Here is a 56,529-nt window from a genome sequence, read left to right as displayed (position 1 = left end):
TGGGCACAATTGTCTTGGCTGTGGACAGGGTGCAACGGACGGGGAGGCAGGAGCGACGGTGGCGGAACGGAGCACGGCTGCCGTCGACGTGGCAGACAGCAGCGACGCGCAGGACAAACCGTCGCTGACCGCCAAGGCGGACAAGGCCACGGCCGACGGCACGGAGACCGGGAACACCGAGGAGAGCGTCGTCGGTGCGCACCAGGACACCGAGCGCGCGGAGAGCGGAAGCAGCGCGCGCGGAGAGCGCTCGCCCGAACTGCACAGCGGTCACAAGCTCGCCAGAAGGTACCGCCTGGAGGAGTGCGTCACCCGTCTGGAGGGATTCAGCAGCTGGCGTGCTGTCGACGAGAAGCTCCGCCGGGCCGTCGGTGTGCACCTGCTGCCGGCCGACCACCCGCGGGCGCGCACGGTGCTCGCCGCAGCCCGCTCCGCAGCGCTGCTCGGTGACCCCCGCTTCGTTCAGGTCCTCGACGCCGTCGAGGAGGACGACCTCGTCTACGTCGTCCACGAGTGGCTGCCCGACGCCACCGAACTGACCTCCGTCCTCGCCGCCGGGCCCATGGAGCCGTTCGACGCCTACCAGCTCGTCAACCAGGTGTCCCAGGCCATGGCCGCCGCCCACCGCGAGGGCCTCGCCCATCTGCGCCTGGGCCCCGGTTCCGTGCTGCGCACCGGCTCGGGCCAGTACCGCATCCGCGGCCTGGCCGTGATGGCCGCGCTCCGCGGCATCACCTCCGACACCCCCCAGCGCACCGACACCGAGGCCATCGGCGCCCTGCTGTACGCCTCCCTCACCCAGCGCTGGCCCTACGAGGGCGACGCGCACGGGCTGGCCGGTTTGCCCAAGGGCGTCGGACTCATTGCTCCCGACCAGGTCCGGGCCGGCGTCCATCGCGGGCTCTCCCAGCTGGCGATGCGCGCGCTCGTCAACGACGGCGCCACCGCGTCCCGCCAGGAACCTCCGTGCACCACACCGGAGGAACTCTCCAAGGCGGTGGCGGCCATGCCGCGCATCCGCCCGCCGGAGACGCCGTTCTCCGGCGCACCGGTGTATACGCGGCCGCAGACGCGTGGTTACGGCCCCCAGGCCGTCCATCCCCCTGTTGTCCCGCCGCCACCGCTGCAGAGCCGTACCGGAACGGCCATCAAGTGGATCGTCTCTTCCCTGCTCATCGTCGCGCTCGGCCTGGGCAGCTGGCAGTTGGCGGACGCCCTGCTGAAGCACTCGGACTCGGATGACGACACCCAGCAGTCGCAGTCGGAGGACAAGACCAAGCAGAAGGTCGCAACCCACCGCCTGAGCATCCGTAATGCCGTGGAGTACGCGCCGGACGGAAAGCTCCAGCACCCGGACCAGGTGTCCAAGACGTACGACAAGCAGGACGGCACCGCCTGGCGATCGCTCTCCTTCAATGACCAGCTGGCTCCCCAGTCCTACAAAGAGGGCGTCGGCATCGTCTACGACCTCGGGAAGGAAGAGCAGCTCGCCAAGGCAGAGATCCGCATGCTGCTCTCCGGTGGGACGAAGCTCGCGCTCTACGCCGCCCACGGCCTGACGGCGAACGAGCCGCTGAGCGGCATGAAGAAGCTGGGCGAGGTCATGGAGAACGACAAGACCGCGAAGATCTCGCCCAAGGTGCCGGCCAAGACGCGTTACGTCCTGGTGTGGATCACCGCCATGCCGTACGGCGACTATGAGGAGTACAGCCGCGCCGGGCACAAACAAGGCATCAGTGACGTGCGTTTCTTCGGCCGCTGACGGAGAGACCCTCGGCCCCTACCCAGTCGATCCCCCTCCTCTCTAAGTTGGTCTCAACAACAGATCGCGCGCGAGACGGCGCTCTCAGGGCGGGGTGAGTGCAATCGCAGAGGACGGACGGCAGCAGTGGACACCGACGGGCAGCAGTGACAGCGAGCTGCTCGCCCTGCATGTCGCCGGTGACCCCGATGCCTTCAGCGAGATCGTGCGGCGCCACCGCGACCGGCTCTGGGCGGTCGCCCTCCGCACGCTCGGCGACCGGGAAGAAGCAGCGGACGCCGTGCAGGACGCTCTCGTCTCCGCCTACCGGGCGGCCCACACCTTTCGCGGCCAGTCGGCCGTCACCACGTGGCTCCACCGCATCACGGTGAACGCCTGCCTGGACCGGGCCCGCAAAGCCGCCGCGCGCCGCACGTCACCCCTCGCCGAGACCGAGAGGCTGGAGCACCTGCTGGAGCCCCACGAATCGGCGGCCGAGCCCGCGGAGCGCAGGGATCTTCATCAGGAGCTGCTGGGGGCCCTGGCCACGCTGCCGCCGGACCAGCGCGCCGTTCTCGTCCTGGTCGATATGCAGGGGTATCCCGTCGCCGAGGCCGCGGCCGTGCTGGACATTCCCGTCGGCACGGTGAAGAGCCGCTGCGCGAGAGCACGGGCGAGACTGCTGCCCATGCTCACCCATCTGCACCCCGGCGGCAGGGGTAGCCCTCGTACCGAGAGGGAAAGGAACCGGTCGCAGGGGACGTCCGTCCCACCACCGGCTGGACGGAGTGACGTGAACCCAGTGAAGGGCGGAGGTGGGCGAGCGTGACCTCGACGACCGGCGTGGACGGGCATCCGGAAGTCTCGGAGATCTCCGCACTCACCGAGGGGATCCTCTCTCCCGCGCGCAGCGCGGACCTGCGGGAGCATCTGGCGGACTGTGTGCTCTGCGATGACGTCCGCGCTTCCCTCGACGAGATCCGCGATCTGCTGGGCACCCTGCCCGGCCCTGTCAGGATGCCGGCGGATGTGGCCGGGCGGATCGACGCGGCTCTCGCGGCCGAGGCGCTGCTCGACGCGACGACCCCCCAGGAAGCGGTCGTCACCGTTTCACGTGAAACCACAGCACGTGAAACCACGGCGGTCATCACAGGGCACGTTTCACGTGAAACACCGCCCGAGCCGCTGCGGGAGGCCGAGACCTCCGTTTCACGTGAAACACCGTCCATGAATCGCCCCGCCGGGCATCCCCGTGGAGCGACCGGGCCGGGCCGTCGGACCCCGTCGGCCGGGGGCCGGAAGTCCCTCCGGAATCGCCGTTGGTCCCGGACCCTCCTCAGTACGGCCTGCGCCGCTGCTGCTCTCGGCGTGGGCACCCTTCTCCTCCAGAGCGGAGACGGTGAAGACAGCGCCCCTTCCCGGGCGGACCGCCCGAGCCCGTCCGCAGTCGCCGTGATGGAACTCAAGACACGCGTGCACGACGTCCTGACCAACCTCAAGCCGGCCGAGACCCGGGGAATGCGCGCCCAGGAGAGCACCGAGACGTTCCAGGGCTCGGACACCACCGCCCCGAACTGTGTGCAGCGGGGCATCGGCCGCCCGGAGGCGGCTCTCGCGGTTCGGCAGGAGCGCTTCACCGGTACGGAGACCTATCTGGTGATCTATCCGCACTCCGGCGACGACACGCTCGTTGACGTCTATGTCGTCGCGGCGGACTGTGTCGTCACTTCCCCCGGCACCCCGGGAAAGGTCCTGGTGAACGAGACGGTCTCGCGGTCCTGAACCGTCTCTCCGACCGCTGCGATGCCCTCGGGGGAATGCTCGCCCCGTAGGATCCGTTGGGTGGGGTGAGACCCAGCAAGCACCCAGTCAGCAGTCGGCAGAGACAAGGAAGACACCCGTGAGCGACGTCCGCAACGTGATCATTATTGGCTCCGGGCCCGCGGGCTACACGGCCGCGCTCTACACCGCCCGTGCCTCTCTGAAGCCGCTGGTCTTCGAAGGCGCAGTGACCGCCGGTGGCGCGCTCATGAACACCACCGACGTGGAGAACTTCCCCGGCTTCCGCGACGGAATCATGGGCCCGGACCTCATGGACAACATGCGGGCCCAGGCCGAGCGGTTCGGCGCCGAGCTGATCCCGGACGACATCACGGCCGTCGACCTCAGCGACGAGATCAAGACCGTCACGGACTCCGCGGGTACTGTGCACCGCGCCAAGGCCGTGATCGTGACCACCGGCTCCCAGCACCGCAAGCTCGGTCTGCCCCGCGAGGACGAGCTGTCCGGCCGCGGTGTGTCGTGGTGCGCCACCTGCGACGGGTTCTTCTTCAAGGACCAGGACATCGCCGTGGTCGGTGGCGGTGACACCGCCATGGAGGAGGCCACCTTCCTCTCGCGCTTCGCCAAGTCCGTCACCGTTATCCACCGCCGTGACGCCCTGCGCGCCAGCAAGGCCATGCAGGAGCGCGCCTTCGCCGACCCGAAGATCTCCTTCATCTGGGACAGCGAGGTGGCCGAGATCCAGGGCGACGCCAAGCTCTCCGGGCTGACCCTGCGCAACCTCAAGACCGGTGAGTCGTCCGAGCTCCCGGTGACGGGTCTCTTCATCGCCATCGGCCACGACCCCCGCACCGAGCTCTTCAAGGGCCAGCTGGAGCTGGACGACGAGGGCTACCTCAAGGTCGACGCGCCCTCCACCCGCACCAACCTCACGGGCGTCTTCGCCGCCGGCGATGTCGTGGACCACACCTACCGTCAGGCGATCACCGCGGCCGGCACCGGCTGCTCCGCCGCCCTCGACGCGGAACGCTTCCTCGCCGCCCTCGGCGACGGCGAGAACCTCCGCGAGCCCGAGCAGAGCGCCTGACACCCCCCGCCCCCACAGAGAAAAGAACCAAGGAGACCGCAATGGCTCTCAAGGCCGTGACCGACGCGTCCTTCGACGAGGACGTCCTCAAGAGCGACAAGCCCGTGCTGGTGGACTTCTGGGCCGACTGGTGCGGCCCCTGCCGCCAGATCGCCCCCTCGCTCGAGGCCATCGCCGCCGAGCACGGCGACAAGATCGAGATCGTCAAGCTGAACATCGACCAGAATCCCTCGACCGCGGCCAAGTACGGCGTCATGTCGATCCCGACCCTCAACGTCTACCAAGGCGGCGAGGTCGTGAAGACCATTGTGGGTGCCAAGCCGAAGGCCGCCCTCGAGCGCGACCTGGACCCCTTCATCTCCGCCAAGTAACGCGGCACGGTTTCACGTGAAACGGGGTCCGTCTCCTTCGGGAGACGGACCCCGTTCCGCTTCCACTACAGCGGTCGCAGCGCCGGTTCCTTCTGGACCGCGCCGAGCAACCGGTCCAGCGCCAGCTCCACGTCCTCCTTCCAGGACAACGCGGACCGCAGCTCCAACCGGAGCCGGGGATAGCGCGGATGGTGGCGCACGGTCTTGAAACCCACCGCCAGCAGGTGATCGGCCGGCAGCACACACGCCGGCTCCTTCCAGCGTGCGTCACCGAATGCCTCGATGGCCTTGAACCCCCGCCTGAGCACATCCTTGGCGACCGTCTGGACCATCACCCGCCCCAGGCCCTGCCCTTGGAAGCGCGGCATCAGCCACGCGGTCATGAGCTGCACCGCATCGGCGGCCACAGGACTGGTGGGAAACGCCGTCGCCCGGGGGACATAGGCCGGGGGCGCGTAGAGAACGAAGCCCGCCGGTTCGTCGTCGACGTAGACAACCCGGCCGCACGAGCCCCACTCCAGGAGCACAGCCGAGATCCACGCCTCCTTCTCCAGCTCGGGACGGCCCGCTCTCAGTGCGGCTTCGCCACTGACAGGGTCCAGCTCCCAGAAGACGCAGGCGCGGCAGCGCTTGGGAAGGTCCGGCAGATTGTCCAGAGTGAGCGGTACGAGCCGACGCCCCATGGAGCCAGTTCCTCACTTCCTGCACGTGCCGCGTCGCGGGCGGCGCTCAGCACACGGCGCTCCCTGAGCAGACCGCCGACGAAACCGCCGACCGCGCCCAGGCCCAGGCCTGTCGCCACCAGTCCGGTCCGGCTCACCGTTCGCATGGCCTCGCCCCTCCGTCAACTGCGCCAGCATGTCCGACGTGGTTGTGCCATACCTCAACGCATCGTATCCATCGGCGGTTTGGGCCAACAGCCGAGAAAGGCAAAGGGGCGGGTCGTGTTCCACGTGAAACACCGTGTTTCCCGTGGAACGCAGCCCGCCCCGAGGAGGAGCCCTGCCCAGAACTCCTACGCGTCCGCTTCCTCATCCTGGTCGTCCGAGAGCTTCTGCTCCAGCACGCCACCCTCACCCGGAGCGAGCGAGCTGAGGATCCGCTCCAGATCGTCGATCGAGGCGAATTCGACGACGATCTTTCCCTTCTTCTGCCCGAGGTCCACCTTCACCCGGGTCTCGAAGCGATCGGACAGCCGTGCCGCGAGGTCACTGAGCGCCGGGGACACCCGGGCTCCGGCACGGGGGCTCTTGGCCTTCCCGGACTTCTTCGTCCGGGACCCCATCAGCTGGACGATCTCTTCCACCGAGCGGACCGAAAGGCCCTCCCGCACGATGCGGAGGGCAAGCTTCTCCTGCTCCTCGGTGTCGTCCACCGGGAGCAGCGCCCGGCCGTGACCCGCCGAAAGCACTCCCGAGGCGAGCTTGAGCTGCACTTCGGGGGAGAGCTTCAGCAGCCGCAGCGTGTTGGAGACCTGGGAACGCGAACGCCCGATGCGGTCCGCCAGTTCGTCATGGGTGCAGGAGAAGTCCTTGAGCAACTGGTCGTAGGCCGCGGCCTCTTCCAGTGGGTTGAGCTGAGCCCGGTGAAGGTTCTCCAGCAGTGCGTCCAGGAGAAGCTTGTCGTCCTCCGTTGCCCGGACGATGGCGGGAATCTTCTCCAGGCCGGCCTCACGGCAGGCGCGCCAGCGGCGCTCGCCCATGATGAGCTCGTACCGCTCCGGCGCCACTTGCCGGACGACCACGGGCTGGAGAAGCCCCACCTCACGAATGGAGGTGACCAACTCGTCCAGGGCGACCTCGTCGAACACGTCGCGCGGCTGGCGGGGGTTGGGGGTGATCGCGTCGAGCGGCAGCTCGGCGAAGTGCGCCCCCGCCACCTCTCCGGTCTCGGGCTCCTGGGGCTCGGCCGGCTCGGTCACGACCGCCTTGCCGGGTGCCGTAGCCTCCAGCGGCACCTCGGGGACCGGGGTCGTCACCCGTTCGGCCGTCAGCAGCGGTACCGCCGTGGGGGACGTCGCACCGGGCCCCACCGCGGGGGTGCCGATCTCCGCCGCCTTCGGCGCCGCCGGGATCAGCGCACCGAGCCCCCGGCCCAGTCCTCTACGTCGCTCACTCACTGCAGCCCCTCCGACATGCTGTGCTGGTCCTGCTGTTGCTGATGGCCCACGGTGTGGGCCCTGCTGCCGTCGTAATGCACGCCGATCCCCCGCAACGCGATCTCCTTGGCCGCTTCCATATACGACAGCGCTCCACTGGACCCCGGGTCATAGGTGAGCACCGTCTGCCCATAGCTGGGCGCCTCGGAGATCCGGACCGAGCGGGGAATGCTGGTCCTCAGCACCTCCTGGCCGAAGTGGCTGCGCACCTCGTCGGCCACCTGGGAGGCGAGCCGGGTCCGGCCGTCGTACATGGTCAGCAGGATCGTCGACACATGGAGCTTGGGGTTGAGGTGTCCGCGGACCAGTTCGACGTTCCGCAGCAGCTGGCCCAGCCCTTCCAGGGCGTAGTACTCGCACTGGATCGGGATCAGCACCTCGGCACCCGCGACCAGCGCGTTGACCGTCAACAGGCCCAGCGAGGGCGGACAGTCGATGAGAATGTAGTCCAGCGGCTGCTCATACGCCTTGATGGCCCGGTCCAGCCGGCTCTCCCGGGCCACAAGGGAGACGAGCTCGATCTCGGCACCGGCCAGATCGATGGTGGCGGGTGCGCAGAAGAGGCCCTCCACGTCCCGCACCGGCTGTACGACCTCGGACAGCTGTCTCTGGTCCACCAGAACGTCGTAGATGGACGGCACCTCGGCATGATGGTCTATCCCGAGCGCGGTCGAGGCGTTGCCCTGCGGGTCAAGGTCCACGACCAGCACCCGGTTGCCGTGCAGCGCCAGCGAGGCCGCCAGATTCACCGTGGTCGTCGTCTTGCCGACGCCACCCTTCTGGTTGGCCACCACCATGACTCTGGTCTGATCGGGCCGCGGCATACGGGTTTCACGTGAAACGACCTCCGCGGCACCCAGTGGGCCGGGCACCGCTTCGGAGTCGGCGGGGCGGGGGCCGGGGACCGGGTCGGCCATCGGCCCCGCGATATTGGCGTCGGACCGCAAGGATTCACTCTCCTCGACATCAGGCTCGCGATGGGGAGAGCCTGCCATGCTTCGCCGGGTACGAACCAGTGAGGCCCGCTCTCCTGTGGATGAATCCACCGTGCCTGTGGATACCGGGGGAGGTTCCACAGCGTCGACCGACCGGCGTTCACGCGCCGCAGCCGCGCGACCGCGGCCGATGATTCCTTGCAGCAACGAGCGATGTTTCACGTGAAACACGATGCATGTGACCCATGGCTACCTTGTTACGACACTCCGTGATGCATAGTTTAGGCAGCTTGTATGGAGCACTCCCGGTACCGCCGGTCGGCGCAATCAGCGGCGGCGGCGCGTCCGGCTCACCCGGGCGGCCTTGGCCCGCTTGGCCGCGAACCGCACACCGCCGGGGCTCTCACCGACCTCGCACCGCACCAGGGTGGACGGCGGGTCGACCACCCCGGCACCGACCTGGAGCACCGAGGTCCGCTCGACACCGAGCTTGCTGAGCGCGGCCCTGGCGCCCTTCAGCTCCTCCTCGGCGGTATCGCCCTTGAGCGCGAGCATCTCGCCGTACGGCCGCAGCAGGGGCACACCCCAGCCCGCGAGCCGGTCCAGCGGTGCCACGGCACGGGCCGTCACCACGTGTACCGGCGGCAGCTTGCCCAGCACTTCTTCGGCACGGCCCCGGACGACCGTGACGTGGTCCAGGCCGAGCAGCTCGACGACCTCGGACAGGAAGGTGGTCCGGCGCAGCAGCGGCTCCAGCAGCGTGATCTGGAGGTCGGGGCGGACCAGCGCCAGCGGAATCCCGGGGAGGCCGGCGCCCGAGCCCACGTCGCACACGGAGACGTCCTCGGGAACGGCCTCGGAGAGCACCGCGCAGTTCAGCAGGTGCCGCTCCCAGAGCCGGGGAACCTCCCGGGGGCCGATCAGACCTCGCCGGACGCCCGCGTCGGCGAGCAGTTCGGCGTAGCGGACGGCGTCCGGAAAGCGGTCACCGAAAACCGCCCGTGCCTCCGGGGGCGCCGGGGGGAGCTCCGCTGCCTCTTCCACAGTGAACCGTCCTTCCGTACCACGTTGTATCGACGACTCTGCGGGACTCCGGCCGCCGGAGTCCAGTGAATGCCAGGCTGACAAGGTTCGGCCCCGTCTGCGCGCAGACGGGGCCGAAGCTACCGGGAAGCGGTATCAGGTCACACCGGCAGGACGACCACGCGACGCTGGGGCTCCTCGCCCTCGGACTCGCTGCGCAGACCGGCGGAGGCCACCGCGTCGTGGACGACCTTGCGCTCGAAGGGCGTCATCGGGTCCAGCTTGACGGGCTTGCCGCTGGTCCTGGCGTCCGCGACGGCCTGGGCACCCAGCTTGGCCAGCTCCTCGCGCTTACGGGCCCGGAAGCCCGCGATGTCGAGCATCAGACGGCTGCGGTCACCGGTCTCCCGGTTGACCGCGAGCCGGGTGAGCTCCTGGAGCGCCTCCAGCACCTCGCCGTCACGGCCCACCAGCTTCTGCAGATCCCGGCTGGTGGAGTCGCTGATGATCGACACCGACGCCCGGTCGGCCTCGACGTCCATGTCGATGTCACCGTCCAGGTCGGCGATGTCGAGCAGACCCTCCAGGTAGTCGGCCGCGATCTCGCCCTCCTGCTCCAGGCGGGACAGCGTGTCGGTGCCCTCGGCGGCGTCCGCACGGGTCTGGTGCTGGGTGTCCGTCACAGTGGGACTCCTTCGTTACTTCTTGGACGACGGGTGCTTGGGCCGCTGGGGGCCGCCCTTGCGCTGCCCGGACTTGGCGCTGCGGGACGAACCACCGCCCTGCTTGGACTTGGAGCCCTCTGCCTGGTCCTTGGTGCCGTTGCCCGACGATGCCTTGGTGCGGGCCTGCGTACGACGCTGCTGGCCGGACTGACCGGCCTGCCCGGTCTGGCCGGCGGCCGGACCTCCGGTGCGCTGCGACTTGGACTGCCGCTTGGGCTGCTGACGGGCGGCACGCGCGGCCTCGACGGCCTTCTTCGCCTCGATCTCCGCCGGGTCCTCGACCAGCTTGCCCTTGGCCCGCAGGCGCTCCTGGCGCTGGGTGTAGGCGAGGCTGCCCGGGGTGGGGTTGCGACGGATGATGAACATCTGCTGACCCATGGTCCACACGTTCGTGGTCAGCCAGTAGACCAGGACACCGACCGGGAAGTTGATGCCGAAGACGGCGAACATGATCGGGAAGATGTACATCAGCATCTTCTGCTGCTGCATGAACGGCGTCTTGACCGAGAGGTCGACGTTCTTCGTCATCAGCTGGCGCTGCGTGTAGAACTGCGACAGCGACATCAGGACGATCATGACGACCGTGACGACGCGGACGTCCGTGACGGTCGAACCCAGCTTCTCGATCTTGCTGGCGCTGTCCAGGAACTTCACGGACAGCGGGGCACCGAAGATGTGGGCCTCGCGGGCGCTCGACAGCAGGTCCTGGTTGATGACACCGACCGTCTTGCCCTGCGCGATGTGGTTCAGGACCTGGTACAGCGAGATGAAGAACGGCGACTGGGCCAGGATCGGGAGACAGCTCGAGAGCGGGTTGGTGCCCGTCTCCTTGTAGAGCTTCATCATCTCTTCGGACTGGCGCTGCCGGTCGCTCTTGTAGCGCTCCTGGATCGCCTTCATCTTCGGCTGGAGCGCCTGCATGTTCCGCGTCGCCTTGATCTGCTTCACGAAGAGCGGGATCAGGCAGATACGGATCAGGACCACCAGCGAGACGATGGACAGGCCCCACGCCCAGCCACTGTTCTTGTCGAAGATCAAGCTGAAGAACGAGTGGAACTGGACGATGATCCAGGAAACAACGTAATAAAGAGGACCGAGGATCGTGTCCACGAATCAGGCTCCTTGGGCGTTGGGCTGAGTCTCGGGCTGTGCGGCGGACCCCGCGGTGGGGTGCCCGCCCAGTCGGCTCCTCAGCCGCTGGTGCCAGACCGGACGCTTCCGGGGAGGTACGTGGTCGACGCCACCGAGCGACCACGGATTGCAGCGCAGGATGCGCCAGGCCGTCAGCGCCGTTCCTTTGATCGCGCCATGCACCTTGATGGCCGTGTAGCCGTAGTGCGAGCACGACGGGTAGTACTTGCAGACCGGGCCCAGCAGGGGGCTGATGGTCCACTGGTACAGCTTGATCAACCACAGCAGCGGGTACTTCACCGTGCGCTCCCTCCCGGGTTGCGGCCGGGGTTCCGGAGATCCGATGACTCGGTGTCCGGGGGATTGCAGCTGCGCGGCGCCCCTCCCAACAGCCGCTGCAACGCGGTATCGAGATCGCGGGACAGCTGACCGTGATCTGCTTCGCCCGCGCCCGGCAGGGCTCGCACCACCACCAGGCTACCGGCGGGCAGTGCGTCCAGCCGGTCACGCATCAGATGGCGCAGCCTCCGCTTGACGAGGTTGCGGACCACGGCGCCGCCCACGGCCTTGCTGACGACGAAACCCGCACGCACCGGGGGGACAGTTCCCCCAGGTGGGTGCGGGTCCGTTTCACCGCTGCGGAGATGGACGACGAGGAGCGGGCGCCCGGCCCTGCGCCCCCGTCGAACCGCGGTCGCGAAGTCCTCGCGCCGCCTCAGCCGAGACTCGGAAGGCAGCACGTCATGGACCTTGAGTCAGGCTGCTCAGGCCGACAGGCGGGCGCGACCCTTGCCACGGCGGGACGCGAGGATCGCGCGGCCGGCACGGGTGCGCATGCGCAGGCGGAAGCCGTGGGTCTTCGCCCGACGGCGGTTGTTCGGCTGGAAGGTGCGCTTGCTCACTCGGGGACTCCAGAAATGAATCGTGTGATGGCGGGACATCGCCTGGCTGTCACCGTGCGCCCACGAGAGGCTCGCATACGCAAGGCACCGCTTCACGATCACACAGTGGAGTGTGACCCTTGCCCATCGGAGGCAGGCGGCAGCAGCCATCGACAACTCGACCTGGTCACGGTACGCGCCGTTACGCCATCCGGTCAAACCGGCAGCGCACCAGGATCAACCGTAGCCTCCCGGGGGCCGGCGGAACGCCAGCCATGCCCGGGTGGGGCGCCCCGGCCCGCCCCATGGCACATTTGTACACACCCTGTGGACAACGACTTGAACCACCTGCCACGGCCTGACTACCGTGACTGAACTCCGAATCCTTCCCGCCCGTCCCGAGAACCACACATTCGTGGGACCGGAGGGCGCCCCCGCTGACCGAGAGAGCGTGCCCTGTGGCTGACCTGCCTGCCGATCTTGCCGCAGTGTGGCCGCGCGTGCTGGAGCAGCTCCTGGGTGAGGGAAGAGTCGAGAGCAAGGACGAGCACTGGATCAAGCGGTGTCAGCCGCTCGCCCTGGTCGCCGACACGGCGCTGCTCGCCGTCCCCAACGAATTCGCCAAGGGCGTGCTGGAGGGCCGGCTGGCCCCGGTGGTCAGCGACGCCCTCAGCCGTGAGTGCGGGCGTCCCATCCGCATCGCGATCACCGTCGACAACTCCGTCGGCGAGCCGGCCGTGCCACAGCAGCCCCCGCACGAGGACCGGCAGCACAACGGCCAGGGCCGCGACGCCTACGACGGGTACGACGGCGGCCGCTCCGGTTACGACGGCCGGGACGGCTACCGGTCCTCCGGCGACGACCTGCCGACCGTCCGGCCCGCCTACCCCGACTACCAGCAGTCCCGCACGGACCCCGGCTCCTGGCCGCGGCACACGGGACCGGGCGGCCCCGGCGGCCGGACCCAGGACCGGGGGGACTACGGCTGGCAGCAGCCGCGCCTCGGCTTCTCCGACGCCGAGCGCGACCCCTACGCCTCGCAGCGCGCCCCGTCCGGCTACGAGCAGCAGCGGGACTCCGGCGGCTACCGGCCGTCCGGTTCCGAGCGGCCCTATGAACAGCAGCGCGAGCTGCCGGACGGCCGCGGCGGCGGCCAGGGCGACCGGCCGGTGCCCGGCGGCTCCGGCGGACCGGGCTCCGGCAAGTCCTCCTCGTCCGCCCCGGGCCCGGCGGAGCCGACCGCCCGGCTGAATCCCAAGTACCTCTTCGACACCTTCGTCATCGGCGCGTCCAACCGGTTCGCGCACGCGGCCGCCGTGGCGGTCGCCGAGGCGCCGGCGAAGGCGTACAACCCCCTGTTCATCTACGGGGAGTCGGGGCTCGGCAAGACCCACCTGCTGCACGCGATCGGGCACTACGCGCGCAGCCTGTACCCCGGCACGCGGGTGCGGTACGTGAGCTCCGAGGAGTTCACCAACGAGTTCATCAACTCCATCCGCGACGGCAAGGCGGACGCGTTCCGCAAGCGCTACCGCGACATGGACATCCTGCTGGTCGACGACATCCAGTTCCTCGCGAGCAAGGAGTCGACGCAGGAGGAGTTCTTCCACACCTTCAACACCCTGCACAACGCGAACAAGCAGATCGTGCTCTCCTCGGACCGGCCGCCCAAGCAGCTGGTGACCCTCGAGGACCGGCTGCGCAACCGCTTCGAGTGGGGTCTGATCACCGACGTCCAGCCGCCCGAGCTGGAGACCCGGATCGCGATCCTGCGGAAGAAGGCGGTCCAGGAGCAGCTGAACGCCCCGCCGGAGGTGCTGGAGTTCATCGCCTCCCGGATCTCGCGGAACATCCGCGAGCTGGAGGGCGCGCTGATCCGGGTCACGGCCTTCGCCAGCCTCAACCGGCAGCCCGTGGACCTCGGCCTCACCGAGATCGTCCTCAAGGACCTCATCCCGGGCGGCGAGGACGCCTCGCCGGAGATCACCGCGCCGGCCATCATGGCGGCGACCGCGGACTACTTCGGGCACACCGTGGAGGACCTGTGCGGCGCCTCGCGCAGCCGGGTGCTGGTCACGGCCCGCCAGATCGCGATGTACCTCTGCCGTGAGCTCACGGACCTCTCACTGCCGAAGATCGGCGCGCAGTTCGGCGGGCGCGACCACACGACCGTGATGCACGCGGACCGCAAGATCCGCGCGCTGATGGCCGAGCGGCGGTCCATCTACAACCAGGTGACCGAGCTGACGAACCGCATCAAGAACGGCTGACAGGACCGCGCCGAGGGGCGCGGCGGAGGCCTCCAGGGCGCTCCGGGACGGTTCCCGGGGCGCCCTTCGCCGTTCCGGACGGCGTCACCGTGCGGCCGCTTCGTTCGAATAGGGACCCCGGTCACCCCGTTCTCCACAGAATCCGCACGGAACCCCCGTCCACACCCTGGGGACCGGGAAGTTATCCAGATGATGTCCACAGCAGGGCCTGTTGATAGACCATCAGGGGAGGTCAGCAGGGTGTGGATGTGTGGGCAACCGAAGTCCACAGCCTGTGGACGAAGCGGTCTCCCACAGCGGGCCGGCCGGTTGTCCACCGCCCGCCCACAGGAAGATCGCTGTTGTGCACAGCCTTTCCCCAGGGTTGTCCACTGTTCGGCAACGAAACGCCCGAGATCACCGCGCCGAGTGAAAGGCGTCACACCAAGGTGCCGGGTTGGGCTGTGGGGAACTTGGGTAAAGCTGGGGACGACGCTGGGGAGAAGTGCGCCCTGCCTGTGCACCGCCTGTGCAGAACTTTCCTTTCTCCACAGCGACCCCCTGTTTTCCACCGCGGCCGCCCACAGGGGCAGTGGACAAAAAATCCGGCCTGACCAGGGCAAAGGAAGTTATCCACGGTATCCACAGGGCCTACTACTACGACCACTGAGATCAAGCGGGGAACTCGTTTCGAAGTGGGCCCTGTGCACAACTCGGCTCGGCGCCGCGCCACGCCGTCCGGTCCGACTTGACCCCGAGCAGCGCGAGCTGTCAGCGGCGTGCGTCAGACTGGTCTCCGGCTTCGAAGCCGACGAAGCCGACGAGGGCCCGAGACGGAGGCCCGACGAAGACAGCCCAGCAGGGCCAGCCAGCAACAAGCAGGAGGCGGTTCCGGTGAAGATCCGGGTGGAGCGCGATGTACTCGCGGAGGCAGTGGCCTGGGCGGCCCGCAGCCTCCCGGCCCGTCCGCCGGTGCCGGTCCTCGCGGGGCTGCTGCTGAAGGCCGAGGACGGCTCGCTGAGCCTCTCCGGCTTCGACTACGAGGTCTCGGCCCGCGTCTCGGTCGAGGCGGACGTGGAGGAGGACGGCACCGTCCTCGTCTCCGGCCGGCTCCTCGCCGACATCTGCCGCGCACTTCCCAACAGGCCTGTGGAGATCTCCACCGACGGCGTGCGGGCCACCGTGGTCTGCGGTTCCTCGCGATTCACACTCCACACCCTGCCTGTGGAGGAGTACCCGGCCCTGCCCCAGATGCCCACCGCCACGGGCACCGTCCCGGCCGAGGTCTTCGCCTCCGCCGCCTCCCAGGTGGCCATCGCCGCCGGCCGTGACGACACCCTGCCGGTGCTCACCGGTGTGCGGATCGAGATCGAGGGCGACACGGTCACCCTGGCCTCGACCGACCGCTACCGCTTCGCGGTCCGCGAGTTCATGTGGAAGCCCGAGACCCCGGACGTCTCCGCGGTCGCCCTGGTCCCCGCCAAGACCCTGCTGGACACCGCCAAGTCCCTCAGCGGCGGCGACACCGTCTCACTGGCGCTCTCCGGCTCCGGCGCGGGCGAGGGCCTGATCGGCTTCGAGGGCGCCGGCCGGCGCACCACCACCCGCCTCCTGGAAGGCGACCTGCCGAAGTACCGCACCCTCTTCCCGACCGAGTTCAACTCCGTCGCGGTGATCGAGACGGCGCCGTTCGTCGAGGCCGTCAAGCGCGTGGCCCTGGTGGCCGAGCGCAACACCCCGGTCCGGCTGAGCTTCGAGCAGGGCGTGCTGATCCTGGAGGCCGGCTCCAGCGACGACGCACAGGCTGTGGAAAGGGTCGACGCCCGGCTGGAGGGCGACGACATCTCCATCGCCTTCAACCCCGGCTTCCTCCTGGAGGGCCTGTCCGCGATCGACTCCCCGGTCGCCCAGCTCTCCTTCACCACCTCCACCAAGCCCGCGCTGCTCAGCGGCAAGCCCGCGGTCGACGCCGAGGCGGACGAGGCGTACAAGTACCTGATCATGCCGGTGCGGCTGTCGGGCTGATGCCCGGGCCCGGCACGCCCGGCACCCCCGGCGGCCGGGTGCGCGAGGGTCGGCCCTCGCAAGGACGCAGCATGCCGGTGCGGCTGTCGGGCTGACGGCCAAGCCCGGCACCTCCGGCGGCCGGGTGCGCGAGGGTCGCCCCTTGACGCGGCACGCCGGTGCGACGGCTATGACGCCCCCCCCCCGCGCGGACGCGGCGCCCGGGGGACGGGGCAGCGCATGGACGGGCGGCGGGCGGGTAACCGCCCCACCGTTTGAGCGCTCGGTCCCGACAGGTGTGCACGGACCCTCGGGCGTAGGCTCGGATCCGGGTAAACCGCAACGACTACGGCATAGAGGATCACTGATGGAGCTCGGTCTCGTCGGTCTCGGCAAGATGGGCGGCAACATGCGCGAGCGCATCCGCCGCGCAGGCCACACCGTCATCGGATACGACCGCAACCCGGACCTCGGGGACGTCCACAGCCTCCAGGAGCTTGTGGATTCCCTCCAGGGACCGCGCGTCGTGTGGGTCATGGTCCCCGCGGGCGCCGCCACCCAGTCCACCATCGACGAGCTCGGCGAGCTGCTGTCCCCCGGCGACGTCGTCGTCGACGGCGGCAACTCCCGCTGGACGGACGACGAGAAGCACGCCGCGGAGCTGGCCGCCAAGGGCATCGGCTTCGTGGACTGCGGCGTCTCCGGCGGCGTCTGGGGCCTGGAGAACGGCTACGCCCTGATGTACGGCGGCGACGCCGCCAACGTCGCCCGGGTGCAGCCGGTCTTCGACGCCCTGAAGCCCGAGGGCGAGTTCGGTGCTGTGCACGCCGGCAAGGTCGGCGCGGGTCACTTCGCCAAGATGGTCCACAACGGCATCGAGTACGCCATGATGCAGGCCTACGCCGAGGGCTGGGAGCTGCTGGAGAAGGTCGACTCCGTCACCGACGTGCGCGAGGTCTTCCGCTCCTGGCAGGAGGGCACGGTCATCCGCTCCTGGCTGCTCGACCTGGCCGTCAACGCCCTGGACGAGGACGAGCACCTCGACAAGCTGCGCGGCTACGCGTCCGACTCCGGCGAGGGCCGCTGGACGGTCGAGGCCGCCATCGACAACGCGGTGCCGCTCCCGGCGATCACCGCGTCCCTCTTCGCCCGCTTCTCCTCCCGCCAGGACGACTCGCCGCAGATGAAGATGATCGCCGCGCTGCGCAACCAGTTCGGTGGCCACGCGGTCGAGAGCAAGTAACCCCACGCGAACCAGGAGGCTCGGCGCGCACTCATGCACGTTTCGCATCTTTCGCTCGCCGACTTCCGCTCGTACGCCCGGGTCGAGGTCCCGCTCGACCCGGGCGTCACGGCTTTCGTGGGCCCCAACGGCCAGGGCAAGACCAACCTCGTCGAGGCCGTCGGCTATCTGGCCACCCTCGGCAGCCACCGCGTCTCGTCCGACGCCCCGCTGGTGCGGCTGGGCGCGGACCGGGCGTTCGTCCGGGCCTCCGTCGTCCAGGGCGAGCGGCAGCAGCTGATCGAGCTGGAGCTCAACCCCGGCAAGGCCAACCGGGCGAGACTCAACCGGTCGTCCCAGGTCAGACCCCGTGACGTGCTGGGCATCGTGCGCACGGTGCTGTTCGCTCCCGAGGACCTGGCCCTCGTCAAGGGCGACCCCGGTGAGCGCCGCCGGTTCCTCGACGAGCTGGTCACCGCCCGTTCCCCGCGGATGGCGGGCGTGCGCTCGGACTACGAGCGCGTCCTCAAGCAGCGCAACACCCTGCTGAAGTCCGCGGTCATGGCCCGCCGGCACGCCGGCCGCTCGATGGACGTCTCCACCCTCGACATCTGGGACCAGCACCTGGCCCGCGCCGGCGCCGAGCTGCTGGCGCACCGCCTGGACCTGATCGCCGTCCTGCTGCCGCTGGCCAACCGGGCGTACGAGCAACTGGCGCCCGGCGGCGGCCCGGTGGCGTTCGACTACCGCGGTCCGGTCGGCGCCGACGGCCCCCGGAGCCGCGAGGAGCTGTACGAGGTTCTGCTGGCCGCGCTGGGCGAGGCCCGTAAGCAGGAGATGGAGCGCGGCGTGACCCTCGTCGGCCCGCACCGCGACGACCTCGTGCTGCGGCTGGGGCAGCTGCCCGCCAAGGGGTACGCGAGCCACGGCGAGTCCTGGTCGTACGCGCTGGCGCTGCGGCTGGCGTCGTACGAGCTGCTGAAGGCGGAAAGTTACTGCGGGCCCGGAGGGGCCGCCACCGAGGGTGGTGGCGGGCGACGGGCGGGCGAGCCGGTCCTCGTCCTCGACGACGTCTTCGCCGAGCTGGACGCCCGCCGCCGTGAGCGGCTGGCGGAGCTGGTCGCGCCGGGTGAGCAGGTGCTGGTGACGGCCGCGGTCGGCGACGACGTCCCGGGCGTCCTGGCGGGCGCGCGGTACACGGTGTCCGAGGGAACGGTCGAGCGCGCATGACCGAGCAGCCCGAGGCGCGCAGGGCGCCGGAGCCCTCCGGGGTGGACCTGGCGCGGGTGGCGTTGCGCGCGGCGAAGGAGCAGGCGCGGGCCCGGGGCAACGCCGTGCAGCAGAAGAAGCAGGCGCGGCGCGGCGGCCTGCGCTCCGGCGCGCGCGCCGACGGCCGCGATCCGCTCCCGCTGGGGGCGGCCATCAACCGCCTGATCACCGAGCGCGGTTGGGAGACGCCCGCGGCGGTCGGCGGTGTGACGGGGCGCTGGCCGCAGATCGTGGGCGAGAACGTGGCGCTGCACTGTGAGCCGCAGGGCTACGACGAGGACGCCCGGGTGCTGACGGTGCAGTGCGACTCCACGACGTGGGCGACCCAGCTCCGGCTGCTCGCCCCGCAGCTGGTGGCCCGGCTCAACGACGACCTGGGCCAGGGCACCGTCCGCATGATCAAAGTGCTGGGGCCGGGCGGGCCCGCGCGCCGGTACGGATCACTGCGCGCTCCGGGGAGCACGGGGCCGGGCGACACCTACGGGTGAGCCGTGCCCGTTCCCTGCGCGAGTGACCCGTGGTGCGGTCCGGGGCAAACGGGGGAGACGGGGAGGAGGTGTCCCCCGCGCGTGGTAGCGGGCGGTTGACAACCCAAAGCGCTGAGTGCCGCTGTGAGCCTCTTGGAGCCCCAGGCCACATATAGGGAGTCGGCTGATGCCGGTTCAGGGCGGCACATGCGGACTCAGACACCGCCAAACCCCCATTCATGTCGGCGCTACCGGTAGACTGGTGGTAATCCCGCCGATTCGCGGAAACAAGTCGAACGACGCAGTCGCTCCCGCCTGCCATTCCGGTCTCCCGACCGAGGGCGTCCCACCGCCACAGGCAGGAGAAGGTCTGTGCTGTGCCAGAAAGGGCGCTTCGTGGCCGATTCCGGCAACCCCAACGAGAACACCACCCCTTCCACCGAGGAGGGCGCCACTGCTGTGCCGGAGGACGCCTCGTCCGGCGCTCCGGGCGGAGGTGCGTCGTACGACGCCAGCGCGATCACCGTGCTGGAGGGTCTGGACGCGGTCCGCAAGCGGCCGGGCATGTACATCGGCTCCACCGGTGAGCGGGGCCTGCACCACCTGGTGCAGGAGGTCGTCGACAACTCGGTCGACGAGGCCCTGGCCGGTCACGCCGACACCATCGACGTGACGATCCTGTCCGACGGCGGCGTCCGCGTGGTCGACAACGGACGTGGCATCCCCGTCGGCATCGTCCCCTCCGAGGGCAAGCCGGCCGTGGAGGTCGTGCTGACCGTCCTGCACGCGGGCGGCAAGTTCGGCGGCGGTGGCTACGCGGTCTCCGGCGGTCTGCACGGCGTCGGCGTCTCCGTCGTCAACGCGCTGTCGACGCGCGTCGCCGTCGAGGTCAAGGCGGACGGCTTCCGCTGGACGCAGGACTACAAGCTCGGCGTCCCCACCGCCCCGCTGCAGAAGAACGAGGCGACGGACGAGACCGGCACCACCGTCACCTTCTGGGCCGACGGCGACATCTTCGAGACCACCGAGTACTCCTTCGAGACGCTCTCGCGGCGCTTCCAGGAGATGGCGTTCCTCAACAAGGGCCTGACCATCGTCCTGACCGACGAGCGCCCGGACCACGTGGACGAGGAGGGCAAGCCGCTCTCCGTCCGCTATCACTACGAGGGCGGCATCTCGGACTTCGTCCGCTACCTCAACTCGCGCAAGGGCGAGCTGATCCACCCCACGGTGATCGCGCTCGAGGCCGAGGACAAGGAGCGGGCGCTCTCGGTCGAGATCGCGATGCAGTGGAACAGCCAGTACACCGAAGGTGTCTACAGCTTCGCCAACATCATCCACACCCATGAGGGCGGTACCCACGAGGAGGGCTTCCGCGCCGCGCTGACCTCGCTGATCAACAAGTACGCGCGCGACAAGAAGCTGCTCCGCGAGAAGGACGACAACCTCACGGGCGACGACATCCGCGAGGGTCTGACCGCGATCATCTCGGTCAAGCTGAGCGAGCCGCAGTTCGAGGGCCAGACCAAGACCAAGCTGGGCAACACGGAGGCGAAGACCTTCGTCCAGAAGGCGGTCTACGAACACCTCACCGACTGGCTGGACCGCAACCCGATCGAGGCCGCGGACATCATCCGCAAGTCCATCCAGGCCGCCACGGCCCGGGTCGCCGCCCGCAAGGCGCGCGACCTGACCCGCCGCAAGGGCCTGCTGGAGACCGCCTCGCTGCCCGGCAAGCTGTCGGACTGCCAGTCGAACGACCCGGCCAAGTGCGAGATCTTCATCGTCGAGGGTGACTCCGCCGGCGGCTCGGCCAAGTCCGGCCGGAACCCGGAGTACCAGGCGATCCTCCCGATCCGCGGCAAGATCCTCAACGTCGAGAAGGCCCGGATCGACAAGATCCTCCAGAACCAGGAGATCCAGGCGCTGATCTCCGCGTTCGGCACCGGCGTGCACGAGGACTTCGACATCGAGAAGCTCCGCTATCACAAGATCATCCTGATGGCGGACGCCGACGTCGACGGCCAGCACATCAACACCCTGCTGCTGACCTTCCTCTTCCGCTTTATGCGGCCGCTGGTCGAGGCCGGACACGTCTACCTGTCGCGCCCCCCGCTCTACAAGATCAAGTGGGGCCGTGACGACTTCGAGTACGCGTACTCGGACCGCGAGCGCGACGCGCTGATCCAGCTCGGCCGGGAGAACGGCAAGCGGATCAGGGACGACTCGGTCCAGCGCTTCAAGGGTCTCGGCGAGATGAACGCCGAGGAGCTGCGCGTGACCACCATGGACATCGACCACCGCGTACTCGGCCAGGTCACCCTGGACGACGCGGCCCAGGCGGACGACCTGTTCTCGGTGCTCATGGGCGAGGACGTCGAGGCACGGCGCTCGTTCATCCAGCGCAACGCCAAGGACGTCCGCTTCCTCGACATCTGAGTCGGCCTGCACGAACAGCCGCGGCTCGAAAGGACTTTGAACACCAATGGCCGACGAGATGAACCCTGACGACATGCCCGAGACCCCGGACGGCACCACTCCCGAGGGGCAGCCCGCCGCCATCCAGGGAGTGGGCCTGCGCGTCGAGCCCGTCGGGCTCGAGACGGAGATGCAGCGCTCGTACCTCGACTACGCGATGAGCGTCATCGTCTCGCGCGCGCTGCCCGACGTGCGGGACGGCCTCAAGCCGGTGCACCGCCGGGTGCTCTACGCGATGTACGACGGCGGGTACCGCCCCGAGAAGGGCTTCTACAAGTGCGCCCGCGTCGTCGGTGACGTCATGGGTACGTACCACCCGCACGGCGACGCCTCCATCTACGACGCCCTGGTGCGCCTGGCCCAGCACTGGTCGATGCGCATGCCGCTGGTGGACTCCAACGGCAACTTCGGCTCCCCGGGCAACGACCCGGCGGCCGCCATGCGGTACACCGAGTGCAAGATGGCGCCGCTGTCGATGGAGATGGTCCGGGACATCGACGAGGAGACCGTCGACTTCCAGGACAACTACGACGGCCGGAACCAGGAGCCGACGGTGCTGCCGTCGCGCTTCCCCAACCTGCTGGTGAACGGTTCCGCCGGTATCGCGGTCGGCATGGCGACCAACATCCCGCCGCACAATCTGCGCGAGGTGGCCGAGGGCGCCCAGTGGTACCTGGCCAACCCCGGGGCCGGCCCCGAGGAGCTGCTCGACGCGCTCATCGAGCGGATCAAGGGCCCGGACTTTCCGACCGGCGCGCTCGTCGTGGGCCGCAAGGGGATCGAGGAGGCGTACCGCACCGGCCGCGGCTCGATCACCATGCGCGCGGTGGTCGAGGTCGAGGAGATCCACAACCGCCAGTGCCTGGTGGTCACCGAGCTGCCCTACCAGGTCAACCCGGACAACCTCGCGCAGAAGATCGCCGACCTGGTGAAGGACGGCAAGATCGGCGGCATCGCGGACGTCCGCGACGAGACCTCGTCCCGTACCGGTCAGCGCCTGGTGATCGTCCTCAAGCGGGACGCCGTCGCCAAGGTCGTCCTCAACAACCTCTACAAGCACACCGACCTCCAGACCAACTTCGGCGCGAACATGCTCGCCCTGGTCGACGGGGTGCCGCGCACCCTGTCGCTGGACGCGTTCATCCGCAACTGGGTCACCCACCAGATCGAGGTCATCGTCCGGCGCACCCGCTTCCGGCTGCGCAAGGCCGAGGAGCGCGCCCACATCCTGCGCGGTCTGCTGAAGGCGCTGGACGCCATCGACGAGGTCATCGCGCTGATCCGGCGCAGCGACACCGTCGATGTCGCCCGCGAGGGCCTGATGGGCCTGCTGACGATCGACGAGATCCAGGCCAACGCGATCCTGGAGATGCAGCTCCGCCGGCTGGCGGCCCTGGAGCGGCAGAAGATCGTCGCGGAGCACGACGATCTCCAGGCGAAGATCAACGAGTACAACGCGATCCTGGCCTCGCCCGAGCGCCAGCGCGGCATCATCAGCGACGAACTGACCGCGATCGTCGAGAAGTTCGGCGACGACCGGCGCTCCCAGCTGGTGCCCTTCGACGGTGACATGTCCATCGAGGACCTGATCGCCGAGGAGGACATCGTCGTCACCATCACCAACGGTGGCTACGTCAAGCGCACCAAGACCGAGGACTACCGCTCGCAGAAGCGCGGCGGCAAGGGCGTGCGGGGCACGAAGCTCAAGCAGGACGACATCGTCGACCACTTCTTCGTCTCCACCACCCACCACTGGCTGCTCTTCTTCACCAACAAGGGCCGGGTCTACCGGGCCAAGGCGTACGAGCTGCCGGACGCCGGCCGGGACGCGCGCGGCCAGCACGTGGCCAACCTGCTCGCCTTCCAGCCGGACGAGAAGATCGCGCAGATCCTCGCGATCCGCGACTACGGGGCGGCGCCCTACCTGGTGCTGGCCACCAAGTCGGGCCTGGTGAAGAAGACCTCGCTGAAGGACTACGACTCCCCGCGCTCCGGTGGCGTCATCGCGATCAACCTCCGGGCCATGGACGACGGCCGCGAGGACGAGCTGATCGGCGCCGAGCTGGTCTCGGCCGACGACGACCTGCTGCTGATCAGCAAGAAGGCGCAGTCCATCCGGTTCACCGCCACGGACGAATCGCTCCGGCCGATGGGCCGTGCCACGTCGGGCGTCAAGGGCATGAGCTTCCGCGAGAGTGACGAGCTCCTGTCGATGAACGTCGTCCGTCCGGGCACGTTCGTCTTCACCGCGACGGACGGCGGCTACGCGAAGCGCACCAACGTCGACGAGTACCGCGTCCAGGGCCGCGGCGGCCTCGGAATCAAGGCCGCGAAGATCGTCGAGGACCGGGGGTCGCTGGTCGGCGCCCTGGTCGTCGAGGAGACGGACGAGATCCTCGCGATCACCCTCGGCGGCGGTGTCATCCGGACCCGGGTCAACGAGGTGCGGGAAACCGGGCGTGACACCATGGGCGTCCAGCTGATCAATTTGGGCAAGCGCGACGCCGTCGTGGGCATCGCGAGGAACGCCGAGGCCGGCCGTGAGGCCGAGGAGGTCGACGAGGAGACGTCGGCCGAGGCCGGGGGCGGGGGGCCCGAGGTGGCCGGAGGCATGGAGCCTGCGGTCGAGGACACCGAGGAGTAGGTCGTGAGTCGAGCCACGGGCACCGCGGCAAGCGGTGCGAAGGCCGAGCGGCGTGGTGCCGGCGGCACCGGGAGCGCCGCACCCGGCAAGGACGGTGCCCGTGGCCCCGGCGCGGACGGGGCAGAATCCCCGGGTGGGAGCGACACCGCCGCCGCGAACAGGGGGGACACCATGACGGAGACCCGGGGGCCGAAGCCGTACCACCCGCCGAAGGCCTATGAGCCGCCGGCCGAGCGCACCACCGGAAAGGCACCGAAGGGCGCGTCCGGCGCCGCCGCCAAGGGGGGGACCAAGGGCATGGCCAAGCCCGCACAGACCGCCGGAACCACCACGACCACCCGGACCGTGCCCGCACAGGCAACGGCCGCCCCGGCCCCGGCCCCGGCCGCTGCCGCCGCGGCCCCGGCTCCGCGCACCCGCTCGGCGCGGCTGCGGGTGGCCAAGGCCGACCCGTGGTCGGTGATGAAGGTCAGCTTCCTGCTGTCGCTGGCCCTCGCCGTCTGCACCATCGTGGCCATCACGGTGCTGTGGCTGGTTCTGGACGCCATGGGCGTCTTCTCCGCCGTCGGCGGGACCATCAGTGACGCGACGTCCGGCGAGGGCGGCGGCTTCGACCTCCAGTCCTTCCTGTCGCTGCCGCGCGTCCTGATGTTCACCACCGTCATCGCGGTGATCGAGGTCGTCCTGGCGACCGCCCTGGCGACGCTCATCGCCTTCGTCTACAACCTCTCGGCGTCCTTCGTGGGCGGTGTCGAGCTGACCCTCGCCGAGGACGAGTAGTCCGCGGGGAAAGCCCGCCGGGAAGCGGAGACCGGGCGATTTTGGGACTGGGCCCCATGTGCGCTAATCTTTCGGTGCAGCGCGGGGCTATAGCTCAGACGGTTAGAGCGCTTCCCTGATAAGGAAGAGGCCACAGGTTCAAGTCCTGTTAGCCCCACCGGCCCGATCGGCCCGGACGGAGAGAAATCTCCGGCCGGGCCGATCGGCTTTTCGGGACAAGTCCGTCCGAGTCGGCGGCCGGTCGTCGGCGGAGCTCGGTGGTCGTCGGGAAAGGTCCGATACAGGTCACCGGTCGGTATCGGACGGTGTGTATCATCGGCCACCAGAGTCCCCTTACGTCAAGGAAAGACGAGGTCGCGCGGTGAAGAAGCTGCTCCTGGTCGCACTGGCCGCCATCGGCGGGCTCCTCGTGTACCGCCAGATCCAGGCGGATCGCGCCGAGCAGGATCTGTGGACGGAGGCGACCGACTCCGTGCCCGCAGGTTCGGGTGTGTGAGACGACGAGTTCTACGCGGGGCCCCGGCCGGTACGACGGCCGGGGCCCCGCTGTCTTTCCCGGCCTCCGTTGCCTTTCCCGCCTCTGATATTCGCTACTGCAAATAAAATGATTGCAAGAGTGAATCGCACGGGTCAGGCCGCGGAGAGGGCCCAGACGCCCACCGACAGGCAGAGCAGCGCCAGCAGCAGCACGGAGACCGTCGTCCTCCGCGACGGCGGCGCCGGGCGCCCGCGTCGCCGCCGGAGGCCCCCAGGGGGCCCAGGAGCGGCGGGGACCGGCAGGAGCGGGGTCGGTGGCGGCGGGGGCAGGACGGGCCGCGGAGGAGCGTTCCCGGGCCCGTAGGGGCCGAACCCCGGTGGCAGCGGGCCGATCTGGTCGAAGACCTCGATCCGTTCCTCCCCGGAGGCCGGCGGGGGCAGCAGCGGCACCGCCGCGGCCAGCGCCGCCCGGGCCTCGGCGGCGCCGCGGAAACGCAGTACGGGATCGGGCACCAGCAACCGCGCGAGAACGTCCCAGAGCGGCGGGGGAACCCCTTCCGGCGCTTCCGGCACACCGTCCGCGAGGAATCGCCCGACCAGGGCGTCGGCATCGGGTTTACGGCCGGCCAGCAGATACAGCGCCACCAGTCCGACGGCGAAGAGATCCGCGGGGAAGTCCGGATCCTCGCCCGCCATTTGCTCCGGGGCGAAGTAACCGGGCGTCCCCATCACATAGTTGGTCTCCGTCAGCCGCGGTTCGCCCTTCCGCATCGCACATCCGAAATCGGAGAGGCGTAAATGCGGGCGCCCTGTTCCGGTTGCCTCCAGCAGCAGATTCGCCGGCTTGATGTCCCGGTGCACCACGCCTTCCGCGTGCACCGCCGTGAGCGCGTCGAGCAACTGGTCCAGCAGGGTGCAGACGAAACGCGGCGGCAACGGGCCGTAATCACCGATGAGATGGGCGACCGAGCCGCCGTGCACCACATCCATGGTGAACAGCACCCGGTCGTCGTCGGCGGCCCAGCTCACCGGGGCCAGCACATGCGGATGGTCGATGCGCAGCGCCTGCTCGCGGACGAAGCGCAGCAGCAGGGTGTGGGCATGGCTCTGCTTGAGCACCTTCGCCGCCGCGTACAACTGCCGCTCCCGGTCCCAGACGCGCCAGACCTCCCCCACCCCACCGCGGCCGATGGGGTCCACCAGCTCGTAGCGCCCGGCGAACACCTCACCCATCGCGGGCGGTCAGCTCTGGTGGGCCTCGTAGTGGGCGACCGCCTCGGCGGTCCGTCCCGCGCCGTAGACACGGAGGAATTCGGCCAGTTCGGGGTGGGTGGGGGCGAGCGTGCCCGCGGCGTCGATGATGTCGCCCGCGGCGGCCACCGACCGCAGCAGCGACTGGATCTCGCGCACGACCCGCTTGACGGTCGGGGCGCCGCTGCTGGCCGTCGTCTGGGTCGAGTTGAGGACCGAGCCGCCCGAGCTCCGCTTGACCTCCTCCATGCGCTCAGCGGCCTCCGCGGCGCTCACGCTGCCGTCGGCCACCTGGTGGGAGAGCTCCTGGAGGGCCTGGACGCGCTGTACCACCGCCGGGTTGCCGATCTTCGCCCGCTGACCGCTCATCAACTGCGAGAGCATGGGCGCCGAAAGGCCGAGGACGGACGCGAGACGGGCCTGGTTGAGACCGAGATCGTCGATGAGCCGGCGGAAGAGCGCCCCCAGCGGCTCCCCGTACCAGCTCCGCTGCAGCTCTCGTGCGCGGGCGGTGGCTTCCTGCTGTGCTGCGTCCATCTCGCTCTCCCCTTCGCTTCGCTGCCGCGAATCTTGCGGTGCATCCTACGGAGAGTGGTGGGTCGCGGCGATACCTGGTCGGGTACACCCCCGGCACCGGGTACCCTGGTGCTCCGAGGGGCCTTAGCTCAGTTGGTAGAGCGCTGTCTTTGCATGGCAGATGTCAGGGGTTCGACTCCCCTAGGCTCCACTGAAGCGCACCCCTCTGACCTGCGGAAACGCGATCAGGGGGGTGCTTTTGCGTTGCTGTGGGCGGACACCACCCTGACTGGCCTCCTGTGAGGCGGGCGGAACGCTGTCCTACGAGCAGTTCGATCTCGTATTCCGCCCGGAGCGCCACCGCCCAGGCCGACCGGGCCGGCGGCGCTTAGAATCGTCTCTCATGTCGAAGCCTGACGAGCTGCTTGTTGACGTAGCCACCCTGGTGGAGTCCGGGCACAGCAATCAGATGTCTCTGACCGTGGTCGCCGGTGGTGCTGTTATCACGGGCCGGCTGGCTCCTGAAGCAGTCTGGAGGCAGCGGGTGTCGGAGGTCCTGGCGGACTCGGCCCATCTGTGCGATTTCTCCGCCGTCTTCACCGCTACGACGCGTGAGGAGAAGCCGCCCACGCATCTGCATTTCCATGTGGCGCGGATTCTGCAGGGCACGGTGGGCATCCCGGAGACGGGCGGGATGTACCGCGTGGCGATCGCCGACGTCAGTGCTTGGACCATGGGCGACTTCAGCTACTCCGATCACTGATCCCACCACCGCGCGCTGAGGATCCCCTCGGTACGCGGTGAGGGTCCGGCCGGTGCGTCCCGGCCGGACCCTCACCGCTGATGTGACGGCGGCTCGCGCTTGCCCGTCGGTCAGACGGCCGCGGGGGCGCCGAGCATCGCGGAAGCCTGTTGCAACGGGCTGAGGGCACGCTGGGGCGCGGCGGCGCGGGGAAGGCCGCAGCAGGTGAAGCCCAGCCGGCTCATGGCCCGGAGGACTTCGCCGGCGCTGAAATCGCGGCGGTCCTGGCGTGTGATGACCTGGCCGACCTGCATGACGGGGTAGGTGCGGCGGCCGATGATCACGGACTCGCCGGTGACCTGCTCGGGTTTGACGCCCTTCATGGATTCCAGAACGCCGCTCTTGGTGAGGTCGAACGGGAAGCGGGCGATGACAAAGCGCATGATGTGCCTCGCAGGGAGAAGAAGGGGGATGTCTCTGCCTCGGTGAGGCGGTTCAACAGGCCTGGGTGAGGATGCCCGGAGCGCTGCCCTGCTCGTCGACGACAGGCAGGGCACCGGGCCGGCGGCCGCGCAGTGCGTGCTGGGCCTCGGCCATCGTGGTCACGGGCGAGGCGGACGGCCACGGTTGCCGAGAATGTCGCGTAGCTGGACCTGGTCCGTGTACGCGGAGCTGTCACAGACGGCAGCGAGCCGGGCCTGGGTGACCAAACCGGTGCACAGGCCGTCGTTGTCGCAGACCAGCAGGTGGTCGGTGCGGGCACTGGCCATGACGGACAGGGCCACCTCGACCGTCATGTCGTCCCAGACTCGAGGTCCGGCCGTGTCCATGGCATCGACCGGCGTTCTGTGCGCGGGGTCGGCACTCGTCGAGCGGGGTTGCACCTGAACCAGTGTCACGATGTGCCTCCTGCAGAGATGGGTCAGTTCCTGAACGTGAAGGTTCTAGGCCACCGCGTCGAAGGCGGACTGCCGTACGCTCACGCGCCGGGCGGCCGAAGCGGGACTGCGCCGGCCGCGGGAGGCCGCGCTGCGCTGACGCCGCTCGGCCACCGGCGCGGTGATCGTCACGGGAATACCGGAGGGGGCCCGGGCGCCGGTGATCTGGCTGAGTGCCTCTTCGCCGGAGCGGACCTGGGTCGCCCGGGGGACGATCCCGGCGGCTGCCATGAGGCGGGTCATGCCGCGGCGCTGGTCGGGGGTGACCAGGGTGACGACGCTGCCGGACTCACCGGCCCGCGCGGTTCGGCCGCCGCGGTGGAGGTAGTCCTTGTGGTCGGTCGGCGGGTCGACGTTGACGACGAGGTCGAGGTTGTCGACATGGATGCCGCGCGCCGCGACGTTCGTCGCGACGAGCACGGTGACGTGCCCGGATTTGAACCGGGACAGGGTCCGGGTGCGCTGCGGCTGCGATTTCCCGCCGTGCAGGGCAGCGGCCCGCACCCCGCTGTTCAGCAGATCCTGTGTCAGCCGGTCGACGGCGTGCTTGGTGTCCAGGAACATGATCACCCGGCCTTCGCGCGCCGCGATCTCGGTCGTCGTCCGGTGCTTGTCGGCACCGTGGACGTACAGGACGTGGTGCGCCATCGTGGTGACCGCGCCCGCGACCGGATCGATGGAGTGGACGACCGGGTCGGTGAGGTAGCGGCGGACCAGGAGGTCGACGTTGCGGTCGAGGGTGGCGGAGAACAGCATGCGCTGGCCCTCGGGGCGGACCTGGTCGAGGAGCGCGGTGACCTGGGGCATGAAGCCCATGTCGGCCATCTGGTCGGCCTCGTCCAGGACGGTGATCGCGACCTGGTTCAGCCGGCAGTCGCCCCGGTCGATGAGGTCCTTGAGGCGGCCCGGTGTCGCGACGACGACTTCGGCGCCACCGCGCAGTGCGCTGATCTGCCGACCGATCGGCATTCCGCCGACGACGGTGGCCAGGCGCAGTTTCACCGAGCGGGCGTAGGGGGCAAGGGCGTCGGTCACCTGCTGCGCCAGCTCACGCGTCGGCACCAGAACGAGGGCCAGCGGCAGGCAGGGCTCGGCGCGCTGTCGGGCGGTGCGGGCCAGCAGGGCCAGGCCGAAGGCGAGGGTCTTGCCCGAGCCGGTGCGCCCACGACCGAGGACGTCGCGGCCCGCGAGGGTGTTGGGCAGGGTTGCGCCCTGTATCGGGAACGGGACGCTCATGCCCTGCGCGGCGAGCGAGGCCAGCAGCTGCTTGGGCATGTCGAGGTCGGCGAACACCTCGACGGCGGGCAGCGCCGGAGTAATCGTCTTCGGCAGGGCGAACTCGCCCGAGGCCGCCGCGGGCTGCCCACCCCGGCCGCCCGGACGGCGCTGCCCTCCGGAACGCCTCGGCGCGGGCGAGCCGGAACGGCTGCCCCGGTGCGAACGGGTACCGGAGCCGAAAGCGGGATCGCCGGTACGGCCGCGGGTGCGGGAGGAGCGGTTGTTCGTACGTGAGGGGTTCATGCAGAACCTTCCTTGATACGGCACGTATCAAGGAATTCTCGCAGCGGAAGAGCAGCGCAGAGAATCACAAGAACGGGCCGAACGGAATGCGAAAGCAGATCTGGCCCGCGGTGGATTCGGTGCAGGCTCAGGTGGTGAAATGGGTGACGTCGAGGGGACGTGAAATCCAGGACGGCGTGGTTCCGCAGGTGAAAGCTCGGAAAATGTCCGTAGCTGGGGCCCGCACCCCGAGGGATGCGGGCCCCAGCTACGAAGTGTGCGTGCCGGGTCGCCGCGATGATGACCCGCCCGGAGTGCAGCCGGGATGCAAACGCTTCGCGCGGCGGAAAATTCCGACGAAGGGCGTTGAGTTTTTGGTGACCAGGACTGCAACTGAGATTGATAGTAGCATGCGTAGCGGCCTGTGTGCGGTTAAATAATTCCGCTCTGTTCGTTGAGTAAACACGCTGCCCGCGACGCATTAAACTCTCGTCTCGCGGTCATAGATATGATCCACCCGGAGCGCGGTGTTTCAGGAGGACAGTCGCTGTTTTGGCTCGGCGGCCACAACTCTTGCGGTGGCGCTGTCCTGCCCCGACGCCGCCCCATCAGCCGGTACGCCGGTCCCGACGCAGATCCCGCCACCCTCCGTGCGCGGCGGGCACGCGTCATCTCAGTCCGCGGTCGTAGGGTTCGCCGATTCGGCGGTGCGGCGGTATTCGGCGTTGATGCGCTGGGCTTCTTCGAGCTGGTCTTCGAGGATGATGATGCGGCAGGCGGCCTCGATGGGGGTGCCCTGGTCTACGAGTTCCCGGGCGCGGGCGGCGATGCGCAGCTGATAGCGGGAGTAGCGTCGGTGGCCGCCCTCGGAGCGCAGCGGGGTGATCAGGCGGGCTTCACCGATGGCGCGGAGGAAGCCCTGGGTGGTGCCGAGCATTTCGGCGGCCCGGCCCATCGTGTAGGCGGGGTAGTCGTCGTCATCGAGACGGCTGAACGAGTCGTCTGCTGTCACTTGCACCTCTCTGTTGAACGCGTGGAGGGGCCTTGGTGCCATTTGGCACCAAGGCCCCGAAGGAACTACTGCACCATCTGCCGACCCTGATACTGCGTCGGCCTTCTGTGTCCGCAGACCCGGCCAAAATGCTGTCCGGGGTACGGGGATCGCGGTTGCTCGACCGGAGACCACCTCGCTATCGATGTCCTGCGGTACCCGGGCTCAAGATTCCCGCCCGGGCGATCCTGATGGCGTCTGGCTCCTCCGTTTCTTCCCTCTGGGATCACTCACTTACCAAGCGAGTACTGCTGGGTACTGCGAACTGCGACTTACCGAACTGCTACTGCGTGAACTGCGGTATTGCTCACGGCGGCCCCTGATCACTGCGAGCCACCCGGTCCGGTCGTCAGCCCCGTCGCCGTCCTGCAACAGCCCTGGCTTCGGAACTCCACCACCGAACCGTCCTGCGACCTGCAACTGCGGGTACTGCTGCCCGGCAGTTCATCTCTGCCAGGCCTTGCTCGATCTCGGCTACGAGAGAAACCATAACCACGTCGCGGCCCAATGTCTACCTCAGCCAGCATAGATTTCCGCCAACCGGGCGGCCAGATAGTCGACCTCGACCACTGAACGGGGTGTACGCCGCCCTCGACGCTGACGAGCAAAAATCCCCTCCGACCCGCGTCGACGCGGGTCGGAGGGGATTCTTTGACGCCTGGGGAGGGCTGGTCGGGAGCGGACGCCTCAGGCGAGGTCGCCGTCCCCCTTCTCCTTCCCCTCCCGGTTTTCCGGACGCTCCGCCTCCGCCTGCTTGGCCTGGACCTCGGGGTCGAGGGCCGTGCGGTCGCCGCTGCCGTCCACGGAGGAGAGGTGCGGGCGGTCGGCGATCTCGGTGGCGGCCGGCGGTTCCACCAGCCAGTCGGGGTTGGCCTGCTTGTCCCACCACTTCCAGACGGCGACTGCGCCGCCCACCAGCACACCCGCCAGGGCGAGCCGCTTGGCCACCCGGCCGGCCCGGCCGCGGCGGCAGCGCTTGCGGCCGAGGCGTTCGACGTCCTGGGCCGCCACCTGGCCGCGCAGGACGGCGAGGGCGGCGGAGCCGCGGGAGACGGCCTCGTCACGGACGGGCTCCGCGGCGGCGCGGGCCCGGGCGGCGGCCTGGTTGACCTTGGGGGGCAGGGCCTCACGGGCGTGTTCGAGCCGGGGATGCAGATGCGCGTCGTACTGCGAGCGGGCCTGATGGGCGGCCTCCGCCACCTTGGGGGCCAGCCGGACGCGGGCTTCGTGCGCATAGTGCACGGCGGCGTCCTTGGCCGTGCCGGCGTAGGGCGCCACCACCTCCGCCGCGTGGCGCACGCTGTCCTTGGCGGTGCTGGTCGCGGCGCGCACGCTGTCCTTGCGGGTCACGAGAACCTCCTCCTCGGTGGCGTATGGACTTTCGCCTTTCCACCCAGTGGGAAATCATGCCTGCCCAGGGGCGGTCCGGCAGGTTCGGACGGGCATCCGGGTCAACGGTGCCTCCCGCTCGACAATGCCACGGTTCGCCGCCGCGCGCGGGGCTTTGGGCGTTACTCGCTCGCCGTCGGTCCGTGCGAGGATCGGTGGCTGTCAGTGCAGACTATGGAAGGTAGATCGTGGCCGAGCAGCTCTACGCCACCCTTAAGACCAACCAGGGGGACATCGAGATCCGGCTCCTGCCGAATCATGCCCCCACGACGGTCAAGAACTTCGTCGAGCTCGCGAAGGGCGAGCGCGAGTGGACCCACCCGGCGACCGGGAAGAAGTCCACGGACAAGCTGTACGACGGCACGGTGTTCCACCGCGTCATCAGCGGCTTCATGATCCAGGGCGGTGACCCGCTGGGCAACGGCACCGGCGGCCCGGGCTACGAGTTCAAGGACGAGTTCCACCCGGACCTGGCCTTCAACAAGCCCTACCTGCTGGCCATGGCCAACGCCGGCCCGGGCACCAACGGCTCGCAGTTCTTCATCACCGTGTCCCCGACCACGTGGCTGACCGGCAAGCACACCATCTTCGGTGAGGTCACGAGCGACGCGGGCAAGAAGGTCGTGGACGCCATCGCCGGCGCCCAGACCAACCCGCGCACCGACCGTCCCGTGCAGGACGTCGTCATCGAGAGTGTCGTGATCGAGTCCCGCGAGGGCTGATCGCACGTTCCGGGAACCCGGCGCCCCGCCCGTCCGTATGACGGGCGGGGCCGTGCTGGGGAACGGCGGTGCCCGGACCGCCACAGGGGCGAGGGGAGAGCATGAACGACCAGGCCGTCTGCTGCTACCGGCATCCTGACCGTGAGACGGGCATCCGCTGCACGCGCTGCGAGCGACCGATCTGCCCGGACTGCATGGTCAATGCCTCGGTCGGCTTCCACTGTCCCGAGTGTTCCGGCGGTGGTTCAAGTCCGGACCGGGGGAGCGCCCGGCAGGACAGCGCCCCGCGCACGGCCGGCGGCGGTGTCGTCCACGCCGGTGATCCCTTCCTGGTGACCAAGGTGCTGCTGGGGATCAACATCGCGATATGGATCGCGGTGATGGTCAACGGGCGTGATCTGGTGGCCACTCTGGAGCTGACGGGGCGGGACCCCTTCCAGGACGGCGAGGGCGTCGCCGAGGGCCAGTGGTACCGGCTGCTGACCTCGCTCTTCCTGCACGAGTCCCCGATGCACATCGGCTTCAACATGCTCTCGCTGTGGTGGCTGGGGCCACCGCTGGAGGCCGCGTTCGGGCGGGCCCGCTATCTGGCCCTCTACCTGCTGTCCGGGCTGGGCGGCAGCGCGCTCACCTACCTGCTCGTGGACGCGGGCGGGCGGTCGTACGGCGCCTCGGGCGCGATCTTCGGCCTGCTGGGTGCCACCGCCGTGCTGATGCGGCGGCTGAAGTACGACATGCGGCCGGTCGTCGCCCTGCTCGTACTCAACCTGATCTTCACCTTCACCTGGAGCAACATCGCCAAGGAGGCGCACATCGGCGGCCTGGTGGTGGGTGCCCTGGTGGCCTTCGGCATAGTGCACGCGCCCCGGGAGCGGCGGGCGCTGGTGCAGTGGCTCACCTGTGGGGCCGCGCTGCTGGCGATCGTGGTGACCGTGGTCGTACGGACGGCCCAGCTGAATTAGGCCGACGGGCCGAACCGGGCGGAACGGGAGAAACGCCGCACCGGCCGCCCGTCACCCACATCAGTGCGGTGCGGGTTGTCCACAGCACCACGCCGATCATGTGCAGAACCGCGGAAAACCGCCGCACGATCCCCGTACGACCCGCTCCGACCTGGACATACAGCGGAGAACGCCGGTGTGGACGGCGATCCACAGAGATCGCGAACAGTCACACCGGCGTCAACATCCAGGAAGTTATCCACAGATCTTCTGAGTTTTTCCCCACTGTGGATGAGGGTGTGGATAACTCGCTACTTCCACTGGGTGGAGACCACGAAGCCCGCCGCGATGAAGCCGAAGCCGACCACGATGTTCCAGTTGTGCAGCGACTCGATGGGCATATCGCTGCCCGTCACGTAGAAGACGACGATCCACGCCAGCCCGATCAGGAACAACGCCAGCATGAGCGGCGCCACCCAGCGCCGTCCGCTGGTCAGCTTGATGGACTGCTGCTTCGCCGGGGGAGGCGTGAAGTCGTCCTTCTTGCGGATCCGTGACTTCGGCACGAGGAACTCTCCTGTCGATGCGCTGCGTGACCGCGCTGGGGGTACAAGGGCTGGACGGCCGCGCCGGGGAGCGCTTCCTCCCCCCGGGCGTCCGTTAGCGTAGTGCTTCAGCGGCGTCGGAGAGGACAAGGGTACGTTGAGCAATTCTGCCGTCTCCACCAGCGGCGCAGAGCCCGACCGCCGCCCTCCCCGCCGATTCCGGCCGGTTCGGCTGCTGACGGCCGCGGTCTTCGCCCTCGCCGGCCTCATTTTCTGGATGAGCTTCAACACGGCCAAGGGCACCGACATCCGCACCGACGCCTCCATGCTCCGGCTGTCCGACCTCATCCAGGAGCGCAGCAAGGGCAACGGCGATCTGGAACGCGGCGCCGCGGCCCTGCGCGCCCAGGTCGACGCCCTGGCCGGGCGGGACGCGGGCGCCGACACCGCCGAGGCGCGCCGCCTGGCCGCCCTGGGCGACGCCGCGGGCACCCGGGAGATCCGCGGAACGGGCCTGACGGTCACCCTGACGGACGCCCCGCCCAACGCCACCGCCAAGATCCCCGGAGTACCGCAGCCCCAGCCCAACGACCTGGTCATCCACCAGCAGGACCTCCAGGCCGTCGTCAACGCCCTCTGGCGGGGCGGCGCCCAGGGCATCGAGGTGATGGACCAGCGGCTGATCTCGACCAGCGCCGTCCGCTGTGTGGGCAACACCCTGATCCTCCAGGGCCGCGTCTACTCACCGCCCTACAAGATCACCGCCGTCGGTGACCGCGGCCGGCTGCGCAAGGCGCTCGACACCGCGCCCACCGTCCAGAACTACCTCCAGTACGTCGCCGCCTACGGCCTCGGCTGGAAGGTGGACCAGCGCGACGCGGTGACCCTCCCCGGCTACACCGGCGCGGTGGACCTGCACTACGCCAAGCCGGCCGGCTGACGGAGACCACCGCGCCCGCGCGGAATTGCGCGCCGGGGCTTTGCCCGGCTGCGCCCCGCGCACAGGTGCGGGCCCTTACTCTGGTGCGGCAAAGACCATTCCCGTCGGCAAGTAGGGACAGCATGTACGTCTGGATCTGGCGTCGTCTGCCGGGCAACGCGTGGGTGAAGGCGCTGATCTCCCTGGTCCTCGTGCTGGCCGTCGTCTACGTGCTCTTCCAGTACGTCTTCCCCTGGGCGGAACCGCTGCTGCCGTTCAACGACGTGACGGTCGACGACAGCATGCCGACACCGGCAACGGATTGGCGGTGACGCGATGAGCGCACGCATCCTGGTCGTGGACAACTACGACAGCTTCGTCTTCAACCTCGTCCAGTACCTCTACCAGCTCGGCGCCGAGTGCGAGGTGCGCAGGAACGACGAGGTCGAACCGGCCCACGCGCAGGACGGGTTCGACGGGGTGCTGCTCTCCCCCGGCCCGGGCGCGCCCGAGCAGGCCGGCGTCTGCATCGACATGGTGCGGCACTGCGCGGCCACCGGGGTACCGGTCTTCGGCGTGTGCCTGGGCATGCAGTCGATGGCCGTGGCGTACGGCGGGGTCGTCGGCCGGGCACCCGAGCTGCTGCACGGCAAGACCTCCTCGGTGAGCCACCAGGGCGCGGGCGTCTTCCAGGGGCTGCCGTCGCCGTTCACCGCCACCCGCTACCACTCGCTCGCCGTCGCCCGCGAGGGCTGGCCGGACGAGCTGGAGATGACCGCCTGGACGGAGAGCGGGATCGCGATGGGCCTGCGCCACCGCGACCTCCCCGTCGAGGGCGTGCAGTTCCACCCCGAGTCGGTGCTCACGGAGTGGGGGCACCGGATGCTCGCCAACTGGCTTGTCTCCTGCGGTGACACGGGGGCGGTGGAACGATCGGCCGGGCTCGCCCCGGTGGTGGGCAAGGCCGGAGAGTGAACGGGCTCCGCCCCGAGCGGGATCCCCGGGGGGCGGCGCCCCAGCAGCCGTACACCCCGCCGCCGCGGTCCGGCGGCGGCCGGCACGCCGCCCCGCCGCCGGACCACCGGGACCATCGGCCGGAGCCGGACCCGTATGTGTACGCGCCGGGGGAACGGGCCCCCGGGCCCCCGCCCTTCGAACGGGACGTCTCCCGGCCGCTGCCCCCCGAGAACGCCGGACGGACCGTCGCGCGCCCCCTGCCCCCCGAGGGCGTCTCCCGGCCCCTGCCGCCCGAGAACCCCTCACCGCCGCTGCCGCCCGAGATCCCTTCACCGCCGCTGCCGCCCGAGATCCCTTCACCGCCGCTGCCGCCCCTGGACGACGCGACGATGCCGCTGCGCCGGGTGGCGCCCGCTCCCGTTCCGGCCGGCGGTGGGCGCGCGGAGCGGCGCAGGGCCGCGCAGCGCGCGGCGAGGGCGCGCAAGGACAGCGTGGGCGTGGTCGTCAGCCGGGCCGTGGGCGAAGTGTTCATCACACTCGGGGTGGTGCTGCTGCTGTTCGTCGCCTACCAGCTGTGGTGGACGAACGTCATCGCCCAGCAGCAGGCCGGAGGAGCGGCCAAGGACCTCCGCAACAGCTGGGAGCGGGACGGGGGCAGGGACCGGGACGCGGGCGCGTTCTCGCCCGGTGAGGGCTTCGCGATCCTCTACATCCCCAAGCTGGACGTGAAGGCGCCGATCGCCGAGGGGATAGGGAAGCACAAGGTCCTGGACCGCGGCATGGTCGGGCACTACGGCAAGGGTTCCCTGAAGACCGCGATGCCCTGGGACAAGCAGGGCAACTTCGCGGTGGCCGGCCACCGCAACACCCATGGCGAACCGTTCCGCTACGTCAACCGGCTGCAGCCCGGTGACAAGATCGTGGTGGAGACGAAGAGCAGCTTCTACACCTATGAGATGACGAGCCGACTGGACCAGACGTCTCCCGCGAACGTCGGGGTCATCCGCCCCGTACCCGACGGTTCCGGCTTCTCAGGACCGGGCCGGTACATCACCCTGACCACCTGTACCCCCGAATTCACCAGTACGTACCGGATGATCGTGTGGGGCAAGATGGTGGACGAGCGCCCGCGCGGGAAGGGCAAGCCGGACGCGCTCGTCGACTGACGGACGGCAGGGGAACGGGGTACGGGCGGGCTGTGGCAGGTACCGAGGAGCACACCGACGGCGCGCCACGGCGGCGGAGCCGCACCCGGAGCCGGTTCGCGGCGACCGTCGGCGTGGTGGGCGAGCTGCTGATCACGGCCGGCGTGCTGTTGGCGCTGTTCGTCGTCTACTCGTTGTGGTGGACGAACGTGATAGCCGACCGCGAGGCGAAGCGCCAGGGCAACCACGTGCGCGAGAACTGGGCCCGGAAGGGTCCCGGCGCCCTGGACACCAAGGACGGGATCGGCTTCCTGCACGTCCCCGCGATGGGCGGCGAGGTGCTGGTGAAACCCGGCACCGGAAGCGACGTCCTCAACGAGGGCGTCGCCGGCTTCTACCGCAAACCCGTGAAGGCCGCGATGCCCTGGGACAAGCAGGGCAACTTCACGCTGGCCGCGCACCGGGACGGGCACGGCGCCAAGTTCCACAACATCCACAAGATCAAGGACGGCGATCCGGTCGTCTTCGAGACGCGCGACACCTGGTACGTCTACAAGGTCTACAAGGAGCTCAAGCAGACTTCCCGCTTCAACGTGAAGGTCCTCGACCCGGTGCCCCGCGAGTCCGGGAAGACCGCGCCGGGCCGCTACCTGACCCTGACGACCTGCACGCCGGTCTACACCTCCGACTACCGCTACATCGTCTGGGCGGAGCTGACGCGCACGGAGAAGGTCGACGAGAAGCGGACCCCGCCGAAGGAACTGCGGGGCTGAACCGCCACACAGCACGGAGCCCCGTCGCCAGCCTCCTTAAGAGGATGACGACGGGGCTCCTGTCGTACGTGGTGCTAGTGGCGGCCCTGGATGAAGCCGGTGCCGCCGAAGATGCCGCCGTCGTCGTCACCGCCGCCGGGACCGCCGTCACCGCCGCCGGGGCCTCCGTTGGTACCGCCGATGGTGGTGCCGGGGAGCGGGGCCTGGGTCGCCAAGGTGATAGCCGTGCCCTTCTTCACCTTGGCGCCCGGGAGCGGCATGGAGGTCGTCACGACAGCCTTGTCGTCGTTCGGTCCGGCGATGGTGCCGACCTTGAGCCCGGCGTCCGTCAGGGCCTTTTTGGCGTCCTTCAGGGTCATGTTGGTCAACGTGGGCACGTCGACCTCCTGCGGGCCCTTGGAGACCGACAGCTCGACCGTCGAGTCGGGCGCGGCGGAGGTGTCACCCTGCGGGGACTGGGCGACGACCTGCCCCGTCGGCGCGTCGTTGTCGACGTCCTTCCGGGTCACCTTGAAGCCGTTGTCCGTCAGCTGCTTGGAAGCGGCGTCGAACTGCTGGCCGATCACCATGGGAACGGTCTTCTTCGGGACGGCGGAGGCGACGGTGAGCTTGACCTCCGAGCCCTTGTCGGCCGCCTCGTTCGGCTCCGGGCTCTGCTTGATGACGGTCCCGGGCTTGGCCTCGTCGGTCTGTTCATCCTTGCGGCGGACCGTGAAGCCCTTGTCCTCCAGGGTCTTCTGCGCCTTGTCGTACTGGGTGTTGAGGACGTTGGGGACGTCAATCTTGGCCGGCCCCTTGGACAGCGACACCTTGATCTCGCTGTCACGCTCGACCTTGGTCCCGGCGTCGGGGTTCTGCTTGCAGATCTTGCCCGGTTCCGCGTCGCAGTTGACGGGCTGACCGCTGTCGACGACCTTCAGCCCGACGTTCTCGCCCTGCTTCTTGGCCGAGGCCAGCGTTTCGCCGATCAGGTTGGGCGCGGTGACATCGCCGCTCTTCCCGTCGCCGCTGAACAGCGCCTTGCCGATGAAGATGGCCCCGACGAGCACCAGGATGCCCGCGATCACCAGCAGGATCGTGGACAGGTTGCTCTTCTTCCGCCCGTTCCCGCCGTGGCCAGGGCCGTCCCCGCCGTCGTCGTAGCCGCCGTAGCCGCCGCCGTCGCGGACCGGCGGCAGCATGGACGTCTGCCCGGCGGCGTTCGGGTCGTGGCGGCCCATCATCTGGGTGGGCTGGTCCTCGCCGCCGTAGCCGACGGAACCGAGCGGGCTGAAGGCCGCCGCGGCGGCGACCGGGCGGCCCTCCAGGGCGGCCTCGATGTCGGCGCGCATCTCGTCGGCCGACTGGTAGCGGTAGTCGGGGTCCTTGACCAGTGCCTTGAGGACGATGGCGTCCATCTCGGGCGTGATCTCGGGGTCGAAGGCGCTCGGCGGGTTGGGCTCCTCCCGCACATGCTGGTAGGCCACCGCGACCGGGGAGTCCCCGATGAACGGCGGCCGGACGGTCAGCAGGTCGTAGAGCAGACAGCCCGTCGAGTACAGGTCGGAACGGGCGTCCACCTGCTCGCCCTTGGCCTGCTCCGGGGAGAGGTACTGGGCGGTGCCGATGACGGCGGCCGTCTGGGTCATGGTCATTCCGGCGTCACCCATCGCGCGGGCGATGCCGAAGTCCATGACCTTGACCTGACCGGTGCGGGTCAGCATGACGTTGGCGGGCTTGATGTCCCGGTGGACGATGCCGGCCCGGTGGGAGTACTCCAGTGCCTGGAGGACCCCGATGGTCATTTCGAGCGAGCGTTCGGGAAGCAGCTTGCGGCCGGAGTGGAGCAGCTCGCGGAGGGTGGAACCGTCCACGTACTCCATGACGATGTACGGGATCGAGACCCCGTCCACGTAGTCCTCGCCGGTGTCGTAGACGGCGACGATGGACGGGTGGTTGAGCGAGGCGGCCGACTGGGCCTCACGGCGGAACCGGGCCTGGAAGGACGGGTCACGGGCGAGGTCCACCCGGAGCGTCTTCACGGCGACGGTGCGGCCGAGCCGGGTGTCGTGGGCGAGGTAGACCTCGGCCATGCCACCACGGCCGAGCACCGAGCCCAGCTCGTACCGGCCGCCGAGGCGACGCGGCTCTTCCATAGCTCCAGCCCTTCCGTTCTTCCTGACCGCACCGACGTGGGTCCGGCGGTGTGCTGTCCGCGCTTACCGTACCCGGCGGGCCCCACGGCTCCCGGGCGTGACCGGCACCCGATACGGGACTGGTACCGGCGCGCGGCGCCGGTGCATGCCGGGAATCACTTCGAGGTCTTCAGCACCGCCTCCATGACGCTCTTGGCGATGGGAGCGGCCAGCTTGCCGCCGGCGATGTCGTCGCGCATGGTGTTGGAACCCTCGATGACAACAGCGACGGCGACCGGCGAGCCGTCACCCTTCTTGGCGTAGGAGATGAACCACGCGTAGGGGTTGCCGCTGTTGTCCACACCGTGCTGGGCGGTACCGGTCTTGCCGCCGACCTTGACGCCGTCGATCTTCGCCTCGGTTCCGGTGCCCTCCTCGACGACCGTCTCCATGGCGCTCTGCAGGTTCTGCGCGTGCTCCGGGGTGAGCGGGCGGTTCATCTCCCGGGGCTGGTGCGTCTCGATGACGTTCAGGTTGGGCGCGCGCAGCTTGTCCACCATGTACGGCTCCATGAGCTTGCCGTTGTTGGCGACGGCGGCGGCGACCATGGCCATCTGGAGCGGCGTGGCGCGGTTGGACGCCTGGCCGATGCCCGCCATGGCGTTCTGCGGGCGGTTGTCCTCGGGGTAGACGCTCTTGGAGACGCCGACCGGGACCGTCAGGTCGGCGTCGTTGAAGCCGAACTTGTTGGCCTGCGCGATCATGTCCTTGTTGCCGAGATCGGCGCTGATCTTGCCGAAGACGCTGTTGCAGGACCACTGGAGGGCAGCCCGCATCGAGACGTTGTCGCAGGGCATCGTCGTCTCGTTCGTCAGCTGCACGTTCCGGGTGTCCGGCAGCGTCCACTTCTTCGGCGAGTTCGTCTTCTGGTCGACGTCCTTGTAGAGCCCCTTCTCCAGGGCCGCGGCGGCCGTGACGACCTTGAACGTCGAACCGGGCGGGTAGGTCTCCCGCAGCGCCCGGTTGAGCATCGGCTTGTTCTTGTCGTCGTTGAGCTTCGTCCAGTTCTCGCCGTCGTTGGCGCCGGCCACCATCGACGGGTCGTACGACGGGGTGGAGGCGAGCGCCAGGATCTTGCCGGTGCGCGGGTCGATGGCGGCGACCGCGCCCTTCTTGCTGCCCAGGCCCTTGAAGGCGGCTTCCTGGGCCTTGCTGTTGAGGGTAGTGATCACGTCACCACCCTTTTTGCCCTTGCCGGTGATCATGTCGATCGTCCGGTTGAAGAACAGCCGGTCGTCGTCACCGGTGAGGATCTTGTCCTCGACGCCCTCCAGGAACGTGGGCTTGTAGACCTGCGAGCTGAAACCGGTGACCGGCGCCCACATCTCGCCGTTCTTGTACGTGCGCTTGTACTTGTAGTTGATGCCGTTGACTTCTTTGGAGCCGGTGATCTCCTGGCCGTCCACGATGATGTTGCCGCGCGGCTGGCTGTAGCGGGCGATGTTGACCCGCATGTTGTTCTTGTCGTTCTTGAGCTCGTCGGCCTGAACGAACTGGAGCCAGTTGCCGCGGACCATCAGCGCGAGGATGAGGAGTCCGCAGAAGATCGCGATCCGGCGCACGGGCTTGTTCACGGTCGGACCACCTGGGTCATCTCGGCATCGGGGTTGGTCACGGGGGTGGGAGCGGGGCGCCGCGCCGCATCACTGATCTTCATGAGGATGGCGATGAGGGCCCAGTTGGCGATCACGGAGGATCCGCCCTGTGCGATGAACGGCATGGTCATACCGGTCAGCGGGATCAGGTTGGTCACACCGCCGGCGACCACGAAGACCTGGATCGCGAAGGCGCCGGAGAGGCCGATGGCCAGGAGCTTGCCGAACGGGTCGCGGGCGGCCAGGGCGGTGCGCACGCCGCGCTCCACGATCAGGCCGTAGATCAGCAGGATGGCCATGAGGCCCGCCAGGCCCAGCTCTTCGCCCACGGTGGCGAGGATGAAGTCGGAGTTGGCGGCGAAGCCGATGAGGTCGGAGTGGCCCTGGCCCCAGCCGGTGCCGGAGACGCCGCCCGAGCCGAAGGACCACAGGGCCTGCATCGACTGCTCGGAGTGGCCCCAGACGCCCTTCTTGCTCATGAGGTATTCGCCCATGGGGTCGAGCCACGCCTGGACGCGCTGCTGCACGTGCGACTCGAAGGAGGCGACGCCCACCGCGCCCGCGGCGGACATCAGCAGGCCGAAGACGATCCAGCTGGTGCGCTCGGTCGCGACGTAGAGCATCACGACGAAGATGCCGAAGAAGAGCAGCGACGTACCGAGGTCGGTCTCGAAGACCAGGATCAGGATGCTGAACGCCCAGACGGCCAGGATCGGCCCGAGGTCACGGCCGCGCGGCAGGTACATGCCCATGAAGCGGCGGCTCGCCAGGGCCAGCGCGTCGCGCTTGACCATCAGGTAGCCGGCGAAGAACACGGCCAGCACGATCTTGGCGAACTCACCGGGCTGGAGCCCGCCGAGGCCCGGGATCTTGACCCAGATCCGGGCGCCGTTGACCGACGGGAAGAACATCGGGGAGATCAGCAGGGCCAGCGCCAGCGCCATGGAGATGTAGGTGTAGCGCTGGAGCACCCGGTGATCCTTGAGGAAGATCACCATGGCGACGAACAGGCCGATCCCGAGTGCCGAGAACAGCAGCTGATTGGTCGCCGCGGGAGCGAACGTGGGCACCTTCTGGAAGCGCGGTGACTGGTCCAGCCGCCAGATGACGACCAGCCCGATCCCGTTGAGGACCGTGGCCAGCGGCAGCAGCAGCGGATCGGCGTACGGGGCGAACTTCCGCACCACGAGGTGGCCGACGCCGGCCAGCAGGCCGAGGCCCATGCCGTAGCCGAGCATCCCGGACGGCATCTCGCCGTCCAGCGCCAGGCCCACGTTGGCGTACGCGAAGCAGGGGAGGATGACGGCGAAGGCGAGCAGCAGCAACTCGGTGTTGCGCCGACTCGGCTGGCCCGCCGTGCTGACGGTGGTGGTGGAAGTGGTGTTCGGCATGGGTGGGATGGCTGACACGTCGCTGGCCCCCTACAGACTTACTGCTGGGAGCCGTTGCACTGCGCTGCCACTTTCTGCTCTTCCTCGCTGAGGGTGGGGCCGGGGGCCGGGGTCGGCGCGGTCTGGAGCGTGATGCCCGCCGCTCCACCGGTCGGCACGGGGGTGGGCTTGCCCGGAGGTGTCTTGCCGGCGTCCGGTTTGCCGGCGTCGGGCTTGGCCGTCTCGGGCTTCTGGCTCTCCCGCTGCCGGCGCTCTGCCTTCTGCTGCTCGTCCTTCTTCTTGCAGGCGCTGGCCAGCGTGCCGAGGTCCTTGACCTTCTGCACGGCCTGGTCGCGGCTGCCCACCGCGATCGTGTCCTCCACCCGGCCGCGCTGGTCGACGGGGAGGTACTTGAGTTCGATCTCGGGGTGGTCCTGGTACAGCTTGCTGAGGCTGATCCAGGCGAGGTCCTGGTTGATGCCCTGGTAGAGCGCGACGTGGGTGCTGTCCTTGGCCGCCACGTAGTACTGCGTCTGCGTCCACTGGTAGCCGCCGTAGAGGCCGCCGCCGACGACGCCGAGCACCACGGCGATGATCAGGGAACGCTTGACCCAGCCACCGCGGCGGCGCGGCCTGCCCGTCTCGACGCCGCTGTCGTCGTACTCGTCGTGGAACGCGCCGAACTCGCCCGCGGGGGCCTCGCCCGCCGCCGGGCCGCTGCCGGGCGGGCCGAAGCCGCCCGCCGGGTCCGGCGGAGGGGTCCGGCCCAGCTCGGAGGCGCGGCCGGCCGGGGTCTGCATGGCGCCGTGGTCGCCCAGCGGGAACTGGTTCTCGGCGACCGCGCCGACGACCACCGGGGTGTCGCTGAGCTGCTGGGCGACGAGGGTGTCCCCGCCGTCCACGTCCAGGACGTCCGCGACGATCACCGTCACGTTGTCCGGGCCGCCGCCGCGCAGGGCGAGCTCGATCAGCTCCTGGACGGTCTCCTGCGGCCCCTGGTAGCTGGCCAGCCGCTCCTCGATCGTCTCGTGGCTGACGACCCCGGAGAGGCCGTCGGAGCAGATCAGGTACCGGTCGCCGGCCCGCACCTCGCGGATGGACAGGTCCGGCTCGACGTGGTCGCCACTGCCCAGCGCGCGCATCAGCAGGGAGCGCTGCGGATGGGTGGTGGCCTCCTCCTCGGTGATCCGGCCCTCGTCCACCAGCCGCTGCACCCAGGTGTGGTCCTGGGTGATCTGGGTCAGGACGCCGTCGCGCAGCAGGTACGCGCGGGAGTCGCCGACGTGGACGAGGCCGAGCCGCTGGCCCGTCCACAGCAGGGCGGTGAGCGTGGTGCCCATGCCCTCCAGCTGCGGGTCCTCCTCGACCATCACGCGCAGCTGCTCGTTGGCGCGGTGCACGGCGGTGCCGAGGGAGGTGAGCAGGTCCGAACCCGGGACGTCGTCGTCCAGCGTCACCAGGGCGGAGATCACCTCGGAACTGGCGACCTCGCCGGCGGCCTGGCCGCCCATGCCGTCGGCGATGGCGAGCAGCCGGGGGCCGGCGTAACCGGAGTCCTCGTTGCCTTCCCGGATCATGCCCTTGTGGGACCCGGCGGCGAAACGCAGTGTCAGACTCATGCGCACCTCGCCAGTCGGCTCCGGGTACAGCCCCTTGCCCACCTCGCTGCCCACCCTCCGGTCGTCATGGTTCCAACTACTTCCGCAGCTCGATGACGGTTTTGCCGATGCGGATCGGCGCGCCGAGCGGGATCGGGGTCGGGGTGGTCAGCCGGGTCCGGTCGAGATAGGTGCCGTTGGTCGAACCGAGGTCCTCGACGATCCAGCGGCCGTCGCGGTCGGGATAGATCCTGGCATGCCGGCTGGAGGCGTAGTCGTCATCCAGCACGATCGTCGAGTCGTGGGCGCGGCCGAGGGTGATGGTCTGGCCCTGGAGGGCCACCGTGGTGCCGGTGAGCGTGCCTTCCGAGATCACCAGCTTGGTGGGTGCGCCGCGGCGGCCGCGGCTCTCCCGGCGGTCGGCGCCCCGGCGCCCGCCGGACTGCTGGCGCTGCGGCGGCGGGGTGGCCTGCTGGGCCGCCCGCTGCGCCGGACGCCCGTCGCCGCCGCGGCGCGAGCCGCGCGCGGTCACCCGCGTGCCGAACAGGTCACTGCGAATGACCTGGACGGCCACGATGACGAACAGCCACAGTACGGCGAGGAAACCCAACCGCATGACCGTGAGGGTCAGCTCTGACATTGCCCCCGCTTCACCCTTCGGCTTGCCGGTAAACGATGGTGGTGCTGCCCACGACAATGCGCGAGCCGTCGCGGAGCGTAGCGCGCGTGGTGTGCTGCCCGTCCACAACGATGCCGTTGGTCGACCCCAGGTCCTGGATGGTCGCGGGGGTGCCGACCCGGATCTCGCAGTGCCTGCGGGAGACGCCGGGGTCGTCGATACGTACGTCCGCCTCGGTGCTGCGGCCCAGCACCAGGGTCGGCCGGGAGATCTGGTGACGGGCACCGTTGATCTCGATCCAGCGCCGTGTCCGCTCCGCCGCGCCGGCTCCCGGCCCGCCCGCGCGGGGCTGGGGACGGGCCGCGCCGGGCGGCGGGGACGACGGCATGGGCGGGGCGCCGGCGGGCTGCGGCGGGTAGCCGCCGCCCTGGGTGGCGGGGGAGGGACCGCCCCGGGGCGCGCCGCCGTAGGGCGCCTGGGGGGCCTGCTGACCGAGCTGCCCCTGGGGCTCCTGTGACTCGCTGGCGGCCAGGGTGCGGCTGCGCACGCGGTACAGGCCCGTGTCGAGGTCGTCCGCTTTCTCCAGGTGGACCTTGATGGTCCCCATGAAGGTGTACCGCTGCTGCTTGGCGTAGTCGCGGACCATGCCGGCCAGCTCGTCGCCCAGCTGCCCGGAGTAGGGGCTCAGCCGCTCGAAGTCCGGGCCGCTCAGCTCCACGATGAAGTCGTTGGGAACGACCGTGCGGTCACGGTTCCAGATGGTGGCGTTGTTGTCGCACTCCCGCTGGAGTGCGCCCGCGATCTCCACGGGCTGGACCTCGGACTTGAACACCTTGGCAAAGGTGCCGTTCACGAGACCTTCGAGTCGCTGCTCGAAGCGCTTCAGTACTCCCACGGGGCACCTCCTTCCCTCGGTGACGCCTGTGATGCCCGGTGCCGTTCCTGTACTGCTTACTGATCGTATCCACGCGTCGGGAAAACAGCTGGTTCCCCTTCGGCGCCAGGAGTGATGAGTGTCGCCCTGGTGCCGCCTCCGAGTTCCCTCACGGGGGATCGTAGAGGCGCCCGAGAGCCAGTGTCCCGCAACCGGCGGGGTCCCCGCCGGTACCCCGGGCACCCTCCGGGGGCGGGCGGCGGCTTACGGGCGTGAAGGCACCCTCCCGAGCGTGCTAATGTTCTGCATGTCGGAAGGCGGTCGCACAAGACCCGGACGGAGAGTCCGAAGAGGGTGCGGAAGCCGGAGGACACACCCAATGCGCGGGTGGCGGAATAGGCAGACGCGCTGGATTCAGGTTCCAGTGCCCGAAAGGGCGTGGGGGTTCAACTCCCCCCTCGCGCACAGCGAGAACAGGCTCCGTCGTGAAAACGACGGGGCCTGTTCTGCGTGTCCGGCGCTGTGCTCCCGGTGCTCCGCGGTGGGCGGAGCACGGTGTGCCGTATCTCTCAGGTGGCCCGGTGGTCAATCCCGGGTGGCCGATCGATCCCGGTTGGTTGCTCAATCCCGGTTGGTCGCTCAATCCCGATCGGTGCCGTAGGCGTTGTAGCGCAGCAGGTAGCCGGCGAAGCGGGCGAGGTCGGTCTCGTCCCAGTCGACGAGGCGGTTCTCGACGGCGGCGCGGCGGCTGGCCGCGACCTGGTCCAGGAGCTCGGTGCCGCGGTCGGTGAGGTGCAGGACCTGGACCCGCTGGTCGTCGGGGTCGGCGCGGCGTTCGACGAGGCCCAGCCGTTCCAGGGCGGCGACCTGGCGGCTGACCGTGGACTTGTCGAGCAGGTAGTGCGCGGCGAGGTCGGTGGCGCGGCAGCCCCGTCGGTCCTGGAGGTGGGCGAGCAGGGTGTACGAGACCAGGGACAGCTCGGGGTGCAGCCGGCCCGCGGTGGCGCGGGCCCGGCGGGCGAAGGCGGTCAGCTCGCGCTGGATGGTGTCCAGGTGATCGGCTCGGTGTGACACGGGAGTCCCTTCCCTCGCTTTTGGTTGTATAGTACAACTGAAGTTAGAAGTTGTATAAGCCAACTATTGTGGAGAGGGTGCCCCATGAGGCCCGCGACGCGCGCCGCGCTCCGGCATGTACTGACCCACCTGCTCACGCCGCTGCTGATGTGCGTCGGCATGGGGCTCGCCTACCTCGGCGCGTTCGCCGACCCGTCGCCGCACGAGCTGCCGGTGGCGGTGGTCGGCTCCGGCCGGAGCGCGACGGAGCTGGCGCGGACGCTGGAGGACCGGGCCGGGGACAAGCTGGCCGTGCACACCGTCGCCGACCGCGCGGAGGCCGTGCGGGAGCTGAGGGACCAGGACGTCTTCGGGGCGTACGTGCCCGGCCGCCGGGCGCCGGAGCTGCTGATCGCCTCGGCCGGCTCGGACACCACGGCCTCGGCCGTGCAGAAGGTGTTCACGCCCGTCGCGGCCCGGCAGGGCGCCCCGCTGAAGGTGACGGACGTGGTGCCGCCGTCGGAGGGCGATCCCACCGGGCAGGGCATCTTCTTCCTGCTCGTCGCGCTGAGCATCGGTTCGTACGCCTCGGTCGCGGTGATCGGCGGGGCCGGGGGCGCGCTGCCGCTGCGGATACGGGCGGCCCTGGCGGCCGTGACCTCGTTGGTGGTGAGCGTGATCGGGGTGGTGCTCGCGGGGCCCGTCTTCGACCTGGTGGACCACGGGATGTGGGGGCTGTGGGGGCTGGCCTGGCTCTACTCGGCCGGTGTGCTGTTCATCGGCACCGGGCTGCACACGTTCCTCAAGCGGTGGACGACGCTCGGCGTGATGGTGCTGTTCGTGATGCTGAACTTCACCAGTGCGGGCGGCGTCTTCCGGCCCGAGCTGCAGAACCGCTTCTTTGCCGGCCTGCACGGCTTCTGGAACGGCGCGGGCTTTGTGGAGGGCACGCGCGGACTCGTCTACTTCGGCCACTCCGGCCTCGGCGGCCACGTGGCGACGCTGCTGGGCTGGCTCGTCGTGGGGCTCGCCGTGCTGGGAGCGGCCTGGGCGGTGGAGCACCGGCGCGGGGTGCGGGCGGCCGCGGGGACAGAGGCCGAGGAGGCCGGGGCCGAGGAGGAGATGGAGGAAGCGGTCGGCGTCTGAGGCGGGAGGGGGGCCGGAGCTCGTAGGCTGGGCGGGTGATGAATCCGGAGACCGACATGCCGTCCGAACCGGGCACCGAACGGCTTGAGCGGGCCGTGCGGGCCGCCGAGCAGGCGCTGATCGAGTTCGAGATCGCGGTGGAGACGTTCCGGGTGGAGGTGGAGAACTTCTCCCGGCTGCACCACCAGCGGCTCGGTCCGCTGTACGGGCGCCTGGACGAGCTGGAGGCACGGATCGCCGAGGCCGTCGCGGCCCGCTCCGGCGACCCGGACGACCTGCGGCGGGCGCGCGAGGCGCGGGCGCTGATCCAGCCCATGCCCGGGGTGGAGGAGCTGCTCGGCGGGTGGATGGACTCCGAGGGGCTGTCGCCCGAGGCGAGCGCGATGCTCACCGGGCAGCGGGTGCGGCCGCCCGAGCGCGTCCGGCCCAGTGACGCGGCCCGCAAGGCGTACCGCGACCTCGTCCGCCGGGCCCACCCCGACCTGGCCACGGACGAGCCGGAGCGGCGGCGGCGCGAGGAGTTCGTCGTGCGCGTCAACGCGGCCTACGCGGCGGGTGACGAGGAGCGGCTGCGCGAACTGGCCGAGGAGTGGGCGGCGGGTCCCATCCCCGGGCAGCGGCGGCCCGACCGGGCCGAGGAGCTCTACGCGCGGCTGGAGTGGCTGGCCCGGCGCAAGGAGCTGCTGGCCGAGGTGGCCGCGGAACTGGAGTCCTCGGCGATCGGCGCGATGATCAAGATGGCGCCCGAGGACCCCGACGGGCTGCTGGACGAGATCGCGGGCGGGCTGCTGGCGCAGATCGCGGAGCGCGAGAGCCGGCTGGCGTCCCTGGTCGGGTAGCGTCGGGCGCATGACTTTTGGTTCCGGGATCCCCACGGTCGGGGTCGACGCCCTCTCCGCCGACGCCTTCCTGCTTGATGTGCGCGAGGCCGACGAGTGGGAGGCGGGGCACGCGGAGACCGCGCTGCACATCCCGATGAGCGACTTCGTCGCGCGGTTCGGCGAGCTGACCGAGAAGGCGCCCGAGGGCGGGCGGATCCATGTGATCTGCCGCTCGGGCGGGCGGTCGGCCCAGGTCACCGCCTATCTCGCGCAGCAGGGGCTGGACGCGGTGAACGTCGACGGCGGTATGCAGGTGTGGGAGGCGGCGGGCCGGCCCGTGGTGGCGTCGGACGGCAGCCCGGGCACGGTCATCTGAGGGCGGCTTCCGAGGTGGGGTGGGGGCGGTGAGCCCCTCCCCCTCCCTGGCTCGCCGGCCGTCGGCCGTTGGCCGGCTTTCATCGGTCGAAGTCGAGCTCCACCTGTTCCGTCGCCGGGTGCGACTGGCAGGCCAGTACGTATCCCGACTCCAGTTCGTCGTCCTCCAGGGCGTAATTGCGGTCCATCCGCACCTCACCGGAGACGAGGAACGCCCGGCACGTCCCGCACACCCCGCCCTTGCAGGCGTAGGGCGCGTCGGGGCGGTTGCGCAGGACCGCCTCCAGCAGGGACTCCCCGTCGCGGACGGGCCACCGGCCACCGCGGCCGTCCAGCGTCGCCGTGACGGTGCTGTGCGTGGGCGCGGCGGAAGGCGGGGCGGCAGGTGACGTCGGGGAAGCCGCCTCCTCCGCGACGTGGAAGATCTCCTCGTGTATCCGCTCGCGCGGCACCCCGAGGCCGCGCAGCGCGTGCTCGGCGCCCATGACCAGTCCGTGCGGGCCGCAGAGGAACCAGCCGTCCACCGAGTCCACCGGGAGCAGCGCGGGCAGCAGGCCGGTCAGCCGCCGTTCGTCGAGCCGCCCGGAGGCCGGGCCCGCCTGCTGTTCCTCGCGGGAGAGGGTCTGGACGACCTGGAGTCGGCCGGGGTAGCGGTCCTTGAGGTCGGCGACCTCCTCCAGGAACATCGTGGAGGCCGTGGTGCGGTCGCTGCGGAGGAGGGTGAAGCGGGCCTCCGGCTCGCGGGCGAGCAGCGTCGTCACGATGGACAGGACGGGGGTGATCCCGCTGCCGCCGACGATCGCGGCGAAGTACCCGGGGCGCGGCTCCAGAACGAACCGGCCGGCCGGTGTCATCACCTCCAGCTCGTCCCCGGCGGTCAGTTCCTTGAACGCGTACGTCGAGAACGCGCCGCCGTCCACGAGCCGGACGCCGACCCGCAGGGCGTCGGGTCCCTCGGGGCCGGGAGCCCGGCCGCAGACGGAGTAGGTGCGGCGTATCTCGGCGCCGGACGCGGAGTGCCGCACGGTGAGGTGCTGGCCCGGCGTGTGGCGGTAGGCGTCGCGGAGTGCGGCGGGGACGGCGAAGGTCACGGCGACCGCGTCGTCGGTGAGCGGTTCGACGGCCGCCACCCGCAGACGGTGGAAGGTGCCGTGGCGTGCCGCTGCCATCAGAGCAACTCCTTGAAGTGGTCGAACGGCTCGCGGCACGCGTCGCAGCGGCGCAGGGCCTTGCAGGCGGTGGAGGAGAAGCGGCTGAGCAGCGTGGTGTCGGTGGAGCCGCAGTGCGGGCAGCGGATGGCGAGCTGTACGGGTATGGGGCCGTCCGGTCCGGAGGGCCGCGGCGGGGCGACGCCGAACTCGGCCAGTTTGCGCTTTCCTTCGGCACTGATGGCGTCGGTGGTCCAGGCGGGCGAGAGCACGGTGCGGACCTCGACGTCGGGTACGCCTTCCCCGTGCAGGACGCGCTCGATGTCGGCGGACATGGCCTCGACGGCGGGGCAGCCGGTGTAGGTGGGGGTCAGGTCCACTTCCACCCGGCCGGGGCCCGTGACGCGCAGGTCGCGCAGGACGCCCAGCTCGTCCAGGGTGATGACGGGCAGTTCGGGGTCGGGGACGGAGCCGGCGAGCGCGCGCAGCCGCTCCTCCAGGGGGGTGAGGTCCCGGGGCTCGGTGAGGTCCCGGGGCTCGTGGGGCGTCGCGCGGTCGGTCACCATGACGCCCCCGGGTGGCTGCGGTGCAGGTGCTGCATTTCGGCCAGCATGCGGCCGAAGGGCTCGGTGTGGATGCCCTGGCGTCCGGCGCCCGCGGTCCAGGCGCCCGTCTGCGGGCCGGTGGGGAGCTCCAGGGTCGCCTTTCGCAGCGTCTCGCCGATCCGCTCCGTCCACGCGGCCCGCAGGGCGGGCCAGTCGACGGCCTCCAGGCCCTCGACGGGCTGGAACAGCTCGCCCGTGTACCGCCACAGGCCGTCCAGGGCCCGGCGCATCCGCCCGTGGCTCTCGGCCGTCCCGTCGCCGAGCCGCAGGGTCCAGTGCTCGGCGTGGTCGAGGTGGTAGGCGATCTCCTTGACCGCCTTGGCGGCCAGCGGGGCGAACGGTCCGTCGCCCTCGGCGAGCCGGGAGTGGAGCAGGTGCTGGTAGGCCGAGAAGTACAGCTGGCGGGCGATGGTGTGGGCGAAGTCGCCGTTGGGCTGTTCGACGAGCTGGACGTTGCGGAAGGCGCGCTCCTCGCGGAGGTAGGCCAGTTCGTCCTCGTCGCCGGCGAGCGAGAGCAGGGTGCGGGCCTGGCCGAGCAGGTCGAGGGCGATGTTGGTGAGCGCGACCTCCTCCTCCAGGACGGGCGCGCGGCCCGCCCACTCCGCCAGCCGGTGCGAGAGGACCAGGGCGTCGTCACCGAGGGCGAGGGCGGCCGCCGCGGGGACGGTGCCGGGGTTCACGGGTGCCGGGTTCACGGGTGCAGCAGGGTTCACGGGTGCGGGGGTCACAGGTGCCGCACCCCCTCGGGGATCTCGTAGAAGGTCGGGTGGCGGTACGCCTTGTCGCCCGCGGGCTCGAAGAACGGGTCCTTCTCGTCCGGCGAGGACGCGGTGATGGCGTCGGAGGGCACCACCCAGATCGAGACGCCCTCGGAGCGCCGGGTGTAGAGGTCCCGGGCGTTGCGCAGGGCCATCTGCGCGTCGGGGGCGTGCAGGCTGCCGGCGTGGGTGTGCGAGAGGCCGCGCCTGCTGCGGACGAACACCTCCCACAGGGGCCAGTCGGTGCCGCTCATGCCGTTGCCTCCGGGTGGTCGGTGGTGCCGTGCTCGGTGGTGTCGTGGGCGGGGCGGTGGGGCGGGGCGGCGGCGTGCCGGGCGGCGTACGCGGCGGCCGCGTCCCGCACCCAGGCGCCCTCCTCGTGGGCCTCGCGGCGGCGGGCGAGCCGTTGTTCGTTGCAGGGGCCGTTGCCGCGCAGGACCTCGTTGAACTCGTCCCAGTCGATGGCGCCGAAGTCGTAGTGGCCGGTCTCCTCGTTCCACCGCAGGTCCGGGTCGGGCAGGGTGAGGCCCAGGGATTCGGCCTGCGGGACACAGATGTCGACGAAGCGGCGCCGCAGTTCGTCGTTGGAGTGCCGCTTGATCCTCCAGGCCATGGACTGGGCGGAGTGCGGGGATTCGCCGTCGGGCGGGCCGAACATCATCAGCGACGGCCACCACCAGCGGTCCACCGCGTCCTGGGCCATCGCGTGCTGTTCCGGAGTGCCGCGGCTGAGGGCGAGCAGCAGCTCGTAGCCCTGGCGCTGGTGGAACGACTCCTCCTTGCAGACCCGGACCATGGCCCGGGCGTACGGCCCGTAGGAGCAGCGGCAGAGCGGGACCTGGTTGGTGATGGCCGCGCCGTCCACGAGCCAGCCGATGGCGCCGACGTCGGCCCAGGTCAGGGTGGGGTAGTTGAAGATCGAGGAGTACCGCTGACGGCCGGCGTGCAGCTTGTCCAGCAGCTCTTCGCGGCTGACGCCCAGGGTCTCGGCGGCGCTGTAGAGGTAGAGGCCGTGGCCCGCCTCGTCCTGGACCTTGGCCATGAGGATGGCCTTGCGCCGCAGCGAGGGGGCCCGGGTGATCCAGTTGGCCTCGGGCTGCATGCCGATGATCTCGGAGTGGGCGTGCTGGGCGATCTGCCGGACCAGGGTGGCGCGGTAGGCGTCGGGCATCCAGTCGCGCGGCTCGATGCGTTCGTCCGCCGCCACCGCGGCGTCGAACACCGCCTCCAGGGTTCCCGTGTCCACCGTTTCCGGTGCCGTCGTGGTCATGCCGATGCCCCCTCGTCCGGTGCGAACCGTTCGAACGCCGCCGTTCCGCCGGGGCGTGCCATCCCCACCGACCGACCGATCGTTCGGTTCAATGGTGAGGCGGCTCACTGGCCGGTGTCAAGCCTGTGGATAACCGCCTGTGACCGGCTGTGGACAACGGCACAGGGCGGACGGAGGACCCTCGCCGCCGTACGAAGGCCCTATGGCCGCTGCGCCGGGCGCCGTCGGATCGGTACCGTTCGGGTGCGCGGAAGGCGTCCGCGCACGATCGGCGAGCGGAAATCGGGGCGTACATGGACACGGACGACAGCGACGAGCGGGAGGGCGGTGCCGCCGAGCGGGCGGAACCGGCCGCGGCCGCCGGACTGTCGCGGCCCGCACGCTGTGCCGTCGCGTTCGGCGCCCTCATCGTCGCCGTGGTGACGGTGGTGCACATAGGCATCATGTTTCTGCATGTCGCGCCGTCGAACACGATCAGTAAGCAGCATGCCTCGACCATCAACGACTACGTTCTGCCGGAGTTCGAGCAGAACTGGAAGTTCTTCGCGCCGAACCCCCTCCAGCAGAACATCTCCGTCCAGGTCCGTGCCCGGGTCCGCGAGTCCGACGGCAAGGTCACGACCACCTCGTGGACCGACCTCTCCGCCCAGGACGGTGCCGCCATCCACCACAACCCGCTCCCGAGCCACGCGCGGCAGAACCAGCTCCGCCGCGCCTGGGACTTCTACCTCGCCTGGCACGACGACCAGGGCCGGCCCACGGGCACGCGCGGCAACCTCTCCAAGGAGTACCTGCGTCGGCTCGCCGTCTCCCGGCTCGGCCTCGACCTCGACCGCGAGGGGAAGCGGCTGGAGAGCGTCCAGCTCCGCTCCGTGACCACCAACGTCGCACCGCCGCCCTGGAACAAGGACCGGACGGTCGCCGACCCGGCCCGTCGTGAGCTGGCCTGGTGGCACGTCACCGCCGATGACCTCAAGGTGGTGCGGGCCCTGTGAACGTCTCCTCGCTGCGCGCCTCCTGCGCCGACGCCTACGCCCGGGTCACCGGGTCCTCCCTCGGCCCGTACCAGACGGCGCTGATACGGATCGGGTTCTCCTTCACCTGGCTGTTCTTCCTGGCCCGCGAGTGGGTCAACAGCCAGGAGCTGTACGGGCCCGACGCCCCCTGGAGCTGGGAGCTGGCCCGGCGGCTGACCGACGAGAACCACGCCTTCACGGTGCTCGTGTGGTCCGGGAGCGGCTGGTGGTTCCAGCTGGTCTACCTCTTCGCGATGGCCAGTGCCCTCCTGCTGATGCTGGGCTGGCGGACCAGGACCATGTCGGTCCTCTACATGATCGGCCTGCTGTCGCTGCAGAACCGCAGCGTCTTCGTCGGCGACGGCGGGGACAACGTCCTCCACCTGATGGCGATCTACACGGTGTTCACCCGCTGCGGCCAGGTGTGGTCGCTCGACGCCCGGCGCGCGAAGCGCCGGGCGGCGGCCGCCGGCGACGAGGCGGCGGCAGGGGAACGGGACATCACGGGGATCGTGCTGTGGGCGCTCTGCGGCCTCGCCCTGGTCCTCGCGACGGCGGACGCCGACACCCGGCTGGAGTGGACGGAGAACGGGCCGGTCCCGGGCATCGGCTGGGCCATGGCGCTGTGGGCCCTGTGGTGCGGGCACGGCCTGTGGTGGGCCGTGCGGCGGTACGGAGGCACGGAGCCGCGCCAGGTCATGGCCGCGTTCGGGCACCTGATGCACAACGCCGCCCTGCTGGTGATCCTCGCCGAGGTCTGCCTGATCTACGGTGCGGCAGGCTGGTACAAGGTGCAGGGCACGCTCTGGCAGGACGGCACCGCGCTCTACTACCCCCTGCACCTCGACTACTTCTCCCCGTGGCCCGGGCTGTCGCACCTCCTCGCCGCCAGCGGCACCGTCGTGATGCTGCTCGGCTACGGCACGGTGGCGCTCCAGGCGGCCTTCCCCTTCACCCTGATCAACCGACGGGTGAAGAACGTCCTCCTGGCGCTGATGATGGCCGAGCACCTGGGCATCGCCGTCCTCCTCGGACTGCCCTTCTTCTCCCTGGTGATGATCTTCGCGGACGCCGTGTTCCTGCCGACGACCTTCCTCCGGCGCGTGGGCGGTTCTGTCTCGCGGACCGCGGCGCGCTCCTGGGGCCTGCTCGTCCGGTTCAACCGGCGCGAGATCCCGGCCCAGCGCGGGCGCGCGGCGGCCGGGCCGGAATCGGCGGACCGTGCGGACGGCGACGCCGAGCTGTCGGCGGGAGCCGGTGCCGGACGTCCGCCGGGGCCGTGAGTGCCCAGGTC

54 protein-coding genes, 3 tRNA genes and 2 pseudogenes are annotated in these 56,529 nt (G+C 69.9%); 30 read left to right on the top strand and 29 right to left on the bottom strand.

Annotation, left to right across the window (positions count from 1 at the left end; genetic code table 11):
* The first annotated feature begins 58 nt into the window (after positions 1 to 58).
* The 5 genes from HN013_RS08405 (at position 59) to trxA (ending at position 4,981) form a co-directional block, all read left to right on the top strand.
* Positions 59 to 1,762, top strand: a complete 1,704-nt coding sequence (locus tag HN013_RS08405; RefSeq protein WP_171164689.1) for a protein kinase family protein — start codon at positions 59 to 61, stop codon at positions 1,760 to 1,762.
* Between the two features lie 94 nt (positions 1,763 to 1,856).
* Complete coding sequence (sigM, locus tag HN013_RS08400) at positions 1,857 to 2,570, top strand: RNA polymerase sigma factor SigM (protein WP_171164687.1); 714 nt, start codon at positions 1,857 to 1,859, stop codon at positions 2,568 to 2,570.
* Between the two features lie 626 nt (positions 2,571 to 3,196).
* Complete coding sequence (locus HN013_RS33885; RefSeq protein WP_312018542.1) at positions 3,197 to 3,523, top strand: hypothetical protein; 327 nt, start codon at positions 3,197 to 3,199, stop codon at positions 3,521 to 3,523.
* A 118-nt stretch (positions 3,524 to 3,641) separates the two neighbouring features.
* Entirely contained in the window at positions 3,642 to 4,610 is a 969-nt protein-coding gene (trxB, locus tag HN013_RS08390; RefSeq protein ID WP_171164683.1) for a thioredoxin-disulfide reductase, read from the top strand.
* A 41-nt stretch (positions 4,611 to 4,651) separates the two neighbouring features.
* Complete coding sequence (trxA, locus tag HN013_RS08385; protein WP_171164682.1) at positions 4,652 to 4,981, top strand: thioredoxin; 330 nt, start codon at positions 4,652 to 4,654, stop codon at positions 4,979 to 4,981.
* Between the two features lie 65 nt (positions 4,982 to 5,046).
* Here trxA and HN013_RS08380 read toward each other — a convergent pair whose 3' ends face one another.
* The 9 genes and pseudogenes from HN013_RS08380 to rpmH form a co-directional block, all read right to left on the bottom strand.
* Positions 5,047 to 5,664 carry a GNAT family N-acetyltransferase gene (locus tag HN013_RS08380; protein ID WP_171164680.1) on the bottom strand — a complete coding sequence of 206 codons (618 nt, stop codon included), beginning with the start codon at positions 5,662 to 5,664 and terminating at the stop codon, positions 5,047 to 5,049.
* Between the two features lie 332 nt (positions 5,665 to 5,996).
* A complete protein-coding gene (locus HN013_RS08375; protein ID WP_171164678.1) occupies positions 5,997 to 7,100 on the bottom strand; it encodes a ParB/RepB/Spo0J family partition protein in 1,104 nt (367 codons plus the stop codon).
* Complete coding sequence (locus tag HN013_RS08370) at positions 7,097 to 8,134, bottom strand: ParA family protein (protein WP_171164676.1); 1,038 nt, start codon at positions 8,132 to 8,134, stop codon at positions 7,097 to 7,099. Before HN013_RS08370 ends, HN013_RS08375 begins: the two co-directional genes overlap by 4 nt.
* Positions 8,135 to 8,401: 267 nt before the next feature.
* A complete protein-coding gene (rsmG, locus tag HN013_RS08365) occupies positions 8,402 to 9,118 on the bottom strand; it encodes a 16S rRNA (guanine(527)-N(7))-methyltransferase RsmG (RefSeq protein ID WP_171164675.1) in 717 nt (238 codons plus the stop codon).
* A gap of 140 nt (positions 9,119 to 9,258) precedes the next feature.
* On the bottom strand, positions 9,259 to 9,780 hold the full coding sequence (locus HN013_RS08360) for a R3H domain-containing nucleic acid-binding protein (RefSeq protein WP_171164673.1): 522 nt from the start codon (positions 9,778 to 9,780) through the stop codon (positions 9,259 to 9,261).
* Positions 9,781 to 9,795: 15 nt separating this feature from the next.
* On the bottom strand, positions 9,796 to 10,932 hold the full coding sequence (yidC, locus tag HN013_RS08355; RefSeq protein WP_171164671.1) for a membrane protein insertase YidC: 1,137 nt from the start codon (positions 10,930 to 10,932) through the stop codon (positions 9,796 to 9,798).
* A gap of 3 nt (positions 10,933 to 10,935) precedes the next feature.
* A complete protein-coding gene (gene yidD / locus HN013_RS08350) occupies positions 10,936 to 11,253 on the bottom strand; it encodes a membrane protein insertion efficiency factor YidD (protein ID WP_171164669.1) in 318 nt (105 codons plus the stop codon).
* A 71-nt stretch (positions 11,254 to 11,324) separates the two neighbouring features.
* Positions 11,325 to 11,693, bottom strand: a pseudogene (gene rnpA, locus HN013_RS08345) (ribonuclease P protein component); the annotation flags it as partial.
* A gap of 24 nt (positions 11,694 to 11,717) precedes the next feature.
* Positions 11,718 to 11,855, bottom strand: coding sequence for a 50S ribosomal protein L34 (gene rpmH / locus HN013_RS08340; protein ID WP_003949374.1), 138 nt, complete (start codon positions 11,853 to 11,855; stop codon positions 11,718 to 11,720).
* Between the two features lie 437 nt (positions 11,856 to 12,292).
* On the opposite strand from rpmH, the gene dnaA reads away from it, so the two are divergent.
* From dnaA to HN013_RS08290, 10 genes are all read left to right on the top strand, one after another.
* The gene (gene dnaA / locus HN013_RS08335) at positions 12,293 to 14,104 is read left to right on the top strand and encodes a chromosomal replication initiator protein DnaA (RefSeq protein WP_171164665.1); all 1,812 of its coding nucleotides are present in this window, start codon (positions 12,293 to 12,295) and stop codon (positions 14,102 to 14,104) included.
* Positions 14,105 to 14,977: 873 nt separating this feature from the next.
* The gene (dnaN, locus tag HN013_RS08330; RefSeq protein WP_171164663.1) at positions 14,978 to 16,108 is read left to right on the top strand and encodes a DNA polymerase III subunit beta; all 1,131 of its coding nucleotides are present in this window, start codon (positions 14,978 to 14,980) and stop codon (positions 16,106 to 16,108) included.
* Positions 16,109 to 16,454: 346 nt separating this feature from the next.
* Positions 16,455 to 17,330, top strand: a complete 876-nt coding sequence (gene gnd / locus HN013_RS08325; protein ID WP_171164661.1) for a phosphogluconate dehydrogenase (NAD(+)-dependent, decarboxylating) — start codon at positions 16,455 to 16,457, stop codon at positions 17,328 to 17,330.
* 33 nt (positions 17,331 to 17,363) lie between these two features.
* Positions 17,364 to 18,539 (top strand): DNA replication/repair protein RecF, encoded by a 1,176-nt coding sequence (gene recF, locus HN013_RS08320; RefSeq protein WP_171164659.1) that lies wholly within the window; start codon positions 17,364 to 17,366, stop codon positions 18,537 to 18,539.
* Positions 18,536 to 19,066 carry a DUF721 domain-containing protein gene (locus HN013_RS08315; RefSeq protein ID WP_171164657.1) on the top strand — a complete coding sequence of 177 codons (531 nt, stop codon included), beginning with the start codon at positions 18,536 to 18,538 and terminating at the stop codon, positions 19,064 to 19,066. Before recF ends, HN013_RS08315 begins: the two co-directional genes overlap by 4 nt.
* A gap of 351 nt (positions 19,067 to 19,417) precedes the next feature.
* Entirely contained in the window at positions 19,418 to 21,484 is a 2,067-nt protein-coding gene (gene gyrB, locus HN013_RS08310) for a DNA topoisomerase (ATP-hydrolyzing) subunit B (protein ID WP_171164655.1), read from the top strand.
* Positions 21,485 to 21,530: 46 nt separating this feature from the next.
* Positions 21,531 to 24,167 (top strand): DNA gyrase subunit A, encoded by a 2,637-nt coding sequence (gyrA, locus tag HN013_RS08305; RefSeq protein WP_171164653.1) that lies wholly within the window; start codon positions 21,531 to 21,533, stop codon positions 24,165 to 24,167.
* A 3-nt stretch (positions 24,168 to 24,170) separates the two neighbouring features.
* A complete protein-coding gene (locus tag HN013_RS08300; protein WP_171164651.1) occupies positions 24,171 to 24,947 on the top strand; it encodes a DUF3566 domain-containing protein in 777 nt (258 codons plus the stop codon).
* 83 nt (positions 24,948 to 25,030) lie between these two features.
* A tRNA-Ile gene (locus tag HN013_RS08295) sits at positions 25,031 to 25,104 on the top strand.
* Positions 25,105 to 25,308: 204 nt separating this feature from the next.
* On the top strand, positions 25,309 to 25,443 hold the full coding sequence (locus HN013_RS08290) for a DLW-39 family protein (RefSeq protein WP_003958712.1): 135 nt from the start codon (positions 25,309 to 25,311) through the stop codon (positions 25,441 to 25,443).
* A 134-nt stretch (positions 25,444 to 25,577) separates the two neighbouring features.
* On the opposite strand, the gene HN013_RS08285 is transcribed toward HN013_RS08290, so the two are convergent.
* Positions 25,578 to 26,657: a serine/threonine-protein kinase gene (locus tag HN013_RS08285; protein ID WP_171164649.1), complete on the bottom strand. Its 1,080-nt coding sequence runs from the start codon at positions 26,655 to 26,657 to the stop codon at positions 25,578 to 25,580.
* Between the two features lie 9 nt (positions 26,658 to 26,666).
* On the bottom strand, positions 26,667 to 27,212 hold the full coding sequence (locus HN013_RS08280) for a DNA-binding protein (RefSeq protein WP_171164647.1): 546 nt from the start codon (positions 27,210 to 27,212) through the stop codon (positions 26,667 to 26,669).
* A gap of 117 nt (positions 27,213 to 27,329) precedes the next feature.
* Here HN013_RS08280 and HN013_RS08275 point away from each other — a divergent pair.
* Positions 27,330 to 27,402 (top strand) — tRNA-Ala (locus tag HN013_RS08275).
* A 192-nt stretch (positions 27,403 to 27,594) separates the two neighbouring features.
* Complete coding sequence (locus HN013_RS08270) at positions 27,595 to 27,954, top strand: hypothetical protein (RefSeq protein WP_171164645.1); 360 nt, start codon at positions 27,595 to 27,597, stop codon at positions 27,952 to 27,954.
* A gap of 110 nt (positions 27,955 to 28,064) precedes the next feature.
* Here the strand turns inward: HN013_RS08270 and HN013_RS08265 are convergent, their stop codons facing one another.
* The 5 genes and pseudogenes from HN013_RS08265 to HN013_RS08245 form a co-directional block, all read right to left on the bottom strand.
* Positions 28,065 to 28,376: an SCO5918 family protein gene (locus tag HN013_RS08265; RefSeq protein WP_171164643.1), complete on the bottom strand. Its 312-nt coding sequence runs from the start codon at positions 28,374 to 28,376 to the stop codon at positions 28,065 to 28,067.
* A gap of 52 nt (positions 28,377 to 28,428) precedes the next feature.
* A pseudogene (locus HN013_RS08260) lies at positions 28,429 to 28,832 on the bottom strand (CBS domain-containing protein).
* Positions 28,833 to 28,877: 45 nt separating this feature from the next.
* Positions 28,878 to 30,392, bottom strand: a complete 1,515-nt coding sequence (locus tag HN013_RS08255; protein WP_171164639.1) for a DEAD/DEAH box helicase — start codon at positions 30,390 to 30,392, stop codon at positions 28,878 to 28,880.
* Positions 30,393 to 31,044: 652 nt separating this feature from the next.
* Positions 31,045 to 31,383, bottom strand: coding sequence for a MerR family transcriptional regulator (locus tag HN013_RS08250; protein ID WP_171164637.1), 339 nt, complete (start codon positions 31,381 to 31,383; stop codon positions 31,045 to 31,047).
* Positions 31,384 to 32,109: 726 nt separating this feature from the next.
* Positions 32,110 to 32,772 carry a DUF5324 family protein gene (locus tag HN013_RS08245; protein WP_171164636.1) on the bottom strand — a complete coding sequence of 221 codons (663 nt, stop codon included), beginning with the start codon at positions 32,770 to 32,772 and terminating at the stop codon, positions 32,110 to 32,112.
* A 227-nt stretch (positions 32,773 to 32,999) separates the two neighbouring features.
* On the opposite strand from HN013_RS08245, the gene HN013_RS08240 reads away from it, so the two are divergent.
* The gene (locus HN013_RS08240; protein ID WP_171164634.1) at positions 33,000 to 33,533 is read left to right on the top strand and encodes a peptidylprolyl isomerase; all 534 of its coding nucleotides are present in this window, start codon (positions 33,000 to 33,002) and stop codon (positions 33,531 to 33,533) included.
* Between the two features lie 101 nt (positions 33,534 to 33,634).
* A complete protein-coding gene (locus HN013_RS08235) occupies positions 33,635 to 34,495 on the top strand; it encodes a rhomboid family intramembrane serine protease (protein ID WP_171164631.1) in 861 nt (286 codons plus the stop codon).
* A 290-nt stretch (positions 34,496 to 34,785) separates the two neighbouring features.
* Here the strand turns inward: HN013_RS08235 and crgA are convergent, their stop codons facing one another.
* Entirely contained in the window at positions 34,786 to 35,040 is a 255-nt protein-coding gene (gene crgA / locus HN013_RS08230) for a cell division protein CrgA (protein WP_171164629.1), read from the bottom strand.
* A gap of 136 nt (positions 35,041 to 35,176) precedes the next feature.
* Between crgA and HN013_RS08225 the strand changes: the two genes are divergently transcribed.
* The 5 genes from HN013_RS08225 (at position 35,177) to HN013_RS08205 (ending at position 38,813) form a co-directional block, all read left to right on the top strand.
* Positions 35,177 to 35,959, top strand: a complete 783-nt coding sequence (locus tag HN013_RS08225; RefSeq protein WP_171164627.1) for a DUF881 domain-containing protein — start codon at positions 35,177 to 35,179, stop codon at positions 35,957 to 35,959.
* A 122-nt stretch (positions 35,960 to 36,081) separates the two neighbouring features.
* Positions 36,082 to 36,270, top strand: coding sequence for a hypothetical protein (locus HN013_RS08220; protein ID WP_171164625.1), 189 nt, complete (start codon positions 36,082 to 36,084; stop codon positions 36,268 to 36,270).
* A gap of 4 nt (positions 36,271 to 36,274) precedes the next feature.
* A complete protein-coding gene (locus tag HN013_RS08215) occupies positions 36,275 to 36,913 on the top strand; it encodes an aminodeoxychorismate/anthranilate synthase component II (protein ID WP_171164623.1) in 639 nt (212 codons plus the stop codon).
* Positions 36,910 to 38,061, top strand: a complete 1,152-nt coding sequence (locus HN013_RS33880; protein WP_171164622.1) for a class E sortase — start codon at positions 36,910 to 36,912, stop codon at positions 38,059 to 38,061. Before HN013_RS08215 ends, HN013_RS33880 begins: the two co-directional genes overlap by 4 nt.
* A gap of 32 nt (positions 38,062 to 38,093) precedes the next feature.
* Positions 38,094 to 38,813: a class E sortase gene (locus tag HN013_RS08205; protein ID WP_171164620.1), complete on the top strand. Its 720-nt coding sequence runs from the start codon at positions 38,094 to 38,096 to the stop codon at positions 38,811 to 38,813.
* A 74-nt stretch (positions 38,814 to 38,887) separates the two neighbouring features.
* On the opposite strand, the gene pknB is transcribed toward HN013_RS08205, so the two are convergent.
* The 6 genes from pknB to HN013_RS08175 form a co-directional block, all read right to left on the bottom strand.
* Entirely contained in the window at positions 38,888 to 40,948 is a 2,061-nt protein-coding gene (pknB, locus tag HN013_RS08200) for a Stk1 family PASTA domain-containing Ser/Thr kinase (protein ID WP_171164618.1), read from the bottom strand.
* A 155-nt stretch (positions 40,949 to 41,103) separates the two neighbouring features.
* Complete coding sequence (locus tag HN013_RS08195) at positions 41,104 to 42,561, bottom strand: penicillin-binding transpeptidase domain-containing protein (RefSeq protein ID WP_171164617.1); 1,458 nt, start codon at positions 42,559 to 42,561, stop codon at positions 41,104 to 41,106.
* Positions 42,558 to 43,973 carry an FtsW/RodA/SpoVE family cell cycle protein gene (locus HN013_RS08190; protein ID WP_171164615.1) on the bottom strand — a complete coding sequence of 472 codons (1,416 nt, stop codon included), beginning with the start codon at positions 43,971 to 43,973 and terminating at the stop codon, positions 42,558 to 42,560. The genes HN013_RS08195 and HN013_RS08190 overlap by 4 nt, the downstream gene beginning before the upstream one ends.
* A gap of 38 nt (positions 43,974 to 44,011) precedes the next feature.
* Entirely contained in the window at positions 44,012 to 45,571 is a 1,560-nt protein-coding gene (locus tag HN013_RS08185; protein WP_171164613.1) for a protein phosphatase 2C domain-containing protein, read from the bottom strand.
* Positions 45,572 to 45,647: 76 nt separating this feature from the next.
* Positions 45,648 to 46,190: an FHA domain-containing protein gene (locus tag HN013_RS08180; protein WP_171164611.1), complete on the bottom strand. Its 543-nt coding sequence runs from the start codon at positions 46,188 to 46,190 to the stop codon at positions 45,648 to 45,650.
* Positions 46,191 to 46,200: 10 nt separating this feature from the next.
* Complete coding sequence (locus tag HN013_RS08175) at positions 46,201 to 47,064, bottom strand: DUF3662 and FHA domain-containing protein (protein WP_171164609.1); 864 nt, start codon at positions 47,062 to 47,064, stop codon at positions 46,201 to 46,203.
* Between the two features lie 360 nt (positions 47,065 to 47,424).
* Between HN013_RS08175 and HN013_RS08170 the strand changes: the two genes are divergently transcribed.
* Positions 47,425 to 47,508, top strand: a tRNA-Leu gene (locus tag HN013_RS08170).
* A 174-nt stretch (positions 47,509 to 47,682) separates the two neighbouring features.
* On the opposite strand, the gene HN013_RS08165 is transcribed toward HN013_RS08170, so the two are convergent.
* Positions 47,683 to 48,117, bottom strand: a complete 435-nt coding sequence (locus HN013_RS08165; protein ID WP_171164607.1) for a MarR family winged helix-turn-helix transcriptional regulator — start codon at positions 48,115 to 48,117, stop codon at positions 47,683 to 47,685.
* Positions 48,118 to 48,201: 84 nt separating this feature from the next.
* On the opposite strand from HN013_RS08165, the gene HN013_RS08160 reads away from it, so the two are divergent.
* From HN013_RS08160 to HN013_RS08150, 3 genes are read left to right on the top strand one after another with little or no spacing between them, the layout of a single operon-like run.
* Positions 48,202 to 49,242, top strand: a complete 1,041-nt coding sequence (locus HN013_RS08160) for a hypothetical protein (RefSeq protein ID WP_171164606.1) — start codon at positions 48,202 to 48,204, stop codon at positions 49,240 to 49,242.
* A 56-nt stretch (positions 49,243 to 49,298) separates the two neighbouring features.
* Positions 49,299 to 50,081, top strand: a complete 783-nt coding sequence (locus HN013_RS08155; protein WP_249374834.1) for a hypothetical protein — start codon at positions 49,299 to 49,301, stop codon at positions 50,079 to 50,081.
* Between the two features lie 10 nt (positions 50,082 to 50,091).
* Positions 50,092 to 50,439 (top strand): rhodanese-like domain-containing protein, encoded by a 348-nt coding sequence (locus tag HN013_RS08150; protein ID WP_171164602.1) that lies wholly within the window; start codon positions 50,092 to 50,094, stop codon positions 50,437 to 50,439.
* 79 nt (positions 50,440 to 50,518) lie between these two features.
* Here the strand turns inward: HN013_RS08150 and HN013_RS08145 are convergent, their stop codons facing one another.
* The 5 genes from HN013_RS08145 to paaA are packed head-to-tail and all read right to left on the bottom strand — an operon-like array spanning position 50,519 to position 54,219.
* Positions 50,519 to 51,607 (bottom strand): 2Fe-2S iron-sulfur cluster-binding protein, encoded by a 1,089-nt coding sequence (locus tag HN013_RS08145; protein WP_171164600.1) that lies wholly within the window; start codon positions 51,605 to 51,607, stop codon positions 50,519 to 50,521.
* On the bottom strand, positions 51,607 to 52,152 hold the full coding sequence (gene paaD, locus HN013_RS08140; protein WP_171164598.1) for a 1,2-phenylacetyl-CoA epoxidase subunit PaaD: 546 nt from the start codon (positions 52,150 to 52,152) through the stop codon (positions 51,607 to 51,609). The genes HN013_RS08145 and paaD overlap by 1 nt, the downstream gene beginning before the upstream one ends.
* Positions 52,146 to 52,886 (bottom strand): 1,2-phenylacetyl-CoA epoxidase subunit PaaC, encoded by a 741-nt coding sequence (gene paaC, locus HN013_RS08135; protein ID WP_312018541.1) that lies wholly within the window; start codon positions 52,884 to 52,886, stop codon positions 52,146 to 52,148. The genes paaD and paaC overlap by 7 nt, the downstream gene beginning before the upstream one ends.
* A gap of 29 nt (positions 52,887 to 52,915) precedes the next feature.
* Complete coding sequence (gene paaB / locus HN013_RS08130; protein ID WP_171164596.1) at positions 52,916 to 53,203, bottom strand: 1,2-phenylacetyl-CoA epoxidase subunit PaaB; 288 nt, start codon at positions 53,201 to 53,203, stop codon at positions 52,916 to 52,918.
* Complete coding sequence (paaA, locus tag HN013_RS08125; protein WP_171164595.1) at positions 53,200 to 54,219, bottom strand: 1,2-phenylacetyl-CoA epoxidase subunit PaaA; 1,020 nt, start codon at positions 54,217 to 54,219, stop codon at positions 53,200 to 53,202. The genes paaB and paaA overlap by 4 nt, the downstream gene beginning before the upstream one ends.
* Positions 54,220 to 54,512: 293 nt before the next feature.
* Between paaA and HN013_RS08120 the strand changes: the two genes are divergently transcribed.
* Together HN013_RS08120 and HN013_RS08115 are read left to right on the top strand one after the other, a co-directional pair.
* Positions 54,513 to 55,214 (top strand): DUF5819 family protein, encoded by a 702-nt coding sequence (locus HN013_RS08120; protein WP_171164593.1) that lies wholly within the window; start codon positions 54,513 to 54,515, stop codon positions 55,212 to 55,214.
* Positions 55,211 to 56,518: an HTTM domain-containing protein gene (locus HN013_RS08115; RefSeq protein ID WP_212764095.1), complete on the top strand. Its 1,308-nt coding sequence runs from the start codon at positions 55,211 to 55,213 to the stop codon at positions 56,516 to 56,518. The genes HN013_RS08120 and HN013_RS08115 overlap by 4 nt, the downstream gene beginning before the upstream one ends.
* The last annotated feature ends 11 nt before the right edge of the window (positions 56,519 to 56,529 follow it).

Origin of the sequence: Streptomyces sp. I05A-00742, from assembly GCF_013055795.1 — a bacterium.
GTDB lineage: Bacteria > Actinomycetota > Actinomycetes > Streptomycetales > Streptomycetaceae > Streptomyces.
Note: the sequence above shows the minus strand (reverse complement) of the source record. Positions and strands in the feature narration are given on the sequence as shown.

Excerpts from the sequence above, each read along its gene's own strand:
- HN013_RS33885 (WP_312018542.1), top strand. The coding sequence starts at position 3,197 with ATGGAACTCAAGACACGCGTGCACGACGTCCTGACCAACCTCAAGCCG.
- trxA (WP_171164682.1), top strand. The coding sequence starts at position 4,652 with ATGGCTCTCAAGGCCGTGACCGACGCGTCCTTCGACGAGGACGTCCTC.
- HN013_RS08380 (WP_171164680.1), bottom strand. The coding sequence starts at position 5,664 with ATGGGGCGTCGGCTCGTACCGCTCACTCTGGACAATCTGCCGGACCTT.
- HN013_RS08370 (WP_171164676.1), bottom strand. The coding sequence starts at position 8,134 with ATGGCAGGCTCTCCCCATCGCGAGCCTGATGTCGAGGAGAGTGAATCC.
- gnd (WP_171164661.1), top strand. The coding sequence starts at position 16,455 with ATGGAGCTCGGTCTCGTCGGTCTCGGCAAGATGGGCGGCAACATGCGC.
- recF (WP_171164659.1), top strand. The coding sequence starts at position 17,364 with ATGCACGTTTCGCATCTTTCGCTCGCCGACTTCCGCTCGTACGCCCGG.
- HN013_RS08315 (WP_171164657.1), top strand. The coding sequence starts at position 18,536 with ATGACCGAGCAGCCCGAGGCGCGCAGGGCGCCGGAGCCCTCCGGGGTG.
- gyrA (WP_171164653.1), top strand. The coding sequence starts at position 21,531 with ATGGCCGACGAGATGAACCCTGACGACATGCCCGAGACCCCGGACGGC.
- HN013_RS08285 (WP_171164649.1), bottom strand. The coding sequence starts at position 26,657 with ATGGGTGAGGTGTTCGCCGGGCGCTACGAGCTGGTGGACCCCATCGGC.
- HN013_RS08280 (WP_171164647.1), bottom strand. The coding sequence starts at position 27,212 with ATGGACGCAGCACAGCAGGAAGCCACCGCCCGCGCACGAGAGCTGCAG.
- HN013_RS08270 (WP_171164645.1), top strand. The coding sequence starts at position 27,595 with ATGTCGAAGCCTGACGAGCTGCTTGTTGACGTAGCCACCCTGGTGGAG.
- HN013_RS08265 (WP_171164643.1), bottom strand. The coding sequence starts at position 28,376 with ATGCGCTTTGTCATCGCCCGCTTCCCGTTCGACCTCACCAAGAGCGGC.
- HN013_RS08255 (WP_171164639.1), bottom strand. The coding sequence starts at position 30,392 with ATGAACCCCTCACGTACGAACAACCGCTCCTCCCGCACCCGCGGCCGT.
- HN013_RS08235 (WP_171164631.1), top strand. The coding sequence starts at position 33,635 with ATGAACGACCAGGCCGTCTGCTGCTACCGGCATCCTGACCGTGAGACG.
- HN013_RS08220 (WP_171164625.1), top strand. The coding sequence starts at position 36,082 with ATGTACGTCTGGATCTGGCGTCGTCTGCCGGGCAACGCGTGGGTGAAG.
- HN013_RS08215 (WP_171164623.1), top strand. The coding sequence starts at position 36,275 with ATGAGCGCACGCATCCTGGTCGTGGACAACTACGACAGCTTCGTCTTC.
- pknB (WP_171164618.1), bottom strand. The coding sequence starts at position 40,948 with ATGGAAGAGCCGCGTCGCCTCGGCGGCCGGTACGAGCTGGGCTCGGTG.
- HN013_RS08190 (WP_171164615.1), bottom strand. The coding sequence starts at position 43,973 with ATGCCGAACACCACTTCCACCACCACCGTCAGCACGGCGGGCCAGCCG.
- HN013_RS08185 (WP_171164613.1), bottom strand. The coding sequence starts at position 45,571 with ATGAGTCTGACACTGCGTTTCGCCGCCGGGTCCCACAAGGGCATGATC.
- HN013_RS08180 (WP_171164611.1), bottom strand. The coding sequence starts at position 46,190 with ATGTCAGAGCTGACCCTCACGGTCATGCGGTTGGGTTTCCTCGCCGTA.
- HN013_RS08160 (WP_171164606.1), top strand. The coding sequence starts at position 48,202 with ATGAGGCCCGCGACGCGCGCCGCGCTCCGGCATGTACTGACCCACCTG.
- HN013_RS08155 (WP_249374834.1), top strand. The coding sequence starts at position 49,299 with ATGCCGTCCGAACCGGGCACCGAACGGCTTGAGCGGGCCGTGCGGGCC.
- HN013_RS08150 (WP_171164602.1), top strand. The coding sequence starts at position 50,092 with ATGACTTTTGGTTCCGGGATCCCCACGGTCGGGGTCGACGCCCTCTCC.
- HN013_RS08145 (WP_171164600.1), bottom strand. The coding sequence starts at position 51,607 with ATGGCAGCGGCACGCCACGGCACCTTCCACCGTCTGCGGGTGGCGGCC.
- paaD (WP_171164598.1), bottom strand. The coding sequence starts at position 52,152 with ATGGTGACCGACCGCGCGACGCCCCACGAGCCCCGGGACCTCACCGAG.
- paaB (WP_171164596.1), bottom strand. The coding sequence starts at position 53,203 with ATGAGCGGCACCGACTGGCCCCTGTGGGAGGTGTTCGTCCGCAGCAGG.
- paaA (WP_171164595.1), bottom strand. The coding sequence starts at position 54,219 with ATGACCACGACGGCACCGGAAACGGTGGACACGGGAACCCTGGAGGCG.
- HN013_RS08120 (WP_171164593.1), top strand. The coding sequence starts at position 54,513 with ATGGACACGGACGACAGCGACGAGCGGGAGGGCGGTGCCGCCGAGCGG.